The organism is Leifsonia sp. 2MCAF36, from assembly GCF_052115525.1.
In the GTDB taxonomy this organism is placed as follows: Bacteria; Actinomycetota; Actinomycetes; order Actinomycetales; family Microbacteriaceae; genus Leifsonia.
Window position 1 is genome coordinate 1 of sequence record NZ_JBFRGV010000015.1, and the last position, 55,108, is coordinate 55,108.

The 55,108-nt window shown below is 69.2% G+C and carries 59 protein-coding genes and 1 pseudogene (1 of these 60 cut by a window edge); 15 read left to right on the top strand and 45 right to left on the bottom strand.

Features of this window, described 5'->3' with window-relative positions; translation table 11 throughout:
* Positions 1 to 190: 190 nt before the first annotated feature.
* Positions 191 to 1,474 (top strand): alpha-hydroxy-acid oxidizing protein, encoded by a 1,284-nt coding sequence (locus AB4079_RS18320; protein ID WP_441788765.1) that lies wholly within the window; start codon positions 191 to 193, stop codon positions 1,472 to 1,474.
* Positions 1,475 to 1,492: 18 nt separating this feature from the next.
* Here AB4079_RS18320 and AB4079_RS18325 read toward each other — a convergent pair whose 3' ends face one another.
* From AB4079_RS18325 to AB4079_RS18340, 4 genes are all read right to left on the bottom strand, one after another.
* Positions 1,493 to 1,900, bottom strand: a complete 408-nt coding sequence (locus AB4079_RS18325; RefSeq protein WP_441788766.1) for a hypothetical protein — start codon at positions 1,898 to 1,900, stop codon at positions 1,493 to 1,495.
* Between the two features lie 36 nt (positions 1,901 to 1,936).
* Positions 1,937 to 2,860 (bottom strand): NADP-dependent oxidoreductase, encoded by a 924-nt coding sequence (locus AB4079_RS18330; RefSeq protein WP_441788767.1) that lies wholly within the window; start codon positions 2,858 to 2,860, stop codon positions 1,937 to 1,939.
* Between the two features lie 100 nt (positions 2,861 to 2,960).
* Positions 2,961 to 3,989: a 6-phosphofructokinase gene (locus AB4079_RS18335; RefSeq protein ID WP_441788768.1), complete on the bottom strand. Its 1,029-nt coding sequence runs from the start codon at positions 3,987 to 3,989 to the stop codon at positions 2,961 to 2,963.
* 97 nt (positions 3,990 to 4,086) lie between these two features.
* Positions 4,087 to 4,710, bottom strand: coding sequence for a CYTH domain-containing protein (locus AB4079_RS18340; RefSeq protein WP_441788769.1), 624 nt, complete (start codon positions 4,708 to 4,710; stop codon positions 4,087 to 4,089).
* Positions 4,711 to 4,786: 76 nt separating this feature from the next.
* On the opposite strand from AB4079_RS18340, the gene AB4079_RS18345 reads away from it, so the two are divergent.
* Together AB4079_RS18345 and AB4079_RS18350 are read left to right on the top strand one after the other, a co-directional pair.
* Positions 4,787 to 5,179: a DUF3224 domain-containing protein gene (locus AB4079_RS18345; RefSeq protein WP_441788770.1), complete on the top strand. Its 393-nt coding sequence runs from the start codon at positions 4,787 to 4,789 to the stop codon at positions 5,177 to 5,179.
* Between the two features lie 43 nt (positions 5,180 to 5,222).
* Positions 5,223 to 5,423 carry a hypothetical protein gene (locus AB4079_RS18350; RefSeq protein ID WP_441788771.1) on the top strand — a complete coding sequence of 67 codons (201 nt, stop codon included), beginning with the start codon at positions 5,223 to 5,225 and terminating at the stop codon, positions 5,421 to 5,423.
* A 253-nt stretch (positions 5,424 to 5,676) separates the two neighbouring features.
* On the opposite strand, the gene AB4079_RS18355 is transcribed toward AB4079_RS18350, so the two are convergent.
* The 3 genes from AB4079_RS18355 to AB4079_RS18365 all read right to left on the bottom strand — a co-directional run bounded on the left by AB4079_RS18355 (position 5,677) and on the right by AB4079_RS18365 (position 8,925).
* On the bottom strand, positions 5,677 to 7,836 hold the full coding sequence (locus AB4079_RS18355) for a DEAD/DEAH box helicase (RefSeq protein WP_441788772.1): 2,160 nt from the start codon (positions 7,834 to 7,836) through the stop codon (positions 5,677 to 5,679).
* A 171-nt stretch (positions 7,837 to 8,007) separates the two neighbouring features.
* The gene (locus tag AB4079_RS18360; RefSeq protein WP_441788773.1) at positions 8,008 to 8,355 is read right to left on the bottom strand and encodes a DUF6804 family protein; all 348 of its coding nucleotides are present in this window, start codon (positions 8,353 to 8,355) and stop codon (positions 8,008 to 8,010) included.
* Positions 8,356 to 8,496: 141 nt separating this feature from the next.
* On the bottom strand, positions 8,497 to 8,925 hold the full coding sequence (locus tag AB4079_RS18365; RefSeq protein ID WP_441788774.1) for an RbsD/FucU domain-containing protein: 429 nt from the start codon (positions 8,923 to 8,925) through the stop codon (positions 8,497 to 8,499).
* Between the two features lie 150 nt (positions 8,926 to 9,075).
* Between AB4079_RS18365 and AB4079_RS18370 the strand changes: the two genes are divergently transcribed.
* Genes AB4079_RS18370 through AB4079_RS18380 form a run of 3 tightly spaced genes read left to right on the top strand, consistent with a single transcriptional unit; the run spans position 9,076 to position 11,242 of the window.
* Positions 9,076 to 9,354: a metal-sensitive transcriptional regulator gene (locus AB4079_RS18370; RefSeq protein WP_441788775.1), complete on the top strand. Its 279-nt coding sequence runs from the start codon at positions 9,076 to 9,078 to the stop codon at positions 9,352 to 9,354.
* A 9-nt stretch (positions 9,355 to 9,363) separates the two neighbouring features.
* On the top strand, positions 9,364 to 9,897 hold the full coding sequence (locus AB4079_RS18375; RefSeq protein ID WP_441788776.1) for an O-acetyl-ADP-ribose deacetylase: 534 nt from the start codon (positions 9,364 to 9,366) through the stop codon (positions 9,895 to 9,897).
* A gap of 10 nt (positions 9,898 to 9,907) precedes the next feature.
* A complete protein-coding gene (locus tag AB4079_RS18380; protein WP_441788777.1) occupies positions 9,908 to 11,242 on the top strand; it encodes a M20/M25/M40 family metallo-hydrolase in 1,335 nt (444 codons plus the stop codon).
* Positions 11,243 to 11,318: 76 nt separating this feature from the next.
* Here the strand turns inward: AB4079_RS18380 and AB4079_RS18385 are convergent.
* From AB4079_RS18385 to AB4079_RS18405, 5 genes and pseudogenes are all read right to left on the bottom strand, one after another.
* Positions 11,319 to 11,771, bottom strand: a pseudogene (locus tag AB4079_RS18385) (GDSL-type esterase/lipase family protein); the annotation flags it as partial.
* 80 nt (positions 11,772 to 11,851) lie between these two features.
* A complete protein-coding gene (locus AB4079_RS18390; RefSeq protein ID WP_441788778.1) occupies positions 11,852 to 12,712 on the bottom strand; it encodes an aldehyde dehydrogenase family protein in 861 nt (286 codons plus the stop codon).
* Positions 12,709 to 14,205, bottom strand: coding sequence for an aldehyde dehydrogenase family protein (locus AB4079_RS18395; protein ID WP_441788779.1), 1,497 nt, complete (start codon positions 14,203 to 14,205; stop codon positions 12,709 to 12,711). The genes AB4079_RS18390 and AB4079_RS18395 overlap by 4 nt, the downstream gene beginning before the upstream one ends.
* A gap of 53 nt (positions 14,206 to 14,258) precedes the next feature.
* Positions 14,259 to 15,296, bottom strand: coding sequence for a deoxyribose-phosphate aldolase (gene deoC / locus AB4079_RS18400; RefSeq protein ID WP_441788780.1), 1,038 nt, complete (start codon positions 15,294 to 15,296; stop codon positions 14,259 to 14,261).
* A gap of 25 nt (positions 15,297 to 15,321) precedes the next feature.
* Positions 15,322 to 16,287, bottom strand: coding sequence for a sugar-binding transcriptional regulator (locus AB4079_RS18405; protein WP_441788781.1), 966 nt, complete (start codon positions 16,285 to 16,287; stop codon positions 15,322 to 15,324).
* 90 nt (positions 16,288 to 16,377) lie between these two features.
* On the opposite strand from AB4079_RS18405, the gene AB4079_RS18410 reads away from it, so the two are divergent.
* Entirely contained in the window at positions 16,378 to 17,340 is a 963-nt protein-coding gene (locus AB4079_RS18410; protein ID WP_441788782.1) for an ROK family protein, read from the top strand.
* 95 nt (positions 17,341 to 17,435) lie between these two features.
* Here the strand turns inward: AB4079_RS18410 and AB4079_RS18415 are convergent, their stop codons facing one another.
* From AB4079_RS18415 to AB4079_RS18440, 6 genes are read right to left on the bottom strand one after another with little or no spacing between them, the layout of a single operon-like run.
* On the bottom strand, positions 17,436 to 18,656 hold the full coding sequence (locus AB4079_RS18415) for an MFS transporter (RefSeq protein WP_441788783.1): 1,221 nt from the start codon (positions 18,654 to 18,656) through the stop codon (positions 17,436 to 17,438).
* On the bottom strand, positions 18,656 to 19,600 hold the full coding sequence (locus AB4079_RS18420; protein ID WP_441788784.1) for a bifunctional riboflavin kinase/FAD synthetase: 945 nt from the start codon (positions 19,598 to 19,600) through the stop codon (positions 18,656 to 18,658). Before AB4079_RS18420 ends, AB4079_RS18415 begins: the two co-directional genes overlap by 1 nt.
* Positions 19,597 to 20,115: a hypothetical protein gene (locus AB4079_RS18425; RefSeq protein WP_441788785.1), complete on the bottom strand. Its 519-nt coding sequence runs from the start codon at positions 20,113 to 20,115 to the stop codon at positions 19,597 to 19,599. Before AB4079_RS18425 ends, AB4079_RS18420 begins: the two co-directional genes overlap by 4 nt.
* A 40-nt stretch (positions 20,116 to 20,155) precedes the next feature.
* On the bottom strand, positions 20,156 to 20,524 hold the full coding sequence (locus AB4079_RS18430; RefSeq protein ID WP_441788786.1) for a hypothetical protein: 369 nt from the start codon (positions 20,522 to 20,524) through the stop codon (positions 20,156 to 20,158).
* Positions 20,521 to 21,468 carry a tRNA pseudouridine(55) synthase TruB gene (truB, locus tag AB4079_RS18435; protein ID WP_441788787.1) on the bottom strand — a complete coding sequence of 316 codons (948 nt, stop codon included), beginning with the start codon at positions 21,466 to 21,468 and terminating at the stop codon, positions 20,521 to 20,523. Before truB ends, AB4079_RS18430 begins: the two co-directional genes overlap by 4 nt.
* Positions 21,465 to 22,127 (bottom strand): TetR/AcrR family transcriptional regulator, encoded by a 663-nt coding sequence (locus AB4079_RS18440; RefSeq protein WP_441788788.1) that lies wholly within the window; start codon positions 22,125 to 22,127, stop codon positions 21,465 to 21,467. Before AB4079_RS18440 ends, truB begins: the two co-directional genes overlap by 4 nt.
* A gap of 73 nt (positions 22,128 to 22,200) precedes the next feature.
* On the opposite strand from AB4079_RS18440, the gene AB4079_RS18445 reads away from it, so the two are divergent.
* Both AB4079_RS18445 and AB4079_RS18450 read left to right on the top strand, forming a co-directional pair.
* A complete protein-coding gene (locus tag AB4079_RS18445; protein WP_441788789.1) occupies positions 22,201 to 23,691 on the top strand; it encodes a DHA2 family efflux MFS transporter permease subunit in 1,491 nt (496 codons plus the stop codon).
* 111 nt (positions 23,692 to 23,802) lie between these two features.
* On the top strand, positions 23,803 to 24,810 hold the full coding sequence (locus tag AB4079_RS18450) for a ketopantoate reductase family protein (protein ID WP_441788790.1): 1,008 nt from the start codon (positions 23,803 to 23,805) through the stop codon (positions 24,808 to 24,810).
* An 8-nt stretch (positions 24,811 to 24,818) separates the two neighbouring features.
* On the opposite strand, the gene AB4079_RS18455 is transcribed toward AB4079_RS18450, so the two are convergent.
* Positions 24,819 to 25,424 (bottom strand): hypothetical protein, encoded by a 606-nt coding sequence (locus AB4079_RS18455; RefSeq protein ID WP_441788791.1) that lies wholly within the window; start codon positions 25,422 to 25,424, stop codon positions 24,819 to 24,821.
* Between the two features lie 39 nt (positions 25,425 to 25,463).
* On the opposite strand from AB4079_RS18455, the gene AB4079_RS18460 reads away from it, so the two are divergent.
* The gene (locus AB4079_RS18460; RefSeq protein ID WP_441788792.1) at positions 25,464 to 26,330 is read left to right on the top strand and encodes an A/G-specific adenine glycosylase; all 867 of its coding nucleotides are present in this window, start codon (positions 25,464 to 25,466) and stop codon (positions 26,328 to 26,330) included.
* 60 nt (positions 26,331 to 26,390) lie between these two features.
* On the opposite strand, the gene AB4079_RS18465 is transcribed toward AB4079_RS18460, so the two are convergent.
* The 5 genes from AB4079_RS18465 to nusA all read right to left on the bottom strand — a co-directional run bounded on the left by AB4079_RS18465 (position 26,391) and on the right by nusA (position 31,463).
* Complete coding sequence (locus AB4079_RS18465) at positions 26,391 to 26,681, bottom strand: YciI family protein (protein WP_441788793.1); 291 nt, start codon at positions 26,679 to 26,681, stop codon at positions 26,391 to 26,393.
* Positions 26,682 to 26,718: 37 nt separating this feature from the next.
* Positions 26,719 to 27,183: a 30S ribosome-binding factor RbfA gene (rbfA, locus tag AB4079_RS18470; RefSeq protein ID WP_441788794.1), complete on the bottom strand. Its 465-nt coding sequence runs from the start codon at positions 27,181 to 27,183 to the stop codon at positions 26,719 to 26,721.
* A gap of 56 nt (positions 27,184 to 27,239) precedes the next feature.
* Positions 27,240 to 30,047: a translation initiation factor IF-2 gene (gene infB, locus AB4079_RS18475; RefSeq protein WP_441788795.1), complete on the bottom strand. Its 2,808-nt coding sequence runs from the start codon at positions 30,045 to 30,047 to the stop codon at positions 27,240 to 27,242.
* Positions 30,048 to 30,150: 103 nt separating this feature from the next.
* Positions 30,151 to 30,402 (bottom strand): YlxR family protein, encoded by a 252-nt coding sequence (locus AB4079_RS18480; protein WP_441788796.1) that lies wholly within the window; start codon positions 30,400 to 30,402, stop codon positions 30,151 to 30,153.
* Positions 30,403 to 30,455: 53 nt separating this feature from the next.
* Positions 30,456 to 31,463 (bottom strand): transcription termination factor NusA, encoded by a 1,008-nt coding sequence (nusA, locus tag AB4079_RS18485; protein WP_441788797.1) that lies wholly within the window; start codon positions 31,461 to 31,463, stop codon positions 30,456 to 30,458.
* A 108-nt stretch (positions 31,464 to 31,571) separates the two neighbouring features.
* Here nusA and AB4079_RS18490 point away from each other — a divergent pair, with 108 nt between their 5' ends.
* Entirely contained in the window at positions 31,572 to 32,363 is a 792-nt protein-coding gene (locus AB4079_RS18490; RefSeq protein WP_441788798.1) for a DUF1206 domain-containing protein, read from the top strand.
* Positions 32,364 to 32,367: 4 nt separating this feature from the next.
* Here AB4079_RS18490 and AB4079_RS18495 read toward each other — a convergent pair whose 3' ends face one another.
* Genes AB4079_RS18495 through AB4079_RS18510 form a run of 4 tightly spaced genes read right to left on the bottom strand, consistent with a single transcriptional unit; the run spans position 32,368 to position 37,756 of the window.
* Positions 32,368 to 34,341: an ABC transporter ATP-binding protein gene (locus AB4079_RS18495; RefSeq protein ID WP_441788799.1), complete on the bottom strand. Its 1,974-nt coding sequence runs from the start codon at positions 34,339 to 34,341 to the stop codon at positions 32,368 to 32,370.
* A gap of 13 nt (positions 34,342 to 34,354) precedes the next feature.
* On the bottom strand, positions 34,355 to 36,088 hold the full coding sequence (locus AB4079_RS18500; protein ID WP_441788800.1) for an ABC transporter ATP-binding protein: 1,734 nt from the start codon (positions 36,086 to 36,088) through the stop codon (positions 34,355 to 34,357).
* Positions 36,079 to 36,741, bottom strand: coding sequence for a TetR/AcrR family transcriptional regulator (locus AB4079_RS18505; RefSeq protein ID WP_441788801.1), 663 nt, complete (start codon positions 36,739 to 36,741; stop codon positions 36,079 to 36,081). The genes AB4079_RS18500 and AB4079_RS18505 overlap by 10 nt, the downstream gene beginning before the upstream one ends.
* A gap of 46 nt (positions 36,742 to 36,787) precedes the next feature.
* Entirely contained in the window at positions 36,788 to 37,756 is a 969-nt protein-coding gene (locus AB4079_RS18510; RefSeq protein ID WP_441788802.1) for an aldo/keto reductase, read from the bottom strand.
* A 132-nt stretch (positions 37,757 to 37,888) separates the two neighbouring features.
* Here AB4079_RS18510 and AB4079_RS18515 point away from each other — a divergent pair, with 132 nt between their 5' ends.
* Complete coding sequence (locus AB4079_RS18515; protein WP_441788803.1) at positions 37,889 to 38,386, top strand: methylated-DNA--[protein]-cysteine S-methyltransferase; 498 nt, start codon at positions 37,889 to 37,891, stop codon at positions 38,384 to 38,386.
* Positions 38,383 to 39,045, top strand: coding sequence for a DNA-3-methyladenine glycosylase I (locus AB4079_RS18520; RefSeq protein WP_441788804.1), 663 nt, complete (start codon positions 38,383 to 38,385; stop codon positions 39,043 to 39,045). The genes AB4079_RS18515 and AB4079_RS18520 overlap by 4 nt, the downstream gene beginning before the upstream one ends.
* 344 nt (positions 39,046 to 39,389) lie before the next feature.
* Here the strand turns inward: AB4079_RS18520 and AB4079_RS18525 are convergent, their stop codons facing one another.
* From AB4079_RS18525 to AB4079_RS18585, 13 genes are all read right to left on the bottom strand, one after another.
* Complete coding sequence (locus AB4079_RS18525; protein ID WP_441788805.1) at positions 39,390 to 40,199, bottom strand: YaaA family protein; 810 nt, start codon at positions 40,197 to 40,199, stop codon at positions 39,390 to 39,392.
* Between the two features lies 1 nt (position 40,200).
* Positions 40,201 to 40,761 carry an AAA family ATPase gene (locus AB4079_RS18530; protein ID WP_441788806.1) on the bottom strand — a complete coding sequence of 187 codons (561 nt, stop codon included), beginning with the start codon at positions 40,759 to 40,761 and terminating at the stop codon, positions 40,201 to 40,203.
* A gap of 1 nt (position 40,762) precedes the next feature.
* Positions 40,763 to 41,023: a F0F1 ATP synthase subunit epsilon gene (locus AB4079_RS18535; RefSeq protein WP_441788807.1), complete on the bottom strand. Its 261-nt coding sequence runs from the start codon at positions 41,021 to 41,023 to the stop codon at positions 40,763 to 40,765.
* Between the two features lie 2 nt (positions 41,024 to 41,025).
* Positions 41,026 to 42,489, bottom strand: coding sequence for a F0F1 ATP synthase subunit beta (gene atpD, locus AB4079_RS18540; RefSeq protein WP_441788808.1), 1,464 nt, complete (start codon positions 42,487 to 42,489; stop codon positions 41,026 to 41,028).
* Positions 42,490 to 42,514: 25 nt separating this feature from the next.
* Entirely contained in the window at positions 42,515 to 43,414 is a 900-nt protein-coding gene (locus AB4079_RS18545) for a F0F1 ATP synthase subunit gamma (RefSeq protein ID WP_441788809.1), read from the bottom strand.
* A 37-nt stretch (positions 43,415 to 43,451) separates the two neighbouring features.
* Positions 43,452 to 45,089, bottom strand: coding sequence for a F0F1 ATP synthase subunit alpha (gene atpA / locus AB4079_RS18550; RefSeq protein WP_441788810.1), 1,638 nt, complete (start codon positions 45,087 to 45,089; stop codon positions 43,452 to 43,454).
* Between the two features lie 22 nt (positions 45,090 to 45,111).
* Entirely contained in the window at positions 45,112 to 45,903 is a 792-nt protein-coding gene (locus tag AB4079_RS18555) for a F0F1 ATP synthase subunit delta (protein ID WP_441788811.1), read from the bottom strand.
* Positions 45,903 to 46,460, bottom strand: a complete 558-nt coding sequence (locus AB4079_RS18560; RefSeq protein ID WP_441788812.1) for a F0F1 ATP synthase subunit B — start codon at positions 46,458 to 46,460, stop codon at positions 45,903 to 45,905. The genes AB4079_RS18555 and AB4079_RS18560 overlap by 1 nt, the downstream gene beginning before the upstream one ends.
* 31 nt (positions 46,461 to 46,491) lie before the next feature.
* Positions 46,492 to 46,713 (bottom strand): ATP synthase F0 subunit C, encoded by a 222-nt coding sequence (gene atpE / locus AB4079_RS18565; RefSeq protein WP_064111451.1) that lies wholly within the window; start codon positions 46,711 to 46,713, stop codon positions 46,492 to 46,494.
* A 49-nt stretch (positions 46,714 to 46,762) separates the two neighbouring features.
* Positions 46,763 to 47,560 (bottom strand): F0F1 ATP synthase subunit A, encoded by a 798-nt coding sequence (gene atpB, locus AB4079_RS18570; RefSeq protein ID WP_441788813.1) that lies wholly within the window; start codon positions 47,558 to 47,560, stop codon positions 46,763 to 46,765.
* Between the two features lie 174 nt (positions 47,561 to 47,734).
* Positions 47,735 to 48,217 (bottom strand): hypothetical protein, encoded by a 483-nt coding sequence (locus AB4079_RS18575; protein WP_441788814.1) that lies wholly within the window; start codon positions 48,215 to 48,217, stop codon positions 47,735 to 47,737.
* Positions 48,214 to 49,455, bottom strand: coding sequence for an MraY family glycosyltransferase (locus tag AB4079_RS18580; protein WP_441788815.1), 1,242 nt, complete (start codon positions 49,453 to 49,455; stop codon positions 48,214 to 48,216). The genes AB4079_RS18575 and AB4079_RS18580 overlap by 4 nt, the downstream gene beginning before the upstream one ends.
* Before the next feature lie 3 nt (positions 49,456 to 49,458).
* Entirely contained in the window at positions 49,459 to 50,154 is a 696-nt protein-coding gene (locus AB4079_RS18585) for an L-threonylcarbamoyladenylate synthase (RefSeq protein WP_441788816.1), read from the bottom strand.
* A 59-nt stretch (positions 50,155 to 50,213) separates the two neighbouring features.
* Between AB4079_RS18585 and AB4079_RS18590 the strand changes: the two genes are divergently transcribed.
* Positions 50,214 to 50,846: an HAD family hydrolase gene (locus AB4079_RS18590; protein WP_441788817.1), complete on the top strand. Its 633-nt coding sequence runs from the start codon at positions 50,214 to 50,216 to the stop codon at positions 50,844 to 50,846.
* 29 nt (positions 50,847 to 50,875) lie between these two features.
* Here AB4079_RS18590 and AB4079_RS18595 read toward each other — a convergent pair whose 3' ends face one another.
* Positions 50,876 to 51,772: an ABC transporter permease gene (locus AB4079_RS18595; protein WP_441788818.1), complete on the bottom strand. Its 897-nt coding sequence runs from the start codon at positions 51,770 to 51,772 to the stop codon at positions 50,876 to 50,878.
* Positions 51,769 to 52,683, bottom strand: coding sequence for an ATP-binding cassette domain-containing protein (locus tag AB4079_RS18600; protein WP_441788819.1), 915 nt, complete (start codon positions 52,681 to 52,683; stop codon positions 51,769 to 51,771). The genes AB4079_RS18595 and AB4079_RS18600 overlap by 4 nt, the downstream gene beginning before the upstream one ends.
* A 112-nt stretch (positions 52,684 to 52,795) precedes the next feature.
* Here AB4079_RS18600 and AB4079_RS18605 point away from each other — a divergent pair, with 112 nt between their 5' ends.
* Positions 52,796 to 53,731 (top strand): TetR/AcrR family transcriptional regulator, encoded by a 936-nt coding sequence (locus tag AB4079_RS18605; RefSeq protein ID WP_441788820.1) that lies wholly within the window; start codon positions 52,796 to 52,798, stop codon positions 53,729 to 53,731.
* On the opposite strand, the gene epsC is transcribed toward AB4079_RS18605, so the two are convergent.
* On the bottom strand, positions 53,722 to 54,291 hold the full coding sequence (gene epsC / locus AB4079_RS18610; protein WP_441788821.1) for a serine O-acetyltransferase EpsC: 570 nt from the start codon (positions 54,289 to 54,291) through the stop codon (positions 53,722 to 53,724). The genes AB4079_RS18605 and epsC overlap by 10 nt on opposite strands.
* Before the next feature lie 4 nt (positions 54,292 to 54,295).
* A protein-coding gene (gene cysK, locus AB4079_RS18615; RefSeq protein WP_441788822.1) for a cysteine synthase A crosses the window boundary here: on the bottom strand, positions 54,296 to 55,108 show its 3' portion. It continues 126 nt past the right edge of the window; only the last 813 of its 939 coding nucleotides appear in the window; its start codon lies off the right edge, out of view; it ends in the stop codon at positions 54,296 to 54,298.

A 55,108-nucleotide genomic window follows, 5' to 3' on the forward strand; every position in this document is an offset into this window, starting at 1 on the left:
AGCCCGCCGCCCCCCGCGCGGGCGGCGCGCGCAAGCGCCCGCGCCGCCGCTGACCGCCGCCACCCCCGCCCCCGCTGGTTGACGCGACACGCCGCCCCGCCCGGCGCCGCGACGGCGTGTCGTGTCAACTCGATCGCGTCCGGAGCAGGGACACGTCTGGCGGCGGGACGGAGGAGAGCAGAATGAGGGCATGAGCTCCAGCGCGGGACGCGACGCCCAGTCCGAGATCTACCGCGGAGGCGTCGCGGGGCGCCGGCCACGCATCCCGGTCGGGTTCGCGCAGCTGGAGCGGGCGGCGGAGCGGCGGATGACGCGCGCGGCGTTCGCCTACGTCGCCGGTTCCGCCGGCCTGGAGCGCACCGCGGCGGCCAACCTGGAGGCGTTCCGGCGGCGACGCATCATCCCGCGGGTGCTGCGCGACGTCTCCGCCCGCGACCTCTCGATCGACCTGTTCGGCGTCCGCCACCCGACCCCGCTGCTCCTGGCGCCGATCGGCGTGCTCGAGCTGGCGCGGCGCCGCGGAGATGCGGCGGCGGCGCGAGCGGCAGCATCCCTCGGCGTCCCGGCCACGCTCTCCACCCAGGCGTCGCAGTCGATGGAGGAGGTCGCCGCGGCGATGGACGCCGTCGCGCCTGGGGCGTCGCGCTGGTTCCAGCTCTACTGGAGCTCGTCGCGCGACCTCGTCGGCAGCCTGGTCGACCGGGCGGAGCGGTCCGGATGCGAGGCGATCGTGGTCACGCTGGACACGCACGTGCTCGGCTGGCGTCCGCGCGACCTCGACCTCGGCTACCTGCCCTTCAGCCGCGGGCTGGGAATCGCGCAGTACACGAGCGACCCGGTGTTCCGCGAGCTGGTGCGCGATCGGATGCGGGCCTCCGCGGGCGGGCGCCCGTCCACCACCCCGACGCCGGCCGCACTGGCGTCCTTCGCCAGCATCCTGCGCCACCACCCCGGGCCGCTGCGCGAGAAGCTGCGGTCGGGCGAACCGCTCGCGGCGGTGGAGACGTTCCTCGACGTCTTCGCCGACCCGTCCCTCACCTGGGACGACCTGGCGTTCCTGCGGGAGCGGACCCGGCTCCCCATCGTGCTGAAGGGAGTGCTCCATCCCGACGACAGCCGCCGAGCCATCGACGCCGGGATGGACGCGGTGCAGGTCTCCAACCACGGCGGCCGGCAGATCGACGGGGAGGTCGCGGCGCTCGATGCGCTTCCGGGCGTCGTCGACGCGGTCGACGGCCGCATCCCCGTGATCTTCGACAGCGGCATCCGCGGAGGGTCGGACGCGGTGGTCGCGCTGGCCCTGGGCGCGCGGGCCGTGGCGATCGGCCGGCCCTATGCCTACGCCCTCGCGTTGGCCGGTGAGGACGGCGTCCGGGAGCTGCTGCGCAACACGATTGCGGAGCTCGACATCACGTTGGGCCTCGCGGGCGCGCGCAGGGTCGCCGAGCTCGATCCGAACATCCTGACCGGCTGACCGCTCCCACCGTGCCCGCTACGAGACCGACGCCCCGATCAGCGACAGCAGCGCCTGAGCGTACGCGGTGGCGGCGTCGTCGTGCTCGAACATCCGCTCCTCGCCTCCGAAGAACGCCGTGACGCGGTACCCGTCCGGCGTGCGGGCCAGGTGCCGGAAGCTGCCGCCGAGCAGCTCGCGCAGCTGATCCTCGCGCGGGATCCACAGCGCGTCTTCGACGGCGAGCGAGTCGAGCGCCCACTCGGTGGTGCCGTTGAAGCCGAGGATCGTGCCGGTGTCGAAGTGATGCGGCTCGATCGTCATCTCGCTGACGGTGAACTTCTCGCCCTCCATCCCGGGCCGGTCGATGGCGAAGGTGTCCCCCGAGGCCGGCTGCCAGCGCAAACCAGCGTCCCGGAGCTGCCGGGCGATGTCCTCTGCGATCATGGATGCTCCTCTCGGCGGCCGTCTCAGCGGCCGCGGTCAGTCAGTGACGATGACCACCTTGCCGCGCACGTGGCCCGCCTCGAGCCTCCCGTACGCCTCGACTGTCCGCTCGATCGGGTAGATGGAGTCGATGGGCAGCACCAGCTCGTTCTCGGCCAGCAGGTCGGCCAGCTCGGCGAGCTCGGCGTTCCCCGCCGCCCGCCCGCCGACATTCTTCGCGCCGTGCGCGGCCGGGCCGAACACGGCGATCGAGTTCACCCGGTCCATCGGGACACCCAGGTCGACGGCGGCCTCGATCGTTCCTCCGCCGTAATTGTCGAGCACTGCCGTCACCCGGTCGTCGTCGATCAGGTCGCGAACGCGATCGGCCAGCCCATCCCCGTAGGTGACCGGGATGATGCCCAGCGACTCGAGGAACTCGTGGTTCTCCTCGCCCGCGGTCCCGATGACGGTCGCGCCGGATCGCACCGCGAGCTGCGCGGCCAGCACGCCGACACCGCCGGCGGCAGCGCTGACCAGCACGGTGTCCCGCTCGTGGAGGTCGAGGGAGCGCACCGTCGCCATGGCCGTCCGCCCGACGACGCCGAGAGAGCCGGCCGCTTCGAAGGTCACGGGATCGGGCTTCGCGATGACCTGCCCGTCCTCCGGCACGACGACGAAGTCGGCGATGGACGCGAACGGAGCGGTGCCGAGGACGGCCTGTCCCAGCTCGAAGCGGGTCGCGCCCTCCCCGAGCTCCTCCACGAAGCCGGCGAAGTCCATCCCGATCCCGCTCGGCAGGGTCACGCCCATTCGACCAGCGGCCTGCTCATTGCGGTAGGCCTTGTAGTCCATCGGGTTCAGCCCGGCCGCCATCACCCGCACCAGGATCTGGCCGGGTCCGGGCCACGGCCTTTCGCGCTCCACCATCTGCAGGTAGTCGCGCGAACCGAACTCCTCGAATTGGACGAATCGCGGCACGGGCGGGCTCCTTCCCTCTGGTAGGAGGAGCCTAGACCCGTCGGCTGGCGGTGCGCAGGGAGGCGAAATCCCGGGAGGACGGAGACCCTGGAGGCTGGACTCAGCCGAAGAGGAGCGCCGCCTCCTCGTAGCGTGCGTCCGGAACCGTCTTCAGCCCGCCGGTCGCATCCGCGATCGAGACGTTGACCACATCCGTGCCGCGCAGCGACACCATCGAGCCCCAGCGTCCCTCGTAGACCGCGTCGACGGCGGCCATGCCCAGTCGCGTGGCCAGCACCCGGTCGTAGGCGCTGGGAACCCCGCCGCGCTGCATGTGGCCGAGCACCGTCGCACGCGACTCGATCCCGGTGCGCTCCTCGATCATCGGCGCCAGCATCTCCCCGATGCCGCCCAGACGGGGACGGTTGAACGCATCCAGACCCTTGTGCGAGTGCGCCTCCTCCATCGTGTCCAGGTGGAAGCCCTCCGACACGACGATCACGGGGGCGCGACCGCGGTCTCGGACCGACTCCACCCACTCGCAGATCTGCTCGATCGACTGCGGCTGCTCCGGAATGAGGATGGCGTGCGCGCCGCCCGCCATACCGGAATGCAGTGCGATCCAGCCGACGTGGCGCCCCATGACCTCGACCACCATGCAGCGCTGGTGCGACTCAGCGGTCGTCCGGAGGCGGTCGATGGCCTCCGTCGCGATCTCGACGGCGGTGTCGAAACCGAACGAGTAGTCGGTGGCCGCGAGGTCGTTGTCGATGGTCTTGGGCACGCCGACGATCTTGAGTCCGGCGTCGGTGAGGCGGCGGGCAGCGGTCAGCGTCCCCTCGCCGCCGATGGCGATGATGGCGTCGATGCCGTTCTCGTCCATCATCCGCTGGATGTTCTCCGGGCCGCCCTTGTCCGTCTCGAACGGGTTGGTGCGGCTGGAGCCGAGGATGGTGCCGCCCTGGCGGGAGAGGCCGCGGACGCTGTGCCGGTCGAGCGGCATGATGTCGCCATCGACCACACCGCGCCAGCCGTAGCGGAATCCGGCGAACTCGGAGCGGTGGACGCGGTCGCCCTTCAGGACGGCGCCGCGGATGACCGCGTTCAGGCCCGGGCAGTCGCCGCCGCTGGTGAGGATGCCGATCTTCATGTCGCTCCGTTTCTCATTGCGTGCTTGAATCATGCCTGCCCACGCGGGGCTGCACAAAATCGCACTGGACGGAGGACGTCCCCTGGTGCTAGGCGAATCAGAGGCCGAGGGCTCGCTGCAGCTTCGACGAACTCTCCGACGGACGGGCGCCGGCGGCCAGCAGGCGCTCCTCGATCTCGTCGAGCAGGGCGTTGCGGCGCTCGCGCGTGTCCGGTGCGCCGCTGAGCAGCTCCACCTCCCACTCCCGCCACTCCAGCGTGGCGCCCGAGCGCAGGTTCTCGCTGCGCACATGGTCGTCGGTCAGCTCCGCGAGCTCGAAACCCGCCGCATCCTGCAGCAGGACGCTGTCGCGCTGATTCGTGACGCGGGCGATGGGGACGAGCGGCTCGTCGCCGATCAGGTGCCGCAGGTGGTCAAGCAGCTCGGCGGGAGGCTCGTCGCCGTCGGTGAGCGGCCAGTGCAGCTCAGTGCGGCCTTCGTCGGCCGGCTCCTTCACATGCCAGCCCCCGTCGTGGCCGCCCCGGCGGACCCGGACGGCGGTGCTGTTCCGGGCGAGCGTCAGGTCGGCGGTGTCGAAGTAGGTCGCGACGAGTTCGCTGCGCTCGGGCTCGCCCTGCACGGCGACCGCGCCGACGCCGACGAGCAGTGGATGCTGCGCCTCGGCATCCACGTCGTACTTGCGCTCGATTTCGATCTGCGAGTGGTGGGGCTGGTCCGGCATCCCCCCTGTTTAGTCCACAATCGCGCTGTCGCGAAATTTCAAGCGCCGACCCCGGCGACCCGTCTACGGTGAACGCATGAGTGCTGAGACGATCACCGCCCGCTTCGACGTGACCGGCTGGGAACCGGCGGACCTCCCCGGAATCGACGGCGAGTGGGTGGGTGCCGTCGTCATGCGGAAGACCTACACCGAGGGACTGGTGGGCGAATCGGTCGCGCATTTCATCTCCTCCGGAACCGAGGAGGGCGGTCGCGGCTACCTCGCAGCCGAGCGGATCACGGGACGCCTCGATGACGGCCGCACCGGTTCGCTGACGGTGCACCACGGCGCGCTCCAGCACCCGGACGACGCCTCCGCCTTCGGCAACATCGTCCCGGGAACGGGCACGGGAGACTTCGCCGGATTCCGCGGCCCCGCCCGCATCGAACATGACGACCGGGGCGCGTTCTTCGTCTTCGAGCTGTCCTGACTCCGCTCTTCACGGGCGACCTGACCGGCGGTACCCTCGGGGCATGAGCGACCCCAGAGGACGTGAATACCGAGACGACGAGGACCTCGACGACTTCCGCGAGGCGCAGGAGGCCGACTACGAGCCGGAGCCGGTGGTGCGCGACCCTGAGGACCTCCCGGTGGCCGACGACGAGGACGACGAGCTGGTCCCGGACGACGACCGCCCCGTGCCGCTCGACGCGGACGACGCCGAACTCGACTGACCCCGCCCCGACTCCTCCAGCCCCGTCCAGGGCCGCCGACCCGCGCCGCTGAGCCGTGCCTGGACGGAGGAGTTCAGCAACGGAGGCGAAGGCTCCTCCGGCAGCCGCCGCCACGCCGCAACGCAGCCGAGAACTCCTCCTGCGTCCATGACGGGGACAAGGGAGGACTTCCTGCGGCGAGCTGGCGCAGCAACGGGAAACGGAGGAAGTCGGCCGCCTAGAGCGTGCCGACTCCTCCGTCTACGACGCCGGACTACGCCAGCGCGTCCTCGAGGAGGTGGATGAGGGCGTCCAGCTGCACCGAGTCGGTCGAGCCGACCTCGACGTCGCTGCCGTCGAGTGCCCGCGCCGCGAGTCCCTGCTTGGCGTCGATCAGCTCCGCGATCTTCGAGTCGATCGTCTGCGCCGCGATGATCCGCCACGCCGTGACCGGCTCCTCCTGACCGATACGGTGCACGCGGTCGATCGCCTGGGTCTGCTCGGCCGCCGTCCAGGACAGCTCGGCGAGGACGACGTTCGACGCGGCCTGCAGGTTGAGGCCGACACCGGCGGCCGTCAGCGAGCACACCGCCACAGCGACCTCGGGGTCGTTGTTGAACGCGTCGATCTCCTTCTGCCGCGACAGTGCCGACTGGTCGCCGCGGATCGAGATCGTCTTCAGGTCGCGGGCCGCAAAAGCCTCCTCCGCCGCATCCATCACATCGATGTGCTTGGCGAAGAACACCACCTTGCCGACCGAGCGCGCCAGCTGTGCGGTGTAGTCGGACGCCAGTCCGGCCTTCGCCTGACCGATCTTCCGGACCATGGTGAAGACGTTCTCGCCCGACTTCGTCGACTTCGACTCCTCGAGCTCCGACTGGGCGACCAGGCGGATGAGGTGGCGGCGGTGCGCCTCGTCGTCGCCGTCGAACGAGTCAGGGCGCCCGGCGGCCGAGGCCCGCTGGTACTTCGCGACCAGCCGCGCCGCGAGCTCCTTCTCGGCCTGGCGGATCGAGCGGCCGAGGTCGTCGTCCAGCTCGACCGGGAGGTCGACCACACGACGGCTGGGCAGGTCGGCTGCGACGTCGAGTTTGCGGCGACGGACGATGCCCATGTCGATGACCGCCTCGCGGGCGGCCGAGTAGAACCCGAAGTCGGCCGGGGTCAGCCCCGACTCCTCCAGGTGCTCCATCAGCTGCGCGGTCGGCTTGCTGCCGTCGATCCAGCCCAGGAACTGCCAGATCGCCTTGAAGTCGTCGATGTCGTTGATCAGAGGGGTACCCGTCAAGGCGACCATCAGCGGATCGGGTGTGCTCGCGCGGATGGCATCCGCCAGCCCGAGCACGAGCCGGGAGCGCTGCGAGTGCAGGTTCTTGATGAAGTGCGCCTCGTCGACGACCATCCCCTTGAAGCCGAGCGTGCTCAGCCAGGAGAGGTGCCGGTCCAGCACCTCGTAGTTGACGATGACCACGTCGGCGAACGCATCCAGACCCTCACCATCGCCGTGGATGACCGTGGCACGGCGGTACGGCGTCCACCGCTCGACTTCGCGCGCCCAGTTCATCTTCACGACGTTCGGAACGACGGCGAGCAGCGGATACGCGCCGGCGACGGAGGCGGCGAGGATGGACTGCGCCGTCTTGCCGAGGCCCGGCTCGTCGGCGAGCAGGAAGGAGCGGTGCCCCAGACGCACGCTCTCGATGAACCGCGACTGGTGGTGCATCAGCTCGAGACCCTGCGGCGAGTAGCGGTCGATCAGCGGAGCGGGCGGCAGGTCCATGCTGGCCGCCTGGCCGCCTGCGCCGTACTCGAACGACTTGAACAGCGGGCCGAGGAGCTCCCACGAGTCGAGTTGGCGACGCGGCTTCGGCGCCTCGGGCGTCAGCCGTGAGAAGTCGGGGGCGAGGAACGGGTTGGAAAGCTGCCGCGCCTTCACCGACTGCGGCACGACCTGCTTTTCGGCCAGCTCCGGCGGGATGACGCTGTCCTGCTTGGCGACGGGACGCTCGATGGTGATGATCAGGTCGTCCGGCGAGAGCTCCGTGCCGGACTCGAGCAGCCAGTCCCGGCGCAGCTTCTGGGCGGTGGCGCTGGACGCCGACTCGCTCTCCAGCAGCTGGATGAGCGAGGTGTCCCTGGCGGCCGTCTTGGCCAGGATGGTGGCGATGCCGTCGAGCCGCTTCAACTGCTCGGCACGCGCTGCGTCGCTCAGCTCCGTGTCCGCCTTCGCGCGGGCGCGCTCCTCGCGCATCAGGAAGGCGATCACCTGGAACTTGGTGCGGTTGGTGGGTCCGAGCTTCTTGCCGTCGGCGGCTTTCGCCTCGACCTCGCGCACCTTGCGAGCGAGGACGGGGATGAGTCCGTCGTTGTTGGCGTGCCGGTTCTTCCGCTGCTGCGGCCTGGTCGGGCTGGTCCGCTGACCGGAACGAGACATGGTCCTCCAGTGAAGGCGCCGCGCGCCGTCTTCAGGACGCGACGCCATGTTGGCGTGAGGCCGGCGGAGGCGAAGAGGACCGGTACCGAGTGGACCGGGCTCGACGCGGGTGACGCCGGGAGCGCGGCACAGGACGGCCGCGCACCACTATTTTACGGCACAAGAGCCGGTTCAGCGACGCGTGTCTGCGGGGATCTTGATCGTGACCGCCGCTGCGACGAAAAGGACCGCCGCTAGGATCGACAATCCCTGCACCACGAGGTCGCTCAGCGGGAGCGGCCAGACCGGATTCCAGACCACGGCGACCGGGATGAGACCGGCCAGCCACCACCATTTCTTGGCCTGCCCCGCGAACACGCAGAGGATCAGCGCCAGGATGCTGACGGCGTACCGGATGTAGAGGTACCAGTCGCCGCCGACCAGGGCGAGCCCCGCGAGGAGCACGATCGCCCCGAGAATGCCGGGCGCGAGGGCCGCACGGTTGAAGGCGGGCGGCTGCGGGGTGTGGGGACGGGACACGGGATCCCACTCTACGCGGCGGTCCGACTCGACGTCGTCCGGCGGACATGGTGCGCCCGCCCGGTTTCGGAGACCTCTCTCTCCGGCCGGGCGGGCGACGTTGTGCGCTGCGGGACGCTGTGGGTTCGGGGAGGCTGCGGGCTACAGCGCCCCCCGGCGGAGCAGGAATGCGCACGGCGGCGCGTCGGAGCCGACGCGCACGGTGACTGCGGAGTTTCGGGCGAGTTCGAGGAATGGGTCGAGCTCGAGTCGGGTCATCGGAACTCGGCGGAGTTCGGCGTCGGACGCGATCCCGTTCACCGCGAACGCGACGTCGGGTACGTCGTAGGGCTCGTCGGCGAGGTCGAGGAACACGATCGGCGAGGCATCCTCCGGATCGAGCGGGAACACGGAGAGGATGGCCTCAGCGGCGGCCTCTGTCGTGACGTCGTCACCGAGGTGGACGACGGGCGTGGTGATTTCTTCTTCCGGGTAGCCGCTGCCGACGAGGGTAAGCGTCTCGCCAACACTCATTGAGTCAAGTGCGCTCAAGAGCGCACCGGACAGCAGCGGGCTGAGGTTCTTCAGCAAAGTCGGGCCTTTCCTGTTAAACGAATATTTCTCAACCCCTGTGTGGAGGATAGACCCATCTGTATGTCCACCTACACCCCCCCGTTGGGGGGATATGTGCCGCGAGATTACCCCTGTGGGGTATCGCGCGCACGGGATTATCCTGAAGGGGTGATCGCAGACATCAAGAAGCGCGCGCTGCACCGGACGCGCATCCTGGAAGGCCAGCTCCGCGGGCTGGAGAAGATGATCGAGAACGAGGACTACTGCATCGACATCATCACGCAGTCCCTCGCGATCCAGAAGTCGTTGGGCTCGCTCAATCGGCTGCTCGTCGAGAACCACCTCCGCACGCACGTCGCTGAAGCGTTCGAGGAGGGCGGCAGCGCCCGCGACGACTCGATCGTCGAACTTCTGAAAATCTACGAGCTCTCCAACAACCGGGGCTGAGCCGGGCGCATGACGGACACCGAACTGATCCGTATCGTCCGTGGAGACATCACCGACGAGAACGTCGACGCGATCGTCAACGCGGCCAACAGCTCGCTCCTGGGCGGCGGAGGCGTCGACGGCGCGATCCACCGCCGCGGCGGGCCGGCCATCCTGGAGGCGACTCGCGAACTCCGGGCCACATCCCTACCGGAGGGGCTGCCGACCGGTCAGGCGGTCGCCACCACCGCCGGCGACCTCGGCGCGAAGTGGGTGATCCACGCTGTGGGACCGGTGTGGTCGGCCACCGAGGACCGCACGCCGCTCCTGCAGAACGCCTACCGGTCGTCGCTCCGGGTGGCGCGCGAGCTGGGAGCCCGCACGGTCTCGTTCCCGGCGATCTCGGCCGGCATCTACGGCTGGCCGATGGACGACGCGGCGCGCCTCGCCGTGAGCACCGTGCGCGCGGTGCTGTCCTCCGGCGTCGGCTCGGTCGAGCACGTGCGGTTCGTGCTGTTCTCCGACCAGGCGTTCGACGCCTTCCGCCAGGCGGCCGGCGAGTGACGGGCAACCGGTGACAGACGCTGACGACGAGGCGCTGGAGCGCTTCCGCACCCTGCTGCGCATTCCGACCATCTCACACAACGCGGTCGAGGAGACCGACTGGGCGGCGTTCGACCGCTTCCTCGACAGGCTCCCCGAGCTGTACCCGGCCCTGCACGAGACCCTCGAACTCGAACGGCACGGGCGCACACAGCTGTACCGCTGGCGGGGCCGCGAGGAGGGCGCCGCCACCGTGCTCATGGCGCACTACGACGTCGTTCCGGCCACGGACGAGGGATGGACGCATGCCCCGTTCTCCGCCGAACTCACCGGCGCGGGCGAGCACCGCCTGCTCTGGGGCCGGGGCGCGATCGACGACAAGGGGGCTCTCGTCGCGATCCTGGAGGCCGTGGAGGCTCTCGTGCGCGAGGGCTTCCAACCGACCCACGATGTCTACCTGAGCTTCGGTCACGACGAGGAGACGGTCGGCTCCGGCGCCCAGGCGATCGCCGCGACGCTCGCCGGCCGCGGCATCCGCCCGGCGATGGTGCTCGACGAGGGCGGCGCGGTGGTGGAGCGCATCTTCCCTGGAGTCACCGCCCCCATCGCGGTTGTGGGAGTCAGCGAGAAGGGCATCACCAGCGTGCGGCTCACCGTCGAGCAGAGCGGAGGTCACGCGTCCACTCCCCCACGGATGACCGCGACCGTCCGGCTGGCGCGGGCCATCACCCGTCTCAACGCCCGGCCCTTTCCAGCCCGGCTGACCGAGACGAACCTGAGGATGGTGGAGACGCTCGGCGCGCACGCCACCGGCCCCCTCCGCGCCGTCTTCATCCGCGCCCGGCGGCTGCAGCCGCTGCTTCACGCCGTGTTCGGCCGGCTGAGCGACGAGACCCGTGCGATCGTCCGTACGACCACCGCCGTGACTCAGCTCCGCGGCAGCCTCGCCGCGAACGCCCTGCCGGAGACCGCGGAGGCGATCGTCAACACGCGCATCGCCGTCGGGTCGTCCGTCGCCGAGACGCTCGACCACCTCCGCCGGGCCATCCGCGACGACGCCGTGCGGGTGGAGGCGGTGGATGCCAGCGAGCCCTCACCGGTCTCCCCCAGCGCCGGGCCGCACTGGGACCGCCTGGCCGCGGCGATCGGCGCCGTGCACCCCCGGGCGATCGTGACCCCGTACATCATGCTGGGCGCGAGCGACAGCCGGCACTTCACGGGCATCTGCGACGCTGTCTACCGCTTCACGCCGTTCGAGCTGAGCGCCGGCCAGCGCGGCGCTCTGCACGCCCGCGACGAGCACATCCACGTCGCCACGTGGCTCCGCGGCATCGCCGTCTACACCCACCTCCTCCGCGCCTCCTAACCCCCACCGTCGAGTCCTCACAAAGTGCACGCGACACGCCGTGGGGGCGTGCACTTTGTGAGCGGTCCTCGGTGTACGCGGGGTTGAGCTCGCCGTCCTCCAGCGCGAGCGCCGGCCACAGGTCGAGCCAGCCGACGTGCGCACTCGGCGCGAACTGCCACAGGTGGCGGTTGATGTCACGGATCTGGTCGGCGAACTCGTGGCCGCGCGGCATCACCGACTGGGCCAGGATGCGCGTCTCCGGCAGTTCCCGGCGGAGCGTCACGAGCATGGTCTCGATGTTGCGCACGACGTGCTCGACCGAGCGGCGCCAGGCCAGGTCGTTGGTGCCGACGAGTAGGGCGATCGTGGCGGGTTCCGACTCGACCACATCGCTGAGCCGGGCGAGGACGTCGTCGGTGGTGTCGCCGGCCATCCCGAAGTTGCGGACCGCCTCACCGGGAAGCAGCGCCTCCCAGTCACCGCCCTGGGTCAGGCTGTCGCCGACCAGGGCGAGTTCCCCGCGTTCCGGTCTCCAGTCGTCCGGCATCCCGACCTCCCTCGTCTCCCGTCCATCCTCCCCCACAACTCTCGGCAGTGGAAGGAACGCCGTGCGAGGCCGGCCCTCCGCTACAGCAGCGACTTGGTGTGCCAGACGGTCTTCGTCTCGGTGAAGAACGCGATGCGGTCGAGGGACGGGGCCGCGGCGTCCGGCCCGTTCTCTGGGGTGAGGACGCGCTTCAGGGTGTCCGCCGCAGCGATCTGCAGGTCGATCCACTCCAGCTCCCCCGCACCGACCAGGTCGAGCGCGTTGACGTCGGCGTGGGAGGCGAGCCAGGGCGCGATCTCCGCCGGCGAGCCGGTGAGGATGTTGACAACCCCACCCGGGACGTCGCTCGTCGCCAGCACCTCGCTGAGGCTGATCGCGGAGAGCGGGAAGCGCTCGCTCGCGATCACGACGACGGTGTTGCCCGCGATGAGTGCCGGGGCGACCGCGCTGACGAAGCCGACGAGGCTGGAGTCCTGCGGCGCGACGATCGCGACGACACCGGTCGGCTCGGGGACGGAGATGTTGAAGTACGGTCCGGAGACCGCGTTGGCGTTGCCCGCGACCTGCGCGAACTTGTCCGACCACCCGGCGTACCAGACCCAGCGGTCGATCGCCTCGTCCACCTGCGCGGTCGCCGCTCCCGCGGAGACGCCCTCGGCCTTCTGGATCTCGTCGACGAACTGCGCCCGACGTCCCTCCATCAGCTCGGCGATCCGGTACAGCACCTGACCCCGGTTGTAGGCGGTCGCGCCCGACCATCCCGAGACCGCCGCCCGCGCCGCCACGACCGCGTCGCGCGCATCCTTCCGGGAGGCCTTGGCGGCGTTCGCCAGGAAGGCGCCCTTCGCCGAGACGACCTCGTACGTACGGCCCGACTCGCTGCGCGGGAACTTCCCGCCGATGTAGAGCTTGTAGGTCTTCGGGACCGCGAGGCGGTTCATTTGGAGGCTCCCTTGCGAGTGAGGCGGGCGGGGATGGTGCTCGCGGTGGGCAGCGAACGGCCCGGCACCAGGTAGGCACCGAGGCCGTGGCGCCCGCCTTCGCGGCCGTAGCCGGACTCCTTGTAGCCGCCGAACGGGCTGGCCGGGTCGAAGCGGTTGAACGTGTTCGCCCAGACCACACCGGCGCGCAGCTTGTCGGCGACGGCGAGGATGCGGCTGCCCTTGTCCGACCAGATGCCGGCCGAGAGCCCGTACGGGGTGTTGTTGGCTTTGGCGATCGCCTCGGCCGGGGTGCGGAAGGTCAGCACCGAGAGGACCGGGCCGAACACCTCCTCGCGCGCGATGCGATGACTGGTGGACACGTTGTCGAAGATCGTCGGCGCGAACCAGAACCCGTTCTCCGGGATGGCGCAGTCGGCCGTCCAGCGCTCCGCACCTTCCGCCTCGCCGATGTCAGAGAGTTCGCGGATGCGCTGCAGCTGCTCGGCGCTGTTGATCGCTCCGATGTCGGTGTTCTTGTCGAGCGGGTCGCCAAGGCGCAGGGTCGACAGGCGGCGCTTCAGCCGGTCGACGACCTCGTCGTGGATGCTCTCCTGCACCAGGAGCCGGCTGCCCGCGCAGCAGACGTGGCCCTGGTTGAAGAAGATGCCGTTGACGATGCCCTCGATCGCCTGGTCGATGGGCGCGTCGTCGAAGACGATGTTCGCCGCCTTGCCGCCCAGTTCCAGCGTCAGCTTCTTGGAGGTGCCTGCGACGCTGCGCGCGATCTCCCTGCCGACCGCGGTGGATCCGGTGAAGGCGACCTTGTTCACGTCCGGGTGCCCGACCAGCTCTCGGCCGGTCTCGCCTGCGCCGGTGACGATGTTGACGACGCCTGCCGGAAGGTCGGCCTGCTGCACGATCTCCGCGAAAAGCAGCGCCGTCAGCGGCGTCGTCTCGGCGGGCTTCAGCACGACCGTGTTACCCGCGGCGAGCGCCGGCGCGATCTTCCAGGCGAGCATCAGCAACGGGAAGTTCCAGGGGATCACCTGCGCGGCGACACCCAGTGCGCGCGGGGCCGGGCCGAGACCGGCGTGCTCCAGCTTGTCCGCCCACCCGGCGTAGTAGAAGAACCAGGCGGCGACCAGGGGGATGTCGACATCGCGGCTCTCCTTGATCGGCTTGCCGTTGTCGAGGCTCTCGGCGACTGCCAGCTCGCGGGCGCGCTCCTGGATCAGGCGGGCGATGCGGAACAGGTACTTGCCGCGGTCGCTGCCGCTCATCCGCGACCAGACCCGGTCGTACGCGCGGCGGGCCGCGGCGACGGCGGTGTCCACATCGGACGCGTCGGCCGTCGCGATCGTCGCCAGCCGCTCCTCTGTCGCCGGCGAGATGGTCTGGAACGGCGTGCCGTGACCGGCGACGAACTCGCCGTCGATGAACAGGCCGTACTCGTCCCGCAGGTTCAGGATCGAGCGCGACTCGGGGGCCGGGGCGTATTCGAGGAAACTCATGTCATCCACAATTCTTGGCAGTCGGAACAGTCGGTACAGTCGGAACAGCCGGGTCAGTCGATCGTCACGTAGTCGGCGCCGGAGTAGTGGCCGGTGGCCAGCTTCTGGCGCTGCAGGAGCACGTCGTTCAGGAGGCTGGAGGCACCGAACCGGAACAGGTGCGGCTGCAGCCAGCGCTCGCCCACCGTCTCGGCGACGGTGACGAGGTACTTGATGGCGTCCTTCGACGAGCGGATGCCGCCGGCGGGCTTCACGCCGATCTCCTCGCCGGTGAGCCGGTGCCAGTCGCGAACGACCTCGAGCATGAGCAGCGTCACCGGGAGAGTCGCCGCCGGCGAGACCTTGCCAGTGGACGTCTTGATGAAGTCGCCGCCGGCCAGGATGCTGAGCCAGGATGCGCGGCGCACGTTGTCGTAGGTGTTCAGCTCGCCGGTCTCCAGGATCACCTTGAGGTGCGCGTATGTGCCGTCCTCGCGGCGGCAGGCCTCCTTGACGGCGACGATCTCGTCGAAGACCAGGCCGTAGCGGCCGGAGAGGAACGCGCCGCGGTCGATGACCATGTCGATCTCGTCCGCGCCGGCGGCCACCGCATCCGCCGTGTCGGCGAGCTTGACGGCGAGGGAGGCGCGACCGCTCGGGAAGGCGGTGGCGACCGCTGCGACGTTCACGCCGCCCTGGCCACCTGCGCGACGGACGGCACCGGCGTGGGATGCGCCCAGCGCCTCCACCGCGTACGGCACCATGTCGCCATAAACGCAGACCGCGGCCGGGCGCGGGGTCCAGGGGTCGGACGCATCCGGCGTGAGCGCCTTCGCGACGAGCGAGCGCACCTTGCCGGGCGTGTCCGCGCCCTCGAGGGTGGTCAGGTCGATGAGCTCGATGATCGTGTCCAGCGCCCGCTTCTTGCTGGTCGTCTTGATGGAGCGCGTGCCGAGGCCGGCCGCGCGCTGCTCCAGGCCCACCGCATCCACCCCGGGGATGCCGTTCAGGTAGCGGCGGAGCGACCCCTCCGTCAGGTCGCCGCCGAGCACCTCGACGGCGCGGGCCGCCGGCGCGAGGGTGCGCACCGGTGGCGTTGTCTCGATGGTCACGTGTTCCTCCAAAAGGATGGGTTGCTCAAGCGGGTGCGCCCGGGGCGGAACGCCCGAGCAAGTCGTTGGCGGTCGCCTCGTCGGTGATGAGGGTGGTGCACAGCCCGCTCGCGACGACAGCGTGCGCGACGCGATGCTTGGCCTCGCCGGCGATGACCGCGATGGATGTGCGGGCCGCGCGCAGCTCGTCCAGGCTGAGCCCCAGCGTGCGCGAGTTGAGCTCCGGGTCGGCGACCTGCCCGTCGTCGGTGATGAAGCGGCCGACAACGTCGCCGACGGCGCCCTTCTCGGCGAGCGCGGCGACGTCCTCCACCGAGAGGTAGCCGGAGTCGACGTGCACCGAGCTGGTGTCGACAACACCGGCGCTGAACAGGTAGGTGCCCGCGTTGCGGGCGAGTTCCAACACGCTCTGCACCGAGCGGTCGGCCTCGATCGCGCGGCGCGTAGCGGCGTGCTCGAAGATGGCGGGGCTGGGCAGCAGGGTCGCGGTGCCCTGCGCCTTGCGCGCGATGACGACGGCTGTGTCGGCGGCGGCGGTCGCCTGACGGGTGGATGAGACGCTCCCGTTGATCTGCACGGGGTTGACGCCCACCGCCCACCCCGGGCGGAGGCGCGCGGCGACGGCGTGCAGCGTGCGGCCCCAGCTGACGCCGAGGGTGCGTGGCACTGGGCGCAGTGTGGTCAGGTAGTCGGCCGCGGCCTGTGCGACCCTGCCCTGCACCTCCGAGTCGGACTCGGCGGCGGGGACGACGACCGCGTCTGCGAGGCCGTAGAAGCCGCACAGTTCGCGTTCCAGCGAGAAGCGCCGTGCGCTCGGGTGGACGATCTCGATGCGGACGAACCCGTGCTCGCGAGCGGCGACGAGGAGCCGGCCGACCTTCCAGCGCGAGACGTTGAGGGCGACGCCGATCTCATCCTGCGTCTTGCCAGCCTCGTAGTAGAGCTCTGCGGCTTTGACGGCGAGGATTTCGTCGGAATCGTTCAGGCCCACCCCTCCAGCTTAGGAACGGTCGACCAGGCGAGCAACATGTGCGTGGTCTCTGCTCAAATGAGCACCAGTGCTTTCGTTTATCGTTGGGTCGTGCCAACAGACCCGAACTTCGCCGCCACCGCCTACGCTCTCGCCGTCGACTTCGGGGGAACCAAGGTCGAGGCCGCCCTCGTCGACACCGAGGGGCGCCTGGTCGAGGGGTCCCGCCACCGCCACCCCACCGGGCGGAATGCCACCGTGCCGGAACTGGAGGCGTCCGTGGGCGGCGTGGTGCGCTCGGCCGCGGCATCCCTCCCCGCAGGCAGACCGATCGTGGGGGTCGGGATCGGCAGTGCCGGGCCGATCGACCGCAGGCGCGGCCTCGTCTCGCCCCTCAACGTGCCGCACTGGCGCGACTACCCGATGCGCGACTACGTCGCCGGCGTCGCCGCAGAACTCGGGATCGACGCGCCGGTCACCCTGGAGATGGACGGCGTCGCCATCACCATGGCGGAGCACTGGGTCGGTGCGGCGCAGGGTGTCGACAACGTGATGGGGATGGTCATCTCGACCGGCATCGGCGGCGGCCTCATCGTCGGCGGGCGGGTGATCACCGGCCCGACGGGCAACGCCGGCCACATCGGGCATGTTGAGGTGGGAGAAATCCGCGGCGAGGACACCTTCGGCAGCCCGTATGCGCTGGAGGCCATGGCGTCCGGCCCGCACACCGTGGCGTGGGCGCGGCGGCAGGGCTTCGCCGGGACGACCGGTGAGGAACTGGCGGCCGCCTACGCGGCGGGCGACCCGGTGGCTCGGGAGGCCATCGCGCGCACCGGCCGGGCGGTCGGTCACGCGATCGCCTCGGCGACGGCGCTGCTCGACCTGGAACTGGTCGCCATCGGGGGTGGCTTCTCGCACTCCACTCCCGACCTCTTCGACCACATGCGGACCGTCGTCGAGCAGCACTACTTCCCGTTCGTGCGCAAGGTCCGCATCGTTCCGTCCGCCCTTTCCTCCGAGGGCCCGCTGATCGGCGCCGCTGCCCTCATCCACCGCTCGCACCTCCTCCCCTGACCCCATCCCCCGCCGTCGAGTACACAAAAACTGCACGGTTTCCGTACTGAAACCGTGCAGTTTTTGTGTACTCGACGGTGGGAGCGGGAGGGGGGTCAGTCCTCGAGGTAGCGGGGGCGGGCGGCGACGGACCCGGCGATGGCGGCGGCCAGGACGGTGGCGGTCAGCACCAGGAGGGGGACCGTCCACGAGCCGGTGAGCTGGTGGAGCACGCCGACGGCGAGCGGGCCGAGCGCTCCGAGCGTGTAGCCGAGGCCCTGGGTGAAGCCGCTGAGCGCGACCGACCCGGCATGCGTCCTGGTTCGCACGTTGATGAGCACGAGGCAGAGCGGGAACAGCAGCGGCCCGAGGCCCGCGAAGGCCACCCACAGCCAGGTCGCGGTCCCCGGCGCGAGGATCAGCCCCAGGTACCCGACGACGAAGAACACGACGCCGGCGTAGATCAGGATCGCGACGTTCCGCATGCGTGCGGCGAGCAGCGGAACCAGCAGCCCGGCAGGTATGCCCATCCCGGCATACACCGAGAGAAGCGCACCCGCATCCGCCGGTGCGACCCCGGCGACGTCGTGCAGGATCTGCGGCAGAAAGGCGAACATGGCGTACGCGTTGAGGCTGGACACCGCGAACACCACCGCCAGCGACCAGGCCAGCGACGAGCGCCACACGCGTCCCGCCATCGCCGGCTGGGCCGCCTCCACCTCCACGTCCTGGTCGGGGTGCGCCGGGCGCCGGGTGATCAGGATGCGCAGCCAGGGCAGGATCGCCAGCAGGCTGACGACGCCCCACATGCCGACGGAGACATGCCACCCCGCAGCGTCCGCCACAGGCACCGCGACGAGCGGCGGCAGCAGGGTGGACACCGACATGACGGTCGCGTAGAGCGACGTCACCAGACCGATGCGGTCCGGGAAGTAGCGCTTGACGAGCGGCGGCAGGAGGACGTTGCCGACGCCCATCCCGGCGAAGGTCACCGCCGACCCGATCGCGAGCACGGCGAACGACGTCGAGAACGCCCGCACCAGGTGGCCGAGGAGGATCACGCCGAGCGCCAGCAGAACCACCGACTCCAGGCTGAGCCGTCGCGTGAAGGAGGGAGCGATCAGGCCGAACACGGCGAAGCAGATCGGCGGCAGCATCCCGAGCAGACCGACGTCGATGTTGGAGACGGCGAAGTCGGTACGGATCTCGGCGAAGATCGGCGAGAGCGCGGCGACCGCCGTGCGAAGGTTGGCCGCCACGAGCAGGATACCGACCAGGGCGATGGCACGGCCGTGCCAGAGCGGCCGCGGGACCGCGGCGGGTTCGGCTTCCGCCATCAGGATGGCTCGCCTGCGCCGAGGATGCTGCGCGCCTGCTCCACATCGGCTGCGATCTGCGCGATCAACGGCTCGATGCCGGTGTAGGCGACCATGCCGCGGATCCGTTCGACGAACGACACCTCGACCGTGTGGTCGTACAGGTCGAGCTCACGGTCGAGCACGTACGCCTCGACCTGTTTGTGTGGCACGCCTTCGAACGTCGGGTTGTTCCCCACCGAGATGGCGGCGGGGTAGCGCTGACCGGCGTCGGTGAGCCAGCCGGCGTAGACGCCGTCGGCGGGGATGAGTCCCTCCGACTCCGGCGACAGGTTCGCGGTCGGGAACCCGAGTTCCCTGCCGCGGGCGGCGCCGTGCACGACGATGCCGCGCACGGTGGGAGGCGAGCCGAGCAGCTCGGCGGCGTGGCCCACGTCGCCGTCGGCGAGGAGTTCGCGGATCCAGGTGGAGGAGACGCGGCGGCCGTGCTCGGGCCGCACGTCGTCGATCAGTTCGACCGTGAAGCCGTAGGTCTCCCCCAGCCGGCGCAGGAGCCCGACATCGCCCGCGCCGCGGGCGCCGAACCGGAAGTCGCTGCCGACGAGCACGGCGGCGGCGTGCAGTCGCTCGACGAGGATGTGGTGGACGAACTCCTCCGGCTCGAGTGCGGCGAGCGCGTGGTCGAATGCCACCATGAGCGTGGCGTCCACCCCGGTCGATGCCAGCAGGTCGAGCTTCTGCGCGTTGCTGACGAGGGAGGCCGGGCACTTCTCCGGTGCGAGCACTTCGAGGGGATTGCGGTCGAAGGTGATGATCGTCGACACCAGTCCGCGCTCCGCGGCGACGGCGCGCAACCGGTCGATCACCGCGCGGTGCCCGGTGTGGACTCCGTCGAACTTGCCGATCGTGACCGCGCTCGGCCCCCATCCGTCCGGAACCTCGGAGACCGCGTGGAAGACCTTCACGACGCGGCTCCGGCGGTCGGCGCGTCAGGCGCGCCAGGCGCGTCGGCCGCGTCCGACGGCCGGTGGCCGCGCAGCCACAGCAGACCGAGCACCGGCAGGACGAGCGGGATGAACAGGTACCCCATCCCGTAAACCGACCACACCGTCGCGTCGCGGCCGAAGGGGTCGATGTCGTGCAGCCCGAGCACGGTCGGCGCAAACAGGCTCAGCGTGCCGATCACGAGAACGCCCGCCAGTTCGAAGCTGATCGTGATCCACGCCACGCGGTACCAGACGCGCCCGGGTGCGATGAGGGACACCGTCGCCACGATGTACACGACCGCAGCGAGCGCGGACAGGCTGAACGCGACCGGCGCCTCGTGGAAGCGGTCGATGATCTGGAAGACGCTCCGCCCGGCCGCGGCGAGCGCCAGCACACCGTAGACGAAGACGAGCACCCGGCCCACCCCCGACATCCGGCGCCTCGGGGACGGCGGATCGGAGTTCGTGCGCGCGGACATGGTGTGGTGGGACATCTCTTCGATTCTATTTGCCACGCGGAGCAGCGCGTGCGGCTCAGGCGCCCTGGACGAACCAGATCTGGCCCATCCGGTACACCATGACCGCGACGGCCAGGCAGACGCCGCCCAGGATGACGGTGCTCCACCGGTTGCGCTCGATCAGCGCCCAGAAGCCTCCCGCCAGGGGAAGGATGATCGCCGATATGAGGTAGATGTAGAACTCGGCCAGGCTGCCGGACGGGTTGTTGCCCACCGCCGGAGCGACGATCGCGACGACCAGCTGTGCGAGCAGCAGCAGTTCGACCAGCGCGACCGCGCCCATCGAGACGTCGCCGGGAAGCCGTCCAGCCAGTCCCAGCACCAGGCACAGGATGCCGGCGGCGCAGGCGACGACGACCTGCACCGTGGTGTACCACTCGATCATGCGGTTCCGCTCGCCGAGTCGTTCGACGTCCCGTTCGCGGGGGCGACGGCCTCCTCCGTGGGGAAGTTCACGAGCGTCCTGGCTTCCTTTCCGCGGAACTCGATCAGTCCCACAAGCGCACCGGTCGGGGCGACGGCGGCGACCGGGCGGCCGCCGGACCCTTCCCGGTCGGCGACGTGGATGCGCCTCCCGTGCATGAGGTCGATCGCCTGCTGCTCCGTCAGGTCGAGCCGTTCGAACAGTTCGGTGGCCGCGTCCACCGCCGGGATGAGCGCCGCCTCGGCATCGAGCGTAGCGAGGTCGTGCGCGTCGCGCACGTGGAACGCGCCGACCCGCGTGCGCCGCAGGACGGTCAGGTGGCCGCCGACGGCGAGTCCGGCGCCGAGGTCGCGCGCGAGCGAGCGGATGTACGTACCCGACGAGCACACCACGCGCACGTCCAGGTCGATCGCGCCCTCGATCCGGCGGGTGCCGAGCAACTCGAACTCGGAGACCGTCACCGCGCGCGGCTTCAGTTCGACCTGCTCGCCGGCGCGGACGCGGGCGTATGCTCGCTTGCCGTCGACCTTGATCGCGCTCACCGAGCTCGGGATCTGATCGATCTCGCCGGTCAGTGCGTCGATGCCGCCCTCGATCGCCGTGTCCTCCACGGCATCCAGCGCCTCCTGCGTTGCGGGAACCAGCAGCTCCCCTTCGGCGTCATCGGTCGTCGAGGCCGCGCCGAGCCGGATGGTCGCCAGATACTCCTTGTCCGCACCGACGATGTACGTCAGCAGGCGCGTCGAGGAGTTGACTCCGACGATGAGCAGGCCTGTGGCCATCGGGTCGAGCGTTCCGGCATGGCCGACTTTGCGGGTGCCTGCCGCCCTACGCACCCGGGCGACGACGTCGTGGCTGGTCATCCCGTCCGGCTTGTCGACCAGGATGAGACCGCTGCCGGTCACGCGCGAGCGCTTTCGCCGGCCGAGATGTCGAGCACGAGCTGCAGCTTGGTGCGGAAGGTGCACTCGATCAGCTCGGTCGCCGCGTCGTCCTTCTCGTACTCGTCGGTGAGCCGGAGGCCGAGGAGGGTGTTCAGCAGCATCCCCTCGGCGAGGAAGGACCGCGCCTCCTCAGGTTCGAAGCCGACCTCTTCGCGCAGCAGCCGGTAGATGGTGAGGAAGCCGTCCCGCGCCTTGGCGCCGATGGTCGGGTCCTGGCCCATGCTGAACGCCTGCATCAGGGAGAGCAGCAGCCCGCGGTCTTCGATCAGGCTGACGTAGGCGAGTCCGAGCCGGCGGCCGATCTCGCCGTGCGCGCCGGTGACGAACACGCCCGCGGTACCGTCGGCGACGGCGGGCGATCCGTCGGCCTTCCACGCCTCGATCGTCTCGGTGAAGGTGACGAGCAGCCGCTCGAGGGATCGGGTGAGCACGCCGACGAACAGGTTCTCCTTGCCGCCGAACATCCGCACGACGTAGGGCTGGCTGATTCCGGCCTCACGGGCGATCTGGTCGGTGGTCGCGCCGAAGTAGCCGCGTTCGCCGAACACCCGGCTGGCGGCTTCGAGGATCTGCACCCGACGTTCCGCGGAGGGGATCCGCTCACTGTTCTTATCCGTCACACTTGACAGGTTATCAGTCGATTACTAAAGTCAGGGCTTGTAATCATCCAATAACAACATTCGGAGGCGTCGCATGTCCGCTCCTGCCGCACCGCGCACCCGCAGCATCCCCGTCTGGCTGGCGATCGTCGCGGCGTCGCTGCCGATGTTCATGGCGACCCTCGACAACCTCGTCGTCACCAGCGCGCTCCCCGTCATCGCAAAAGACCTCTCGGCCTCCATCGAGGAGCTGCAGTGGGTCGTCAACGCCTACACGCTGACCTTCGCCACGCTCATGCTGATGGCGGTCGGTCTCGGCGACCGGTTCGGACGCCGGTCGGTGTTCCTCGTCGGCATCAGCGTCTTCACCCTGGCCAGCGCCGCCAGCGCCCTGGCGACCGAGCCGTGGATGCTGATCGCCGCCCGGGCGCTGCAAGGCGCCGGAGCCGCGGCGCTCCTCCCGCTCTCGCTGACCCTGCTGGCGGGCAGCGTCAGCCAGCGCCTCCGCCCGGCCGCCATCGGCATCTGGGGCGGCATCTCCGGCCTCGGTGTCGCCCTCGGCCCGCTCATCGGCGGTGCCGTGGTCCAGGGCTGGAACTGGCAGGCGATCTTCTGGCTGAACGTCCCGCTCGGCGTGATCGCCGTCCCGCTCGTCCTGATCGCCCTGCCGAACAGCTTCGGCGCACGGGTCCGGGCCGACATCGTCGGTCTGCTCCTCGCCGCCCCCGGCGTCCTCGGGCTCGTCTACGCCATCGTCCGTGGGAACGACGCCGGCTGGGGCAGCGCCGAAGTGCTCGTCCCGCTGATCGCCGGCGTTGCGCTGCTCGTCGGCTTCGTGCTGTGGGAGTCGCGGGCGGCGGCTCCGCTGCTGCCGCTGCGGCTGTTCCGCGACCGCAGCTTCACGGTCGCGAACCTGGTCGGTGTCACGTTCAGCTTCGGCATCTTCGGGGCGATCTTCATCCTCATCCAGTTCCTGCAGGTGGTGCAGGGCCACACTCCGCTCGAGGCGGGGGTGATGACGATGCCGTGGACGCTCGCGCCGATGGTCGTCGCACCGCTCACCGGCCTGCTGTCGTCCCGCACGGGAACCCGTCTGCCGGTCGTGGCAGGCCTCGCGCTCCTCGCGGTCTCGATGGGCTGGATCGCCCTGACCCTCTCGGCCACGCTGCCCTACTCGCAGATGTGGCCGCCGTTCCTGCTCGCCGGCATCGGCATGGGGCTCGTCTTCGCTCCCAGCTCGACGGCTGTGCTCGCCAATATGCGGCCGGCCGACCATGCGAAGGCGTCGGGCACCAACTCGACACTGCGGGAGGTCGGGGTGGCCCTCGGTGTCGCCGTGCTGACCGCCGTCTTCACCGGCGCCGGTGGCACGCTCACCCCGACCGGCTACGTGGATGCGGCGATCCCGGCCGTCTGGGTCGGCGCCGGAGTGCTGGGGGCCGCGGCCCTGATCAGCCTGGCGCTGCCCGGGCGACGAGCCGCCGCGCGGGCAGCCGCCGCTGCCGCTGCCGCGCCGGAGTCACCCGTCGAGGCCGCGGTCGACGCGCTGGCCGTCGCCGAACCGGCGCCGGTCCTCGCGGACTGACCGCGCATCCAGGGGACGCAACACGCCGTCATCCCTCACGGGGAACGGCGTGTTGCGTCCCCTGGTTCGCGTCGCGCCGGCTGCTCGCCGGGCGCGGTTAGGCTGGAGCGCGTGCGTATCGGCGTGATCGGAACAGGGGCCATCGGCGGGACCATCGCGGCGCTCCTCGACCGCGTGGGCCACCTCGTCGAGGTCACCGCGCGCGGCGAACAGCTCGCCGCGATCCGGGAGTCAGGGCTCCGGCTCGATGGCGGCTGGGGTGTGCACACGGCACGCGTCGCCGCCGCGGAGACCCTGCAGACGCGACCAGAGCTCGTCTTCGTCTGCACGAAGGCCCAGGATGCTGCGGCCGCCATCCGCGCCAACGCCGGGCTCCTGGACGGCATCCCCGTCGTCATCGTCCAGAACGGCCTGGCCGGGCTGCGCGAAGCGCAGGCCCTCCTCCCGGGTTCCGACTGCGTCGGCGCCCTCGCGCTCTACGCCGCCAGCTACCTCTCCCCCGGCCGGGTGTCCGTGACCACGACGGCCAACACCTACCTCGGGGCCGGCGACGGACCGCCGCCTGCTGCCGCGCTCGACGCCGCCCGCATCCTGGACGCCGCCATGCCGGCCCACGCGATCGACAACTTCACCGGCGCCCAGTGGACGAAACTCATCGTGAACCAGATCAACGCGCTCCCGGCGATCACCGGCCTGAGCGCGCAAGAGGTGATCGGCGACCGGCGCCTGCGCGCCGTGCTCACCGCGAGCCTGCAGGAGGCGACCCGGGTCGGCTACGCCCGCGGCGTGCACTACGGCAGTCTGCAGGGTCTCGACGACCGGACCCTCCGCGTGGTCGCGCGAGCGCCGCGCTGGGCCGCGCAGTCCGTGCCGCTGCTGATGAAGCGGCGGATGGGCGCGACGCCCAACCCGGGCTCAACGCTGCAGAGCATCCGCCGCGGACAACTCACCGAGATCGACTACCTCAACGGCGCGGTCGTCGACGAGGCGCGGGCAGCCGGCATCGGTGCGCCCATCAACCAAGGTCTCACCGCGCTCGTGCACGAGGTCGAGCGGAGCGGAACGTTCCTCGCTCCCGCCGACGTCGCCGACCGGATGCGGCCACTGCTCGCAGCCTGAGTGCGGGTTCAGCCCTCCCGCGGCGCCCAGCGCGGATGCGACGGCTCGCTGTCGTCGACCAGGTACGACGCGAACTCGGCGGGATGCGCATCCTCCACGTACGCGGCAGCCTGGGGCGCGTCGACGAGCAGGACGGACGCATTCCACTCCCGCCGCAACGACGGTCGCAGCGGGAACTCCCCGTCGATGACGAGCACCGCATCCTGGCCGGCCGTCAGCCAGCGCGCCTCCACTGCCTGGTCGCGCACCACGTCGAAGGCGGCGGTCTGGAAGCCCGCGCTGCCACCCAGCCGGAACGGGTCGAGCAGGACCCGCCGCAGGGCGACGTAGTCGTAGGCGTCGCGGTAGTAGGCCTCGGGTGTCTCGGGTCCGAGGCGGCTGCGGAAGGCGCGAGAGTTGTGGAAGCTTCCGAGGGACGCGCGGAAGCTACCTACTCCGGCCTCCCGGAAGACGACAGCGAGGTCGTCGGCGAACGCGACACCGCCCGAGGTCGCGCCTCCGCCTCCCGACCCGGAGTCGACCGCGACGACCACGCGTCCGGCGGAAGCGTCCCGCCGAATGGCGCCGACCAGCTGACGCAGGAACAGCACGCGCGGCGTCGGCGGAAGCATCATGCGACGAGCATAGGCCGCACCAACGGTTAGCCTCGATGCATGCACGACTTCGCCGGCACGGTGGTGGCCTGGTACCACGCCAACCGGCGCGACCTGCCGTGGCGCCGCGACGGTTTCAGCCCGTGGGGAACGCTGGTCAGCGAGTTCATGCTGCAGCAGACCCCGGTCAGCCGTGTCATCCCACGGCTGGAGGAGTGGCTCACCCGCTGGCCGACACCCGCCGATCTCGCCGCCGTGCCGCCCGGCGAGGCGGTCCGCGCGTGGAAGTCGCTCGGCTACCCGCGGCGCGCCCTGTGGCTCCATGCCGCGGCGGTCGCGATCACCCAGCAGCACGGCGGGGTGGTGCCGCAGGATGTGGATGCGCTGCTCGCGCTCCCCGGGGTCGGCGACTACACCGCGCGCGCCGTCGCGGTCTTCGCGTACGGCAACCGGCACCCAGTCGTCGACACGAACATCCGGCGGGTGATCGCGCGGGCGATCGGCGGCCAGGGCGAGCCCGGGCCACCGCAGGCGACACGCGACCTCGCCGCGATGGAGGCGCTGCTGCCGCACGACCGGCCGGTCGCAGCCGCCTTCAACGCCGGGATGATGGAACTCGGCGCCATCGTCTGCGTCGCCCGGACGCCCCGCTGCGACGCCTGCCCCGTCGCCGACCGGTGCGCCTGGCGGCAGGCGGGCTACCCGGCCTACGACGGACCGCGCAAAGCCGTGCAGAAGCGGTACGAGGGCAGCGACCGTCAGGTGCGCGGCCGGATCCTCGCCGAGCTGCGTGCGTCGCACATCCCGGTCAGTGCCGAGGAGCTCACCTCCGTGTGGCCGGAGGCCGCGCAACGCGACCGCGCTCTGGCGGGCTTGCTGGCCGACGGTCTCGCCGTCGCGGTCGACGGCGGCTACACACTCCCCTGACGCGCCGAAGTGCTCGTACGTGCGCCCGACACGCCGCGGGGAGCAGCAGGTACGAGCACCTCAGTGCTCGGGGAACACCAGGGGGTCCCAGTCCAGGATGCGCGAGCGGAAGACGAGCCCCTCGGTGACGAACGGGTCGCCCTCGCGGAAGCGCTCGGCCGCCTCGCGTGAACGGAAGACGGCCATGGACCCTTCCGTCGCCGGGTTGCCGAAAGTGCCGATCATCAGCACCTCGCCGTCCTTCGCGAACTCGTCGAGGTAGGCGCGATGGCGCGGGTAGGTGTCGACCAGCCGCTGGAAGTGGTCCGGCCCCGCGTTCGGGTCGGCATCGTAGAAGGAGACGGCGAACATGCCGCCAGCATACGGCCGACCCGTCACGCGGGGTCAGTCACTCTTCCTCGTGGTGCTCGTCGTCCTCGTCGTCCTCGTCGGTCAGCACCCGCGGCTTCACGTACGGGTCTTCATCGCCCGCGTAGTTCGCACCGGCGGCGAGCCCGGCCACCTCGGTGTCGCGCTGCTGCGCCTCGCGCAGCAGGCCCTCGATGTGGGCCGCGTTCTCGGGGATCGCGTCGAGTTGGAACGCCAGCGTCGGCGTCAGTCGCGCGGTGATGTTCTTGCCCACCTCGGTGCGCAGCATCCCCGTCGCCGCCTTCAAGGCAGCGGCGCTGTCCTCGCGCTCCTGCTCGCTGCCGTACACCGTGTAGAACACGGTCGCGTGCTGCAGGTCGCCGGTCACCTGGACGTCCGTGATGGTCACGAAACCCAGACGCGGGTCGCGCAGGCCGCGATCGAGCCGCTTGGCGACGATCTCCTTGATTCTGTCCGCGAGCTTCCTCGCGCGAGCCGGATCCACTGTGTTCTCCTTTCGGGCAAGATGGCCGGTGGCAGAGCCACCGGCCATCGCACGAATTACGCCCGCGGCTTCTCGCGAAGCTCGGTCGTCTCGATCTCGTCGCCGATCTGGATGTCGTTGTACTTGCCGAGACCGATACCGGCCTCGAAGTCCGTACGAACCTCCGTGACGTCGTCCTTGAACCGGCGCAGCGACTCGATGTTGAGGTTGTCCCCCACCACCACGCCGTCGCGGATGACGCGCGCCTTGGCGTTGCGCGTGATCGTTCCGGACCGGACGATGACACCGGCGATGTTGCCGAACTTGGAGGAGCGGAACACCTCGCGGATCTCGGCGACACCCGACTGGACCTCTTCGAACTCGGGCTTCAGCATGCCCTTCAGCGAGTTCTCGATGTCTTCGATCGCGTTGTAGATGACCGAGTAGAACCGGACATCCACACCCTCGCGGGCCGCACGCTCGCGCGCCTTCACGTCCGGGCGGACGTTGAAGCCGATCACGATGGCGTTGTCGATCGTCGCCAGGTCGATGTCGGACGCCGTGATCGCACCGACACCGCGGTGCAGGATGCGCAGGCTGACCGACTCGTCGACCTCGATCTTCATGAGCGACTCCTCCAGCGCCTCCACGGCACCGGACACGTCGCCCTTGATGATGAGGTTGAGCGCCTCGACCTTGCCCTCCTGCAGAGCGCGGGTGAAGTCCTCGAGCGAGATGCGCTTGCGGGCCTTGGCCAGCTGCGCGTTGCGCTCGGCTGCTTCACGCTTCTCGGCGATCTGACGGGCCGTGCGGTCCTCCTCAGTGACGAGGAAGACGTCGCCGGCGCGCGGGACGCTGGAGAGACCCTGCACCTGGACCGGACGCGACGGGGCGGCCTCGAAGACGGCATCGCCGTTCTCGTCCGCCATCGCACGGACACGTCCGTAGGCGGTGCCCGCCACGATCGCATCGCCGACCCGGAGGGTTCCGGACTGGATGAGCACGGTCGCCACGGCGCCGCGGCCCTTGTCGAGCTTGGCCTCGATCGCGACACCGCGGGCGTCCTTGTTGGGGTTCGCACGCAGGTCGAGACCGGCGTCGGCGGTCAGCAGGACCGCGTCGAGCAGGTCCTGGATGCCGATGTCGTTACGGGCCGAGACGTCGACGAACATGACGTCGCCGCCGTACTCCTCGGCCACCAGGCCGAACTCGGTGAGCTGCTGGCGCACCTTCGCCGGGTTCGCGTCGGGCTTGTCGATCTTGTTCACCGCGACCACGATCGGCACGTTGGCCGCCTGTGCGTGGTTCAGCGCTTCGATCGTCTGCGGCATGATGCCGTCGTCGGCCGCGACCACCAGGATCGCGATGTCGGTCACCTGCGCACCACGGGCACGCATGGCGGTGAACGCCTCGTGGCCCGGGGTGTCGATGAAGGTGATGGCGCGCTCGTAGCCCTCGTGCTCGGTCCACACCTGGTAGGCACCGATGTGCTGGGTGATGCCACCCGCCTCACCGGCGACCACGTTGGCGTTACGGATCGCGTCGAGAAGGCGCGTCTTACCGTGGTCGACGTGGCCCATGACCGTGACGACCGGCGGCCGGATCTCGAGGACAGCGTCGGACTCGCCGGCGAGTTCGCCGTCGAGGTCGATGTCGAAGCCCTCCAGGAGCTCCTTGTCCTCGTCCTCGGGCGAGACGACCTGGATGCGGTAGCCGAGCTCCTCGCCGAGCACCTCGAAGGTGGCCTCGTCGAGCGACTCGGTCGCCGTCGCCATCTCTCCCAGGTGGAAGAGCACGGTGACCAGCGACGCGGGGTTGGCGTCGATCTTGTCCGCGAAGTCCGAGATGGACGAGCCACGACGAAGTCGGACGACGGTGTCGCCGTTGCCGCGGGGAACGCTCACGCCGCCCAGCGACGGGGCCTCCCGCATCTCGAATTCCTGGCGCTTCGCGCGCTTCGACTTCCGGGCCTTGCTCTTGCCGCCACCGCGACCGAAGGCACCGGCCGTGCCGCCGCCGGGGCCGCGACCACGACCGCCGCCCCCACCGGGACGCGGGCCGCCGAAGCCGCCGCCTGGACGCTGGAATCCACCGGCTGCGCCGGCACCTGCACCCGCGCCGCCACCGCTGCCGGGGCGCTGCTGGAAGCCGGGACGGCCTCCACCTGCACCACCGGGACGCTGACCGGGACGGTTGTTTCCGCCACCGCCCTGGCCGGGCGCGCCGATGCGCGGCGAACCGGGACGCGGCGGGGTCGGACGCGGGATGTTGCTCGGCGACGGGCGCTGGCCCATGCCCTGCGACGACGAGAACGGGTTGTTACCCGGGCGCGGCGGGCGCTGGCCCATCCCCTGGTTGCTCGAGAACGGGTTGTTGCCCGGTCGCGGGGAACCGGGGCGCGGGATGCTGCCGCCGGCCGGACGCGGGCTCGCGGGCGTGACCGCGTCGGGCGCTGCCGGTGCGGTCTCGGTCGCCGTCGTGCTGGCGGCGGCGGCCTGCTCAGCGGCCTTTTCGGCCGCCTTCTCTGCGGCCTTCTCGGCAGCGGCCTTCTCGGCAGCGGCCTGACGCTCGGCGACCGACATCGGCGCCTGCGGCTTCGGACCGGTGTCCTCGTCGGACTCAGCAGCGGGCTGCTGCTGCGGACGGGGCGCGGCGGGACGCGGCGCCTGGGACGGCGCCTTCGGCGCAGCCGCGGTCGCCTTGTCGGCGGACGGCTTCGCACCTTCGGCCTCGAGGGCGGCACGCAGCTTGCGGGCTACCGGAGGCTCGATGCTGGAGGACGGTCCTTTGACGAACTCGCCCATCTCTTTGAGTTTCGCGAGCGCGACCTTACTGTCGACGCCGAGCTCGCTCGCGACCTCATGTACGCGTGGTTTTGCAGCCACAATTCTCCTGTCTGGGCCCACCCCAGACAGGGGCAGGCGTCACTTGCGGACGGATCTCATTTCGAGACACTCATCGGTTGTCACTCATGTGAAGTCAACTTCTTCAGCCTGTTCTAATGAATTGCGACCGGATGGTCGCGGTGTCGAGCATCCCCTCCACGCGAAGCGCCCGCCCGAAGGCCCGGCGTTTCACTGCGAGGTCGAGACACTCGTCGACCGGATGCAGCCACGCACCCCGCCCCGGACGAGTGGCGGACGGATCCGCCACGAGTTCTGAATCATGGACGACGATCCTCAGAAGAGAGGATCGGGGAGCGCGAGAACGGCATCCGACGCACGTTCTGACGGGTTCCATCCTACTCCTCTCCACGCCCAGCACCGAACCGCCGGGTGGTGGTGGCCGCGAACTCAGTCGCGATCGAGGATCGAATCCGGCTGGATGTCGATCTTCGCGCCGGTCAGCTTGGCGGCGAGTCGGGCGTTCTGGCCCTCCTTGCCGATCGCGAGCGACAGCTGGTAATCCGGCACCAACGCACGCACGGCCTTCAGCGATTCGTCGATGACGAACGCGCTGGTCACCTTCGCCGGGCTCAGGGCGCTGGAGACGAACGTCGCCAGGTCGGGCGAGTAGTCGACGATGTCGATCTTCTCGTTGTTGAGCTCCGCCGTCACGGCCCGGACGCGCTGGCCCAGCTCGCCGATGCATGCGCCCTTGGCGTTCACCCCCGGCTCCGTCGCGCGGACGGCCATCTTGGTCCGGTGGCCGGCCTCGCGGGCCAGCGACACGATTTCGACGACACCGCTCGCGATCTCCGGAACCTCGAGCGCGAACAGCTTGCGAACCAGCGCCGGGTGGGTGCGCGAGACCGTGATCGACGGACCCTTCGTGCCCTTGGACACGCTGGTGACGTAGACGCGGATGCGCGACCCGTGCGTGTACTCCTCGCCGGGCACCTGCTCCTCGGGGGGCAGAATCGCCTCGACCGACCCCAGGTCGATGTGGATCATGCGCGGGTTCGGCCCCTGCTGGATGACACCGGCGACGATGTCGCCCTCGCGACCGCGGAACTCGCCGAGCACCGCTTCGTCCGCGATGTCGCGCAGGCGCTGGTTGATCACCTGCTTCGCGGCGAAGGCCGCGATCCGGCCGAAATCACTGGGGCTGTCCTCGGCCTCGCCGATGATGTTGCCCTCGTCGTCGTGCTCGGGAACGTAGACGGTGACATGCCCCGTCTTGCGGTCGAGGTGCACGCGCGCAGCCGGCGGCTGGTCGCTGTGACCGTGCCGGTGGTCGGCCTGGTTGGTGTGCTTCAGGTAGGCGGTCAGAATCGCCTGTTCGATGATCTGCACCAGTTCGTCGAACGGGATCTCCTTCTCGCGCTCCATGAGACGCAAGACGCTGAGGTCGATGTCCATGCCGGCCTCCTCTATTCAGATCTCGCCGCCACGCGACGGCGCGGCGGACTCAGTCCTCCAGGGTACCCGAGATTCCGGAACCCGTGAACGCCGCGTACCGTGCATCACATGACGTCCCCTACCCGAATCGCCTCCCGCGTCGAGCGCCAGCCCGCCGTCCGCGTGCTGGCCCGCGTGGGCTTGGCCGCCATCGGCATCCTGCACATCCTGATCGGGATCATCGCCCTCGCGGTCGCGTTCGGCCACGGAGGCAGCGCCGACCAGTCGGGCGCCCTCCAGGCCGTCGTCGCCGTGCCGGGCGGTCTGTTCGTGCTCTGGGCCGTGATCGTCGGGCTGATCTTCCTCGCGCTGTGGCAGATCCTGCAGTCGATCACCGCCCACAGGCCCGGCGAGAAGCTCATCGAAGTGGCCAAATGTGTCATCTACGCCGTCCTGGCCGGCGTGACGATCTCCATTGCCGCCGGGAGCCACAAGAACTCGTCGTCGTCGGAGAAGACGTGGTCCTCCCAACTGCTCGGGATGCCCGGCGGCGTGGTGCTGCTGGCCGCCATCGGCCTGGGCATCGTCGCCGCGGGAGTGGTCTTCGTCGTGAACGGCGTGACGCACCGCTTCGAGCGCGACCTGCGCCTCCCACCGAATCGCTGGGCGACCATCACGACGACGCTCGGTCGGGTCGGCTACGTCTCGAAGGGTGTCGCACTCGTCATCGTGGGCGGTCTGGTCGTGTTCGGGGCGATCACCGCCGACCCGGAGAAGGCCGGCGGGCTGGACGGCAGCCTCAAGGCACTGACGCAGGTGCCGTTCGGGGTCGTCCTGCTGGTGCTGATCGCGCTGGGCCTGATCGCCTATGGTGCGTTCTGGTGCGTGCGCGCGTTCGCCTCCCGCCTCAAGGAGCAGTGACCTCCTACGCGTCGGCCGCGCCGGCGAACTGGGCGTTGTACAGCGAGTAGTAGGCTCCGCCGCCGGCGAGCAGCTCGGCGTGGGTTCCCTGCTCCACGATCCGCCCCGCCTCCATCACCAGGATGAGGTCGGCGTCTCGAATCGTGGACAGCCGATGCGCGATCACGAACGACGTGCGGTCCGCCCGCAGCGCGCTCATTGCCTTCTGCACCAGCACCTCGGTCCGGGTGTCTACCGACGACGTGGCCTCGTCGAGGATGAGCACGCTGGGCCGCGCCAGGAAGGCGCGCGCGATCGTCAACAGCTGCTTCTCCCCCGCAGAGATGTTCGCTCCCTCGTCGTCGAGCACCGTGTCGTAGCCGTCCGGCAGTGAGTGCACGAACCGGTCGACGTAGGTGGCGCGGGCCGCATCCAGCACTTCCTCCTCGGTCGCATCCGGGCGGCCGTACAGGATGTTGTCACGGATCGTGCCCTTGAACAGCCAGGTGTCCTGCAGCACCATGCCCATCCTGCTGCGCAGGTCGTGCCGGCTCATGCTCGCAATGTCGACGCCGTCCAGTGTGATGCGCCCGCTGTCGAGGTCGTAGAACCGCATCATCAGGTTGACCAGGGTGGTCTTGCCCGCGCCGGTGGGACCGACGATCGCCACCGTCTGACCCGGCTGCGCGACCAGCGAGAGGTCCTCGATCAACGGTGTCTCCTCGGTGTAGCGGAAGGAGACGTCCTCGAACGCGAGAAGGCCCCTTGTGCCCTCGGGGCTCTCCGGCTGCCGCGGATCGGTGGACTGCTCGTCCGCATCCAGCAGTTCGAACACCCGCTCGGAGCTGGCGACGCCCGACTGCAGCAGGTTCGCCATCGACCCCAACTGGGTGAGCGGCTGCGTGAACTGCCGTGAGTACTGGATGAACGCCGTCACGTCGCCGAGCTGCATCGCGCCCGCCGCGACCTGGAGGCCGCCGACGACCGCGATCGCCACATACATCAGGTTCCCGACGAACATCATCGCCGGCATGATGATGCCGGAGATGAACTGCGCGCCGAAGCTGGCGCGGTACATCTCCTGGTTCTTCTCCCGGAAGCGCGCCTCCACCTCGCGGTGGCGGCCGAACACCTTCACCAGGGAGTGGCCGGTGAAGGCCTCCTCGATCTGGCCGTTCAGCTCGCCGGTGTGCCGCCACTGCGCCACGAACAGCTTCTGCGAGCGCTTCGCGATGACGGTGGTGATGAGCAGGGTCAGCGGGATGGTGACCAGCGCGATCACCGCCAGCAGCGGCGAGATGACGAACATCAGCACCACGACGCCGACCACGGTGAGCAGCGAGGTCAGCAGCTGGCTCATGGTCTGCTGCAGCGACTGCGAGATGTTGTCGATGTCGTTGGTGACGCGGCTGAGCAGCTCGCCGCGCTGCATCCCGTCGAAGTACTTCAGCGGCAACCGGTGGAGCTTGTCCTCGACGTCCGCGCGCAGGCGGTAGACCGTGCGCTGGGTGACGCCGTTGAGCACGTACGCCTGCAGGTAGCTGAACACCGACGAGAGCACATACAGGGCGAGCACCCACAGCAGCGTCTGCCCGACCGCCGTGAAGTCGATGCCGGCACCAGGGGTGAAGGTGGCACCCGAGAGCAGGTCGGCGTACTGGTCGTTTCCCTTCGCGCGGACCGCCGCGATGGCCTGCTCCTGCGTGATTCCCTTCGGGAACTGAAGCGACAGGGCTCCCGCGAAGACGAGATTGATGGCGTTCCCGAGCAGCTTGGGCCCGAGCACCGCGAACACCACGGACACCACCGCGAGCGAGGTCACCGCCACGAGCGGAAGCCGCTCCGGGCGCAGCCGGCCGAGCAGGCGCTTCGCGCTCGGACCGAAGTTCATCGACTTCTCCGCGGGCATGCCCATTCCGCCGAAGGGTCCGCCGCCGCCGGGTCCCCGCCGCATCGGCGGGCCGATCGGCCGGGCCGGTGCTGTCGTCTTGTCGCTCATCCCGTGCTCTCCTTTAAGCCGCATCCTGGGCGGCGAGCTGCGACGACACGATCTCCGCGTACGTCGGGTTGCTCTCCACGAGTTCGTCGTGCGTCCCGCGGCCGACCACGCGGCCGTCGTCGATGACGATGATCTGGTCGGCGTCCACGATGGTGGACACCCGCTGAGCGACGACGATCATCGTCGCCTCGGTCACATCCCGTGCCAGCGCGGCGCGCAGCCGGGCGTCCGTCGCCGTGTCGAGCGCCGAGAACGAGTCGTCGAAGACGTAGATCTCCGGCTTGCGCACAAGTGCTCGGGCGATCGCCAGGCGCTGACGCTGACCGCCGGACACGTTGGTGCCGCCCTGCGCGATCGGCGCCTCCAGCCCCTCCGGCATCTCGCTCACGAAGTCGCGCGCCTGCGCAACCTCGAGCGCATGCCACAGCTCCTCGTCCGTCGCGTCGGGGTTGCCGTAGCGGAGGTTGGAGGCGACGGTGCCCGAGAAGAGGTACGGCCGCTGCGGCACGATGCCGATCCGCGACCAGAGCAGCTCGGGGTCGAGGTCGGCCACATCCACCCCGTCGACCATCACGATGCCGCTCGTCGCGTCGAAGAGGCGTGGGATGAGGTTCACCAGCGTGGTCTTACCCGCGCCGGTACTCCCGATGAGCGCGGTCGTCCTGCCCGCCTCGGCGAGGAAGGTGATGTCGGTGAGCACCGGATGCTCGGCGCCCGGGTACGAGAACCCGACGTCCACGAATTCGACCGTCCCGTGCGCCGTGACCTCGGTGATCGGGTTCTCGGATGCACGAACCGACGAGTCGGTGCCGAGCACCTCGCCGATCCGGTCGGCGCAGACGGCGGCGCGTGGAACGAGCACGGCCATCATCGTCGACATCATCACGCCCATCAGGATCTGCATGAGGTACTGCAGGAAAGCGGTCAGCGTGCCGACCTGCAGCGAGCCGTCCTGGATGCGGAACGAGCCGAACCAGATCACGGCGACGCTGGACACGTTCAGCACGAGCATCACGATGGGGAACATCAGCGCGAACAGGCGTCCCGCTTTGAGCGCGGTCTCCGTCACCTGATCGTTGGCGGTGCGGAAACGGTTGGTCTCCACCTCCTCGCGAACGAACGCGCGGACGACGCGGATGCCGCTCAGCTGCTCCCGGAGCACTCGGTTCACGCGGTCGATGCGGTCTTGCATGCGCCGGAACAACGGCACCATGCGCGAGATGATGATGCTCACCGCGACCAGGAGGGCCGGGACGCTGACCGCGATCAGCCAGGAGAGATCGATGTCCTGCTGCATCGCCAGCACGATCCCGCCGACCGCCAGGATGGGCGCTGAGACCAGGAGCGTGCAGGTCATCATGACCAGCATCTGCACCTGCTGCACATCGTTCGTGTTGCGCGTGATCAACGACGGCGCCCCGAACGACGAGACCTCCCGCTCGGAGAACTCGCCCACCCGGTGGAAGATCGCCTCGCGCAGGTCACGGCCGACCAGCATGGCGACCTTGGCACCGAAGTAGACCGCCGTGATCGCGCAGGCGACCTGCACCAGCGTGACGCCCAGCATCTCGCTGCCGACGGAGAGGATGTAACCGGTGTCGCCCTTGGCGATGCCGTTGTCCGTGATCTGGGCGTTCAGCGTGGGCAGCCACAAGGACAGCAGCGACTGGGCCAGCTGGAAGACGATCACCCCGATCAGGAGCGGCCAGTGCGGCCGGAGGAACCGGCCGAGGAGTCTCAGGAGCATGATGCCTCCGTAGGGGACGTCAGGTTGTCGGGTGTAGTCGAGTGCCGTGGAGCGGGGTGAGAAACGTGCGGCGAGCTGCCGGCGATGCCGACGAGGACCATGCGCGCGAGGTCGTCGACGCTGAACTCGATGCCCTCGTTGAGCGCGGGGAAGGCCGACGAGAAGCTGATCAGCCGCAACACGTGCGCGACGCGCTCCGGCGGCCAGTTGAGCTCGCGGGTCTCCGGCTCGAGGATGTGCGCGATGATCCGCGCGAACTCTCCGCGCTCCTGCGGGACCGGTGGGCGCTGCGGTCCGATCACCGACATGATCCGCATCACGCTGTGGAAGCGCTCGCGCAGCAACAGGATGATCGCGCGGACCTTGTTCTCCAGAGGCAGCGCCGGGTCGATGCTGCGGAGGGCCTCGCGCAGCGGCTCCGGGTCGAGATACTTCTCGATCGCCGCCTGCACCAGCGTCTCCTTGTCGCCGAACGCGCGGAAGATGGTGCCTTCGGCGATGCCCGCCGCCTCGGCGATCTGGCGCGAGGTCATCCCCCGGCCGTGTTCCAGGAGCAGCGGGATGACGGCGTCGACGATCATCGCCTTGCGGTCCTCAGCCGACATCGGCTGGGCTCGCATGCGCGGTGCAGCCGCTTCCTCCCCGGTGATCACTCGATGATTGTATGCGGAGTGAGTGCTCACTCACAAGCGTTTCGTATCAGCCGATCGTGAAGATCTCCGATATCGTCGCGACCTCCTCCGCCGTCGGCGTCCACGCCGTTGCCGCCTCCGCGTTGGCGACGATCTGCTCCGGCTTGGTGGCACCGGCGATCACGCTGGTGAGTCCCGGCTGGGCGAGCAGCCACGCGAAGGTGGCCTGCAGCATGGTGACGCCGCGCTCGTCGCAGAAAGCTTGATAGCGGTCCATCCGGTCCCATGGTGCGTTGTCGAGCAGGTGCTTGCGCAGGTTCATGATCCGGCTGTCCGCCGGACCGCCCTCGCGGGTGAACTTGCCCGTGAACAGGCCGTTGTAGAGCGGGAAGTACGGCAGGAACCCCAGGCGGTATCGGTTCGCCGCCGGCAGGACCTCGCGCTCGGCCTCGCGCGCCAGCAGGCTGTACTCGTTCTGCGCCGAGATGAACTTGGGGTGACTGTGCAGTTCGGCCGTGAACTCCGCCTCGGCGATCTGCCAGCCGCTCAGGTTGGAGTGGCCGATGTACCGGATCTTGCCCTCGGCGATAAGGTCGTCCAGCGTCTCGAGGGTCTCTTCGATCGGCGTGACCGCGTCCGGCTGGTGAAGTTGGTACAGGTCGATCCAGTCCGTCCGCAGGCGGCGCAATGAGCCCTCCACCGCAAGCCGGATGTAGCGCCGCGACGCGCGCACGCCCCAGTCCGGGCCGTTGGCGCCGGCCATGTCCATCCCGAACTTGGTCGCGAGGACGATCCGGTCGCGCTTGCCCTCGAGCGCTGCGCCCATCAGGGTCTCGGAGAGGCCGCGCTCCTTGCCGTAGATGTCTGCCGTGTCGAACAGGGTCACACCGGCGTCGATCGCCGCCCCGATCACGGCGTCGGTCCCCGCCTGCGTCTCGGTCGCTGTGTCCTTCCGGCCGAAGTTGTTGCAGCCGAGGCCGATCGTCGAGACGACCAGTCCGGAGCGGCCGAGAGCGCGGTATTCGATGTTCGCCATGCCTCCGAGTCTAGGCACGCGGCGGCGGTTGATTGCGGTCGTGAATCCGTCCCCAGCCGGCGATCTGCGGCAGTTCTCCCCGATGTCCGATTCTCGCGAGTGCACGTCGGCGGTCCGCTCTAGAGTCGACCCATGAGCAGTTCTTTCGCCTACCTCCTTCGCACCACGAGCCCCATCGGGCGACTCGAGTTGACCAGTGACGGCACCGCTGTCACGTCACTCTCCATCGAGCGGGCGGGTCACCTCCCGCTCGACGATCATCCCGAACGCAGCACGCCGGTCCTCGACGACGCCGCGGCCCAGCTCGGCGAGTACTTCGCCGGCACGCGCCGAACCTTCGACGTGCCGGTGCGGTTGCAGGGCACCCCCTTCCGGCAGGCGGTGTGGCAGCGGATCGCCGAGCTCGAATACGGAACGTTCGTCTCCTACGGCGAGTTGGGCGCGTCCCTCGGGCACGCCGGCTACGGCCGGGCGATCGGCGGAGCGGTCGGCGCCAACCCGGTCCCGATCATCGTCGGCTGTCACCGGGTACTGTCATCCAGCGGCCGCGTCACGGGCTACAGCGGGGGCGACGGCATCCCGACCAAGCTGTGGCTGCTGGAACACGAGGGGATCATGCTGGCCGCATGAGCGCGACGACGGACACAACGAGCGAGTCGACGAGCAGGTCCAGGCCGAAACCGACGACCGAGGGTCCCGACGCCGAGCCGGCACCCGAACGCCCCCCTCTCGTGGTGGGCGAGGACGGGCTGGCTCGGTGCTCCTGGTCGGCAAGTGACCCCGAGTACCGGCGCTACCACGACGAGGAGTGGGGACGTTCGCAGCACGACCCTCGGGCACTCTACGAGAAGCTGTGCCTGGAAGGGTTCCAGGCGGGGCTCTCCTGGATCACCATCCTGCGACGCCGCCCGGCCTTCCGTGAGGTGTTCCTCGGCTTCGAGCCGGAGCGTGTCGCCGCGATGACCGAGACCGATGTGCAACGCCTGCTGCTGGATGCGCGGATCATCCGCCACCGCGGCAAGATCGAGGCCACCATCTCGAACGCCCGGGCGGTGCTCGCGCTCGACGTTCCCCTGGAGGATTTGATGTGGAGCTTCGCACCCGAGCGGCGGGCTGAGCAGCGCCCACGGAGGTGGGGAGAGATCCCAGCGGTGACGCCCGAGTCGACCGCCCTCAGCAAGGAGCTCCGGCGCCGCGGGTTCCGATTCGTCGGCCCCACCACGATGTATGCGCTGATGCAGGCGACCGGTATGGTCGACGACCACTTCGACGGCTGCTTCCGCGCCTGACCGTGCGCACTCTGCCCGACGCAGGTACGCACGGCGGCGGTAGGACCGAGAGAGTCGGGCCGACGACGGAAAGGACTCCGACGCCGGATTCTCGCTGGTGAGGCAGCATCCGCACGTGCCCGACCGCAGGCGGATCCTTGGTTCCTCACACTCCGACGTGGAAACGACGCGCGGGGATGTCGCGCCGGCCACCGTACATCGGCCCGACTTGTTGAGGTCGTAAGGGATCGCCGCTTGTGCGCGCCCTCGCCCCGGATCAGTGATCCTCTCTCTTATCTGTGAGCATATCTCACTTTTCACCGGTGCACCACTAGGAGTTCACCTCGTCGTCGCGTAGCTCCCGGTCAGGCGCGAAGCGCGGCCATGAGGCGCCCCGGAACGCCCCGGACCTCCGGCACCACCAACTCCAACTCTCGGGAGCCGTCGGCCGCCGCGCGCAGCTCGTAGCCCTCGTCGGCGGCCCACCGCAGCAGTTCGGCGGTCGAACGGAAGGAAGCCCCCGCCTCGATCAAGGCCCGAGTGAGGAGGCCCTTCGCCTGCTTGTTGAAGTGATTCAGTGCACGAACGTGGCCGTTGTCATCCCGGGCGAGCACACGCACATAGTGCGCGCCCTCCCGGTCGGGCAGGGGTGCGAGCGCGGCGTAGCCCTCCGAACGGAGGTCGAGCAGAAGGTCGTCGCGCTCCGCGAGCGCGGCACCCCCGGCCGCCGCCCAGCGCTTTTTGAGCGACGCAGCGCCGCGCTCCAGCGACAGCCGCGAGTCGAACGACAGCCGGTACGCCGGCACCTCGTCGGCGGCGCCGATCAGCCCGAGCAAGGCCGACTGCACGACGACCGACTCGGCAGCGACCGCCCACTCGACATCGGACAGCGATCCTGCATCGAGCGCGTCATACAACACCCCTGTGTAGCGCTCCAGCGCGCGCATCGTCGGCGCCGAACGGACGGTCCGGTTCCTCTCGACCTCGCCGGTCTGCTTCGGGCCCAGCTTCAGGGCGCGCACGGAGTCCGCGTGATCCGCGGACAGCGCCACCACCGCGCCGACGACGTCACGCCGAACCGCGTGCAGCGACGGGAAGCGCAGACGGCCGAGGGCGAGCGGGGACCCCGCTCCCCCGTCCCTCTTCGTCTCGGAGGGCGGGAGCAGGATGAGCACCCTAGCCCTCCACGAAGTCCAGCGCCCGGTCGACGTTCTCGCCGAGCGGCGCAGACGTGTCGAGGGTGATGCGCGGCATGGTGCCGCAGGCGCCCTTCCACTCGTGGTACTCGTCGACGCTCTGCTCCACGGCGTAGGCGGCGACCAGCCCTGAGCGCTTCGAGAGGCGCTCCTCATGCAGCGCGGGGTCGGAGCACACCGTCTCCACGACCCGGAGTTTGACGTCGCAGCGCTCCGCCAGGTCGCGCCACTGCAGGCGCGCCGGCTCCACCGCGTTGACCGCGTCCACGACGACGGAGTGGCCGGAGAGCAGCACCTGCTCGGCCATCGTCTCCGCCACCAGGTAAGCCGCGAGCCCGGTCGGCTGGTCGGAGTCGATCCCCGCACGGAGGACCGACGCCTCGATCGGGTCCACCGAGATCACCGTGGCGCCGATGCGCCCGGCGAGGATCTCCGCGATGGTGGACTTTCCGGAGCCGGGAAGCCCCGCCATAGCCACCAGCATCGGGACGCGGACGTCTCCGAACTGGCGCTCCAACGGGGCTCCCTGCTTCTCCGGCATGTCAGACCAGCTCGGCCTGACGGGCCACGACAGTGACCGTGTTGTTCTCGACGGAGAGGAAGCCGTCATCGGCCTGGGCCGTGATCGACTCCCCTCCGTTCAGGGTCACGCGAACTTCGCCCTGGGCGAGGATGGCGAGGAGCGGCTCGTGGCCGGGCAGGATACCGATCTGCCCTTCCACGGTGCGCGCGACGACCATGCTGGCCTCTCCGGACCACACTTCGTGGTCCGCGGCGACGACGCTGACGGTGAGGACAGCCATGATCAGCCGTTCTCCTTCTGGATCTGCGCCCACTTCTCCTCGACGTCGGAGATCGCTCCGACGTTGAAGAACGCCTGCTCCGCCACGTGGTCGAACTCGCCCTTGGCGATCGCATCGAAGGACTCGATGGTCTCCTTGAGCGGGACGGTCGAACCTTCCACGCCGGTGAACTTCTTCGCCATGTAGGTGTTCTGCGAGAGGAACTGCTGGATCCGGCGCGCACGCGACACCGTGATCTTGTCCTCTTCGGAGAGCTCGTCGACACCGAGGATGGCGATGATCTCCTGCAGCTCCTTGTTCTTCTGGAGGATCTGCTTGACCGTGGTGGCCACGCGGTAGTGGTCGGCGCCCAGGTAGCGGGGGTCGAGGATGCGCGAGGTCGAGGTCAGCGGGTCGACGGCCGGGTACAGACCCTTCGACGCGATCTCACGGGAGAGCTCGGTCGTGGCGTCGAGATGGGCGAAGGTGGTCGCCGGCGCCGGGTCGGTGTAGTCGTCGGCGGGCACGTAGATCGCCTGCAGCGAGGTGATCGAGTGGCCGCGGGTCGACGTGATCCGCTCCTGCAGCTGACCCATCTCGTCGGCCAGGTTCGGCTGGTAGCCCACAGCGGACGGCATGCGGCCGAGCAGCGTGGAGACCTCGGAGCCGGCCTGCGTGAAGCGGAAGATGTTGTCGATGAAGAGCAGCACATCCTGCTTCTGCACGTCGCGGAAGTACTCCGCCATCGTCAGCGCGGAGAGCGCGACCCGGAGACGCGTTCCCGGCGGCTCGTCCATCTGGCCGAAGACGAGCGCGGTCTTGTCGAAGACGCCCGCCTCCTCCATCTCGTGGATGAGGTCGTTGCCCTCACGGGTGCGCTCGCCGACACCGGCGAACACCGACACACCACCGTGGTCCTGCGCGACGCGCTGGATCATCTCCTGGATGAGGACGGTCTTGCCGACACCCGCGCCGCCGAACAGGCCGATCTTGCCACCCTGCACGTACGGGGTGAGCAGGTCGATGACCTTGATGCCGGTCTCGAACAGCTGGGTCTTCGACTCCAGCTGGTCGAACGCCGGCGGGTTGCGGTGGATGGACCAGCGCTCGCTGATCTCGATCTTCTCGCCGGGCTCGCCGTTCAGGATGTCGCCGGTGACGTTGAAGACCTTGCCCTTGGTGACGTCGCCCACGGGGACCGTGATCGGCGAGCCGGTGTCGCGCACCTCGCCGCCGCGGACCAGGCCGTCGGTCGGCTTCAGCGCGATGGCGCGGACCAGGTCGTCACCGAGGTGCTGTGCGACCTCGAGCGTGATCTCGTTCGACTCCTCGCCGATCGTGATCGTGGTCTTCAGGGCGTTGTAGATGCCGGGGATGGCATCGTGCGGGAACTCGATGTCGACGACCGGGCCGGTGACGCGCGCGATGCGCCCGACTCCACCCGGCTGCGCGGTCGAAGCCTGGGCTTCGGCGGTAGCGGTAGTCATGATTCTTATCTCTCTCGTAGGACGTTTACTTAGCCGAGCTCAGCGCGTCCGCGCCGCCGACGATCTCGGAGATCTGCTGGGTGATCTCCGCCTGACGGGCGTTGTTCGCAAGACGCGTGTAGTCGGTGATGAGCTTGTCGGCGTTGTCGCTCGCGGCCTTCATCGCCTTCTGGGTCGCCGCGTGCTTCGAAGCGGCGGACTGCAGCATGGCGTTGAAGATGCGGCTCTCGATGTAGACGGGCAGCAGCGAGTCGAGAACGGTCCCCACATCGGGCTCGAACTCGTAGAGCGGCAGGACCTGTGTGCGGTCCGGCTCCTCCAGGCCTTCCACGACCTCCAGGGGCAGCAGACGGATGACCTGCGGCTCCTGGGTCAGCATGCTGACGAAGCGGTTGTAGATGATGTGGATCTCGTCGACGCCGCCGTCGGACGCGTCGCGCAGGAACGACTCCAGGATCGCGTCGGCGATCTCTTTGGCCTGCTCGAACTCCGGAGCGTCCGTGTTGCCGGTCCAGACGCGCTCGAACGCACGGCGGCGGAAGCTGAAGTAGCCCTGTGCCTTGCGCCCGACGAGGAAGTACACGACCTCCTTGCCCTGGCTGCGCAGCAGCTCGGCGAGCTTCTCCGACTCTTTGAGCACGTTCGTGTTGAACGCGCCCGCGAGCCCCCGGTCCGACGAGAAGATGACGATCGCCGCGCGCTCGATCTTCTCCGGCTCGGTGGTCAGGACGTGGTCCACGTTCGAGTAGGTCGCCACCGCCGACACCGCGCGCGTGATGGCGCGGGCGTACGGCGAACTCGCGGCGACCCGCGCCTGCGCCTTCTGGATGCGGGAGGCGGAGATCAGCTCCATCGCACGGGTGATCTTCTTGGTCGTCTGGGCAGATCTGATCTTCTGCCGGTAGACCCGAAGCTGTGCTCCCATGTGTCTCCTCTTAGTTCTCTGTCGTCAGCTCAGCGGCTCAGCGCTTGGCCTTGACGATGCGCTCCTGGTCGACCTCGTCCTCGTCGATGGCCGTGAACTCTTCGCGTCCGACCGAGGCGAGCGGCTTGCCCTCGCCCGTCTGGAACTCGAGCTTGAACGCGTCCACCTCGGAACCGAGCTTCGCGACCGTGTCGTCGTCGAGGACGTTGGTCTCGCGCAGCGTGGTCAGGATGTCGGTGTTGCGGCGCAGGTGGTCCAGCAGCTCCGCCTCGAAGCGCAGGACGTCCTCCACGGCGACCTCGTCCAGCTTGCCGTTGGTGCCGGCCCAGATCGAGACGACCTGCTCCTCCACCGGGAACGGCGAGTACTGCGGCTGCTTGAGCAACTCGGTGAGGCGCGCACCACGGGCGAGCTGACGGCGGCTGGCCTGGTCGAGGTCGGACGCGAACATCGCGAACGCCTCGAGCGACCGGTACTGTGCCAGCTCGAGCTTGAGCGTGCCGGAGACCTTCTTGATCGACTTCACCTGCGCGTCGCCGCCGACTCGGGAGACCGAGATTCCGACGTCGACCGCTGGACGCTGGTTGGCGTTGAAGAGGTCGGACTGCAGGAAGATCTGGCCGTCGGTGATCGAGATCACGTTGGTCGGGATGTACGCCGAGACGTCGTTCGCCTTGGTCTCGATGATCGGAAGACCGGTCATCGAGCCGGCGCCCAGCTCGTCGGAGAGCTTGGCGCAACGCTCCAGCAGACGGGAGTGCAGGTAGAAGACGTCACCCGGGTAGGCCTCGCGTCCCGGCGGACGACGGAGCAGCAGCGACACGGCGCGGTACGCCTCCGCCTGCTTCGACAGGTCGTCGAACACGATGAGGACGTGCTTGCCGCCGTACATCCAGTGCTGGCCGATGGCCGAGCCGGTGTACGGAGCGAGGTACTTGAAGCCGGCAGGGTCGGAGGCGGGGGCCGCGACGATGGTGGTGTACTCCATCGCGCCGGCGTCCTCGAGCGCGCCCTTCACCGAGGCGATGGTCGAGCCCTTCTGGCCGATCGCGACGTAGATGCAGCGGACCTGCTTGTTGACGTCGCCCGACTCCCAGTTGGCCTTCTGGTTGATGATCGTGTCGATCGCGATGGCCGTCTTACCGGTCTGGCGGTCGCCGATGATGAGCTGACGCTGACCGCGGCCGACGGGGATCATGGCGTCGATCGCCTTGATGCCGGTCTGCAGCGGCTCGTGCACCGACTTGCGCTGCATGACGCCGGGGGCCTGGAGCTCAAGCTCGCGGCGGCCCTCGCTGGCGATCTCGCCGAGACCGTCGATCGGGTTACCGAGCGGGTCCACGACACGGCCGAGGTAGCCGTCACCGACGGGGACGGAGAGGACCTCACCGGTACGCGTCACCTCCATGCCTTCGACGATCTGGTCGAACTCGCCGAGCACGACGACGCCGACCTCGTTCTCGTCGAGGTTCTGGGCGAGGCCCAGGGTGCCGTCGGCGAAGCGGATGAGCTCGTTGGCCATGACGCTGGGGAGACCCTCGACGTGCGCGATGCCGTCGGACGCGTCCAGGACGTGCCCGATCTCGGTGGCTTCCGCGCCGCTGGGCTCGTAGCTGTTGACGAAGTCCTTGAGCGCGTCGCGGATCTCGTCGGGGCTGATCTGAATATCTGCCATTGTGATTCCTATCTTGGGGCGGTCAGCCCGCCAGCTGAAGCCGGAGTTCGGAGAGACGCGACGCGATACTTCCATCGATGACGTCGTCACCGATCTGTACGCGCAATCCGCCGATGATCGAGGGGTCGACGACCTGGTTGATCCGGAGGTCGCCGTAGGTGGCGCTGAGCACCGAGCGTAGGCGCTCGGCCTGAGAGTCTGGCAGCGGAGTCGCGGCGAAGACCGTTGCGATGGCCTGGCCGTGCTGCGATGCCACGATGCGCGCGGCGGCACGGAGCGACTCCCGGATGCTGCGACCGCGGGGCTGCTCGACGAGCTGGCGCGCGATGGCGACCGTCTCCTTCGACGCACGGCCGCCGAGCAGACGCTCGACCAGCGCGGTCTTGGACTCGCTCGTCGCCAGCTTGCTGCGCAGTGCGAGCTCGAGCTGCGCGTCGGAGGTCACGGCGCCTCCGAAGGTGAACAGCTGAGCCACGATGTCGACGGACCGCGGTGTGGAGGAGGCGATCGCGCGGATCCCCAGCTCCTCGATCGCGGCGAGCATGTCGTTCTGGCTGGACCAGCGCTGTGCGGCGATGGCGCCGAGCAGCGTGACGGCCGGCTCGGAGAGCGACCGGAACACGCGCTGCACCAGCGTGGACTTCGCGTCGGATGCGGCCGTGGGGTCGCTGAGGACGGCTCGGAGCTGGGCGGAGTCGGCGACGACTCGTCCTGCGGCGAACAGGTCCTCAGCCGTCGCCAGATCGGCCTTGGATCCCAGGTCGGCGAGTGCCGACACGGACCGGGCCAATGCTTCTCTGGTGGCGCTTCCCATCAGTTGCCCGATCCTGCCTTCTGCTCGTCCGCCTCGAGGTCCGCCAGGAAGCGGTCGACGATGGCCTGGGCGCGCTTGTCCTCGTCGAGGGCCTCGCGCACGACGGTCGACGCGAGGTCGATCGCGAGCGAGCCGACCTCTCCGCGCAGCTGCACGAGTGCCGTCTGACGCTCGGCTTCGAGCTGGGCCTGGGCCTGGGCGGTCACGCGGGCCGCCTCGGTCGCGGCGGCCTCGCGGGCCTCCGCGACGATCTTCTGACCGTCGGAACGAGCGGTCTCGCGGATCTTCCCTGCCTCTGCGCGAGCATCGGCGAGCTGGGCTGTGTACTCCTCCAGCAGGGCCTCGGCCTTGCGCTGGGCCTCGTCGGCCTTCTCGATGTTGCCCTCGATCGCCTCTGCGCGCTCATCCAGCAGCTTCTTCATGCGCGGAAGCACGAGCTTCCAGAAGAAGAACAGGATGACGATGAAGCAGATCAGCGCACCGATGACGTCCGGCCACTCAGGGATGAGCGGGTTGTGCTGCGCCTCCGCGGCTGCGATCACCACACTCTTGAGCATGGTTCCTCCTTACTGAGAGAGAAAAGAGGACTCAGACGAAGATGAAGTAGGTAGCGATACCGATGAAGGCGAGCGCCTCGGTGAACGCGATACCGATGTACATCAGAACCTGGAGACGGCCGGCCAGCTCAGGCTGACGGGCGACGCCCTCGATGGTCTTGCCGACGACGATGCCCACGCCGATGGCCGGGCCGATGGCGGCGAGGCCGTAACCGACGGTGGCGATGTTGCCGTTGATTGCAGCGATGTCCACTGTGTGTTTCCTTCCGTGATGGCGATCCGTGCGAGTGCGCGGATCGTTCTTAGTGTTCCTCGGCGACTGCCAGCTGAATGTAGACAGCGGTGAGCAGTGCGAAGACGTAGGCCTGCAGGACTGCGACCAGGATCTCGAAGAGCGAGAAAGCGAAGCCGAAGGCGAAGGTTCCGATGCCGAAGAGCGCCCACCAGCTCCCCGCGGTGAAGAAGAAGAACGCGGTCGCGCCGAAGAACAGGACGAGCAGCAGGTGCCCGACGACCATGTTCATCAGGAGTCGGAGCGTCAGCGTGATCGGCCGCAGGACGAACGTCGAGATGAACTCGATCGGCGTCACGATGATGTAGAGCGGCCACGGCACGCCGGGCGGGAACAGCGCATTCTTGAAGAAGTTCTTCGGGCTCTTCTTGACGCCGGCGTAGATGAACGTGACGTACGCGATGATCGCGAGCAGCAGGGGAACCGCGATCACCGACGTGCCCGCGATGTTCAGGAACGGAATGATGCCGGTGAGGTTGAAGAACAGCACCATGAAGAAGAACGTGGTGAGCAGCGGCAGGAAGCGGTGGCCGTCCTTCTTGCCGAGCAGGTCTTCCGCGATGTTGACCCGGACGAAGTCGAGACCCATCTCGACGACCGACTGGAAACGGCCGGGGATGAGGCGCATGCGCCGCGTGCCGAGCCAGAAGATCAGGAGCAGCACGATCGTCGCGATGAAGCGGACGACGATGATGCGGTTGAACTCGAGGCCACCGATGGTGAACAGGGTCGGGGGGAAGAACTCGTTGATCGAGGGGCCATGGAAGCTTCCATCATCGGAGCTTGCGGCCTGGACCAGCAGGTTCACAGCGTTAGCTAACAGCGCTATCTCCTGTTTCGGGGCGTCGAGCTCTTGGCTCTCGCGACGACGAACGGTGGCACACCCTGCACTTCTCGCACTTCATGTGTTCTGAAGGCGAACGGGTGGGGGATCACTGACAACTCTACAAGAGTTTTCAGCCCATAACGAATTGGCTACGGGTCAGCGCTTCTCACCCGGAAGGGTGACGTCGCTGACGTACGGGACACGGGACCGGAACACCACGATCATGTCGACGACGAGCGATCCGATCACTCCCGCGATGAGGCTCAGGAACAGCACCACCGGGTTGATCCACGGCTGGTCGCGCAGCAGGATCGCGAGCACCAGGAACAGCACGAACTTGACGATCCAGCCGCCCAGGACGATGCCGAAGAACAGCCCGACGAAGAGGTCGGAGGCGATGAACCGGTTGGCGATCAGGATGCTGAGCGCAGTGATCGACAGGAAGACGGCGGCCATGGCCGTGCCGATGAGCGCACTCGTGACGCCGACCCATCCGGCGAAGAGGCCGCCCAGCAGCATCCCGATGATCGCGATGGCACCGGCCAGGATCAGCCCGTACTTGAGGACGTCGCGCAGGACCGGCGTCGAGGTCGGCTGGGCGGCTTGCCGCGCCGGGGTGGCGCCAGGCTGGTCTGTCATCGGGACTCCTCGGTGAGGGCGGGGGCGGTGGTGGCGTGACGCTCGCTGGCTTCATCGAGCTGGTCGAAGCGCGCCGTCTCGGCGGCCTCCGGGCTGCCCGCCGGCGCGAGCTCGGCCACGGCCTCGTTCGCCTTCCGGCGGCTGAGCGGGGCGAGCGTGAAGGCGGTGCAGACGACCAGGCCGATCGAGACGAAGACGATGGCCATCCAGTACGGGTCGAAGAAGAACAGCAGGCAGCCGATCGACAGCACGGCCGTCCACGCGTAGAAGATCAGCACGGCGTGCAGGTGGGTGTGCCCCATGTCGAGGAGGCGGTGGTGCAGGTGCTTCCGGTCCGCGCTGAACGGCGACTTGCCGGCGCGCAGGCGCCGGATGACCGCTAGGCCGAAGTCGAGCAACGGCACGACCAGCACGGCGAACGGCAGGATGATCGGAATGAACGCGGGCACCAGTGAGGACTTGCCGAGGGTCTGCAGCGCCTCCGGGTTGATGGTCCCCGTCACCGAAATCGCCGAGGTCGCCATGAGCAGCCCGATCAGCAGCGCGCCGGCGTCGCCCATGAACATCTTCGCGGGGTGCCAGTTGAGCGGCAGGAAGCCGGCGCACGCGCCGACCAGGATGGCCGCGATCACGCCGGCCAGGCTGAAGTAGTTCTGCGGGCTGATCTCGCGCTGCAGCAGGTACGTGTAGACGAGGAAGGTGCCGTTGGCGATGAGCGCGACGCCGGCGACCAGACCATCCAGCCCGTCGATGAAGTTGATCGCATTCATCACGAGGACGATCGCGAACAGCGTGATGATGATCGACATCACCGGCGATCCGACGGTCAGGCCGCCGATCGGCAGGGAGTAGATCTGCACGCCCAGCCAGGCGACGAGTCCGGCGGCCACGAACTGGCCGGCGAGCTTCGTCATCCAGTCGAGGTCCCAGATGTCGTCGGCGACCCCGATCACGACGATGAGCAGGGATGCGCCCAGGATCGCGAGGATCGGCCCCTGGTCCGAGAAGATCAGGCCGAGGACACCGAACTGACTCGACAGCAGCCAGGAGACCCCGAAGGCGACGAGGATGCCGAGGAACATGGCCACCCCGCCCAGTCGCGGCGTCGGGCGGGTGTGCACGTCGCGCGACCGGATCTTCGGGTACAGCCGGTACCGCATGGCCAGCTTGTAGACGACGAACGACATCCCGAACGTGATGACCGCCGAGATCAGGGCGAGGGCGAGGAGGAGGGTCACGGCTCAGGCGTCCGAGGGGACGGCGAGGGCGTCGCCGACGACCTCCCGCAGCTGCTCGAAGGAGACGACGCCCTGGCGCAGGATGCGCAGGCCCCCGGCGCCCGCGGCGAGCGCGGTCGCATCCACGATCGTCGACGAGGAGTCTTTGCCCTCGAGGCGCTCGTAGCCGGTTCCGGCCTCTCCCCCGTCCAGGTAGACCGAGATCGAGTCGCCGAGCATGGCCTCGGCCTCAGCGGCGGTGCGTGCGGCCGGGCGGCCGGTCAGATTGGCGGACGACACGGCGAGCGGTCCGGTCTCCGACAGGAGTTCCAGCGCGATCGTGTCCTGCGGCATGCGGAGCGCGACCGTACCCTTGGTCTCCCCCAGGTCCCACACCAGCGACGGCGATGCCGGGAGCACGATGGTCAGACCGCCGGGCCAGAACGCCTTCACCAGCGCATCCACCTCATCCGGCACCCGCTCGGCGAGCGCCGCGAGCGTCGGGATGCCGGGAACCAGCACAGGCGGCGGCGACTGGCGACCGCGTCCCTTCGCATCGAGCAGACGCTGGACCGCCGCAGGGTTGAAGGCGTCGGCTGCGACACCGTACACGGTGTCGGTGGGGATGACGACGAGTTCGCCGCGTCCGATCGCCGCCCGGGCGAGACGCATTCCGGTGAGCAGTTCGGAGTCGACCGAGCAGTCGTAGATGGGTGCCATGACGGCTCAATGATAGCCGGGGACGCGACGCCCAGACTGGGAGGACGATACTGGACGCGATGGATGTCTACTTCTTCGACTGCGACAAGACGCTCTACGACTACGACTTCCACAAGCGGCTGCCCAAGCTGGCGGAGTTGGGCGGGGTGAGCCAGTACCGGCTCGCCTCGTCGTGGTGGGCGGGTGGTTTCGAGCGCGCTGCGGAGATCGGGGAGTACTCCACGAGCGAGGAGTATCTGGCGGCGTTCGCCGAAGTCACCGGCGCCCGGCTGACCCTCGGCGAGTGGCAGGCGGCGCGGAAAGCGGCGATGACGCCGATCCCCGGCGCCATCTCGGCGCTGCGCGAGGCGGCGACCCTCGGGACGGTGTCTCTGCTGTCGAACAACCCCATCCCCTTCAAGGACTCGCTGCCCGAACTGACGCCCGAGATCGTGGACGTGCTCGGCGGCAACGACCTGGTGTCGGCGGTGCTGGGCGCCCGAAAGCCCGAGCGCCGCATCTACACGCGCGCGCTCGGGCGTTTCGGGGTCCGGCCGGAGGACGCCATCCTGTTCGACGACTCGGTCGCGAACGTGGAGGGTGCCCGAGCCTGCGGGATGCAGGCCCACCACTTCACGAAGCGCGACGACGGCACCTTCGACACCGAGGCCCTCCTCGACGCCGTGCACGCCTTCGCCGCCCGCCCGCGCTGACCTGAACCCCAGCCCCCACCATCGAGTCCTCAAAAAGTGCACGTGGATACGGCGTGTCGCGTGCACTTTGTGAGGACTCGATGGTGGGGGGTCGGGGGTGAGCGGGGCGGGGGTAAGCGGCGGCCGGCGGAGCGGCGGAACAGCCAGGCGGCCCAGACGTAGGCGGCCGCCACGATGAGGGCGCACCAGCCGAGCGCCCACCACAGGTCCGTGCCGGGGTCGCGCCCGAACAGGAACGCGCGGATGGTCTCGATGATCGGCGTGATCGGCTGATTCTCGGCCACCCACTGCAGCCAGCCCGGCATCGTGTCGGTCGGCACGAACGCGCTGGACAGGTAGGGCAGGAAGAGCAGCGCGAAACCGTAGCCGCTCGCCGCCGTCGGGCTCTTGGCGGCCAGGCCGATCCCGGCGTAGAGCCACGTGATCGCGAGGATGAACAACGCGACGATGCCGAGAGCACCCAACCACTGCAGCAGGTTCGCGGTGGGCCGGAAGCCGACCAGCAGGGCCACGGCGATGACGACACCGGAGGCGAGCAGGTTGCGCAGCAGACTGGCGACCACGTGCCCGGTGATCACGCCGCGGGACCGCAACGGCATGGTTCGGAACCGGTCGACGATGCCGTCGCTCATGTCGCGGGCGACATCCACCGCCGTGCTGGACGCGCCGAAGCCAGCGCAGAGCAGGATGATGCCCGGGACGACGTACTGCACGTACCCGCCCTCCGCATCCAGCGCTCCCCCGAACACGAACGTGAAGAGCAGCATGAGCATGACGGGCAGGACGATCGCCATGGTGAGCGCCTCGACGTCGCGCAGGGAGTGGCGGATGCTGCGGCCGACGAAGACGCGGGCGCTGGCGAGCGGCGTGACCGGCCGCTCCGGGCGAACGGGGATACCGGCGGACGGGATGTTCACGGCGGTCATCGGACGGCCTCCTTCTCGAATGTGGGAGCGGTGCTGGTGCTGGATGCTTGCCCGGTCAGGGCGAGGAACGCGTCGTCGAGCGACGGCTTGCGGATGCCGATGGAGCCGCCGGTCACGCCGAGCGCGTCCAGCTCGTCGATCGCGGTGCGGAGCGCATCCACGCTTCCGTCGGTCGGCAGTTCGCGGACGATGTCGCCGTGTGCATCCCGCAGCTCGACGACCTCGCCGCCGACCTGCGCCTTGAGTTCCGCAGCGGTACCTTCGGCGACGATCACCCCGCGGTCGAGCACCGCGATCCGGTCGGCCAGCTGGTCGGCCTCCTCGAGGTACTGCGTGGTGAGCAGGATGGTGGTGCCGCGACGTGCGAGGTCCTGGATGATGTCCCACAGCGTCAGCCTGCTGCGGGTGTCGAGGCCGGTGGTCGGCTCGTCCAGGAAGATGACGGGCGGTGTGGCGACGAGGCTGAGCGCGAGGTCGAGCCGGCGCCGCATCCCACCGGAGTAGGTCGTCACCCGTTTGCGCGCGGCGCCGCCGAGGTCGAAGCGGTCGATCAGCTCCGACGCCCGGCGCTTCGCCTGCCCGGCCGTGAAGCCGGAGAGCCGCGCCATCATGCGCAGGTTCTCCTCTGCCGTCAGCACGCCGTCCACGGCGGCCGCCTGGCCGGTGACGCTGATCGACCGCCGGATGCCGTCCGGGTCGGTCGCCAGGTCGTGGCCGGCCACCGACACCGCGCCCGCATCGGGCTGCACGAGGGTGGACAGGATGGTGATGAGCGTGGTCTTGCCCGCACCGTTGGGTCCGAGCAGCGCGAACACGCTGCCGGCCTCCACGTGGAGGTCGATGCCGTCGAGGACGGTCTGTGCGCCGTATGACTTGCGCACCCCCGCCATTTCGATCGCTGGTCCGGTCATGGGAATCCTTTCGACTGTGTGTCACGTAAACTGTTTATGTCGTATACGGTTGTTTAAGTGGTACACAGTTCTAGGATGGGTGTCAACACCCCCGCAGCAGAAAGGCTCGAACATGGCCGACGACGTCGAGGAGGCGCTCCCCCGCGCCGTCGCCCTCAGCTGGGGCGTGGCCGAGCATCCGCAGCGCGGACCGAAACGCGAGCTCAGCATCGAACGGATAGTTGACACGGCGATCGAACTGGCGGACGCCGAGGGCTTGGGCGCCGTGTCGATGAGCCGCATTGCGAGCGAGCTCGGCTTCACGACGATGTCGCTGTACCGCTACGTCACCAGCAAAGACGACGTGCTCGCGCTGATGCAGGATGCGGTGTGCGAGGTGCCCATCCCGCCGGATGACGCCCTGGTCGGCGCCGACGCCGCCGAGAAGGACTGGCGGGAGGGGCTGCGGCGCTGGTCCATGGCGACGATCGAGGTGATGCGCGCGCACCCCTGGTTTCCCGACATCCCGATCAGCGGCATCCCGTTGATGCCCAACAACCTCACGGTTCTCGACTGGGGACTGCGCGAGATGCGCGACCTGCCCCTGTCCGACGCGGAGAAGATGTCGACGGCGCTCCTGCTGTCGTCGTACGCACGTGCCGTCGGCGTCGTCGAGCGCGACATCACCCGGTCACGGCAGGCCGACGGGCCGCCGGCCTACGGGGAGGCGTTCACGGCGGCGCTCGCCGAGCTGGTCACTCCGGAGCGCTTCCCCGACCTGGCGCCGCTGGTGTCCTCAGGCACCTACGCCGATGCCGACGGCGGCGAGCAGGACGACTTCGCCTACGGTCTGGACCGCATCCTGGACGGGATCGAACGCTACGTGGCGCAGAAGGGCGGCGCGACGCCCGTCACCGCGGCGCCGCTGCCCGAGCCGGTGCCCCGAGACAAGGCGGTCCGCGAGGCCACGAAGGCGCGCCGCGAGGCCGAGTCGAAGCTCCGCGACGCCCGCAAGCGCGAGCGTGAGGCGATCGCCCGCGCCCGCGAGCGCACCGCCCGTCAGATGTAGATCGCCGGGTCGAGCCAGTCGTCGCCGGGGATCTGCTCGTGGCCGGAACGCGGCCGCGGATGCGCGGGGACACCGACCAGCAACGATTCCGGTGGCGCGTCCCTGGTGACCACCGCGTTCGCCCCGATCACCGAGTGGGCGCCGATCGTGATCGCGCCGAGCACCTTCGCGCCGGCACCGACCACGACGCCGTCCTCGACCGTGGGATGCCGCTTGCCGTGACCGCTGCCCCGGCCGCCGAGCGTCACTCCGTGGTAGAGCATCACGTCGTCACCGACCCAGGTCGTCTCGCCGATCACCACGCCCATCCCGTGATCGATGAAGAAACGTCGGCCGATCCGGGCGCCGGGGTGGATCTCGATTCCGGTGAGGAACCGCGTCAGCTGCGACAGGAAGCGCGCCGGCGTGCGGAGTCCCGCCCGCCACAGGCGGTGGGCCACGCGGTACGACCACACCGCGTGCAGCCCCGAGTAGGCGACCGCCACCTCGAACCCGCTGCGCGCGGCAGGGTCATGCCGGCGCGCGTTCCTGATGTCCTCGCGCGCCCCGAAGATCGGCACTCGCTCAGTCCAGGAGGTCGGCCCAGAGCGGCGTGGAGATGTAGCGCTCGCCCGTGTCGCAGACGACCGCGACGATCGTCTTGCCCGCGTTCTCCGGGCGCTTCGCCAGCTGCAGCGCCGCCCAGACGATCGCACCGGACGAGATGCCGGCCAGGATGCCCTCCTCGCTCGCCAGCTTCTTGGCGACGTCGAGCGCATCCTCGAACGAGACGTCGACGACCTCGTCGTACACGGTGGTGTCGAGGATCTCCGGCACGAAGTTCGCCCCCATGCCCTGGATCTTGTGCGGGCCGGGCTTGCCGCCGTTCAGGATGGGCGAGTCGAGCGGCTCGACGGCGATCACCTTCACCTCGGGCTTGCGCTCCTTGAGCACCTGGCCGACGCCCGTGATGGTGCCGCCGGTGCCGATGCCGGAGACGAAGATGTCGACGCCGCCGTCGGTGTCCTCCCAGATCTCCTCAGCGGTGGTCGCGCGGTGGATGGCGGGGTTCGCCTCGTTGGCGAACTGCTTCGCCCAGATCGCGTTCTCGGTGCTCTCGACGATCTCCTGCGCCTTCTCGACCGCTCCGCGCATCCCGTCGGGGCCGGGGGTCAGCACGATCTGCGCGCCGAACGCCCGCAGCAGCACCCGCCGCTCCTTGCTCATGGTCTCCGGCATCGCCAGGATGACCTTGTAGCCGCGCGCCGCACCCACCAGGGCGAGCGCGATGCCGGTGTTGCCGCTGGTGGCCTCGACGATCGTGCCGCCCGGGCGCAGAGCGCCCGCCTTCTCGGCGGCGTCGATGATGGCGACACCGATGCGGTCCTTCACACTGCC

Coding starts and splice junctions, on each gene's coding strand:
- AB4079_RS18495 (WP_441788799.1), bottom strand. CDS start 34,341: ATGAGCGACAAGACGACAGCACCGGCCCGGCCGATCGGCCCGCCGATG.
- AB4079_RS18465 (WP_441788793.1), bottom strand. CDS start 26,681: ATGTTCGCCGTCTCCTTCTACGATGCCGACCCGAACGCGGGGCCGGAC.
- AB4079_RS18395 (WP_441788779.1), bottom strand. CDS start 14,205: ATGAGTTTCCTCGAATACGCCCCGGCCCCCGAGTCGCGCTCGATCCTG.
- AB4079_RS18375 (WP_441788776.1), top strand. CDS start 9,364: ATGACGGACACCGAACTGATCCGTATCGTCCGTGGAGACATCACCGAC.
- AB4079_RS18535 (WP_441788807.1), bottom strand. CDS start 41,023: ATGGCTGTCCTCACCGTCAGCGTCGTCGCCGCGGACCACGAAGTGTGG.
- AB4079_RS18545 (WP_441788809.1), bottom strand. CDS start 43,414: ATGGGAGCACAGCTTCGGGTCTACCGGCAGAAGATCAGATCTGCCCAG.
- AB4079_RS18480 (WP_441788796.1), bottom strand. CDS start 30,402: ATGGAACCCGTCAGAACGTGCGTCGGATGCCGTTCTCGCGCTCCCCGA.
- AB4079_RS18560 (WP_441788812.1), bottom strand. CDS start 46,460: ATGCTCAAGAGTGTGGTGATCGCAGCCGCGGAGGCGCAGCACAACCCG.
- AB4079_RS18555 (WP_441788811.1), bottom strand. CDS start 45,903: ATGGGAAGCGCCACCAGAGAAGCATTGGCCCGGTCCGTGTCGGCACTC.
- AB4079_RS18350 (WP_441788771.1), top strand. CDS start 5,223: ATGAGCGACCCCAGAGGACGTGAATACCGAGACGACGAGGACCTCGAC.
- AB4079_RS18460 (WP_441788792.1), top strand. CDS start 25,464: ATGCACGACTTCGCCGGCACGGTGGTGGCCTGGTACCACGCCAACCGG.
- AB4079_RS18605 (WP_441788820.1), top strand. CDS start 52,796: ATGGCCGACGACGTCGAGGAGGCGCTCCCCCGCGCCGTCGCCCTCAGC.
- AB4079_RS18600 (WP_441788819.1), bottom strand. CDS start 52,683: ATGACCGGACCAGCGATCGAAATGGCGGGGGTGCGCAAGTCATACGGC.
- AB4079_RS18345 (WP_441788770.1), top strand. CDS start 4,787: ATGAGTGCTGAGACGATCACCGCCCGCTTCGACGTGACCGGCTGGGAA.
- AB4079_RS18325 (WP_441788766.1), bottom strand. CDS start 1,900: ATGATCGCAGAGGACATCGCCCGGCAGCTCCGGGACGCTGGTTTGCGC.
- AB4079_RS18390 (WP_441788778.1), bottom strand. CDS start 12,712: ATGAACCGCCTCGCGGTCCCGAAGACCTACAAGCTCTACATCGGCGGG.
- atpD (WP_441788808.1), bottom strand. CDS start 42,489: ATGACTACCGCTACCGCCGAAGCCCAGGCTTCGACCGCGCAGCCGGGT.
- atpA (WP_441788810.1), bottom strand. CDS start 45,089: ATGGCAGATATTCAGATCAGCCCCGACGAGATCCGCGACGCGCTCAAG.
- AB4079_RS18340 (WP_441788769.1), bottom strand. CDS start 4,710: ATGCCGGACCAGCCCCACCACTCGCAGATCGAAATCGAGCGCAAGTAC.
- AB4079_RS18490 (WP_441788798.1), top strand. CDS start 31,572: ATGACGTCCCCTACCCGAATCGCCTCCCGCGTCGAGCGCCAGCCCGCC.
- AB4079_RS18415 (WP_441788783.1), bottom strand. CDS start 18,656: ATGGCGGAAGCCGAACCCGCCGCGGTCCCGCGGCCGCTCTGGCACGGC.
- AB4079_RS18520 (WP_441788804.1), top strand. CDS start 38,383: ATGAGCGCGACGACGGACACAACGAGCGAGTCGACGAGCAGGTCCAGG.
- AB4079_RS18445 (WP_441788789.1), top strand. CDS start 22,201: ATGTCCGCTCCTGCCGCACCGCGCACCCGCAGCATCCCCGTCTGGCTG.
- AB4079_RS18585 (WP_441788816.1), bottom strand. CDS start 50,154: ATGGCACCCATCTACGACTGCTCGGTCGACTCCGAACTGCTCACCGGA.
- AB4079_RS18355 (WP_441788772.1), bottom strand. CDS start 7,836: ATGTCTCGTTCCGGTCAGCGGACCAGCCCGACCAGGCCGCAGCAGCGG.
- nusA (WP_441788797.1), bottom strand. CDS start 31,463: ATGGACATCGACCTCAGCGTCTTGCGTCTCATGGAGCGCGAGAAGGAG.
- AB4079_RS18320 (WP_441788765.1), top strand. CDS start 191: ATGAGCTCCAGCGCGGGACGCGACGCCCAGTCCGAGATCTACCGCGGA.
- AB4079_RS18595 (WP_441788818.1), bottom strand. CDS start 51,772: ATGACCGCCGTGAACATCCCGTCCGCCGGTATCCCCGTTCGCCCGGAG.
- AB4079_RS18425 (WP_441788785.1), bottom strand. CDS start 20,115: ATGTCCCACCACACCATGTCCGCGCGCACGAACTCCGATCCGCCGTCC.
- AB4079_RS18515 (WP_441788803.1), top strand. CDS start 37,889: ATGAGCAGTTCTTTCGCCTACCTCCTTCGCACCACGAGCCCCATCGGG.
- AB4079_RS18500 (WP_441788800.1), bottom strand. CDS start 36,088: ATGCTCCTGAGACTCCTCGGCCGGTTCCTCCGGCCGCACTGGCCGCTC.
- AB4079_RS18455 (WP_441788791.1), bottom strand. CDS start 25,424: ATGATGCTTCCGCCGACGCCGCGCGTGCTGTTCCTGCGTCAGCTGGTC.
- AB4079_RS18575 (WP_441788814.1), bottom strand. CDS start 48,217: ATGACAGACCAGCCTGGCGCCACCCCGGCGCGGCAAGCCGCCCAGCCG.
- AB4079_RS18335 (WP_441788768.1), bottom strand. CDS start 3,989: ATGAAGATCGGCATCCTCACCAGCGGCGGCGACTGCCCGGGCCTGAAC.
- AB4079_RS18510 (WP_441788802.1), bottom strand. CDS start 37,756: ATGGCGAACATCGAATACCGCGCTCTCGGCCGCTCCGGACTGGTCGTC.
- AB4079_RS18590 (WP_441788817.1), top strand. CDS start 50,214: ATGGATGTCTACTTCTTCGACTGCGACAAGACGCTCTACGACTACGAC.
- AB4079_RS18430 (WP_441788786.1), bottom strand. CDS start 20,524: ATGATCGAGTGGTACACCACGGTGCAGGTCGTCGTCGCCTGCGCCGCC.
- AB4079_RS18530 (WP_441788806.1), bottom strand. CDS start 40,761: ATGCCGGAGAAGCAGGGAGCCCCGTTGGAGCGCCAGTTCGGAGACGTC.